This window comes from Streptococcus sp. 27098_8_69 (assembly GCF_041432445.1).
Lineage (GTDB): Bacteria > Bacillota > Bacilli > Lactobacillales > Streptococcaceae > Streptococcus.
Genome location: NZ_JAPVZO010000008.1, coordinates 1 through 57,544, shown reverse-complemented (window position 1 = coordinate 57,544; position 57,544 = coordinate 1). Strand labels below are relative to the sequence as shown.

Here is a 57,544-nt window from a genome sequence, read left to right as displayed (position 1 = left end):
CTATGGATATGTTTATCCCTTATTATGACTTGACTAGACAACTTCGCTTTCGAATTTCTAGGCTCAGGCTGAAACAGTCTACGAGACTGTTTCACTCCCAAACGCTAAAATCGTTCTGGATCGCTTTCACATTGTACAACATCTAAGCCGTGCTATGAGTCGTGTGCGTGTATAAATTATGAATCAATCAGGATAGTCGTAAACTGAGTGATAAACATTTTTATCGCCCTACTTTTCGTATGCATTTAACCAATAAGGAAATCCTAAACAAGCTTTTGAGCTATTCCGAAGACTTGAAACACCACTATCATCTCTATCAACTCTTGCTTTTCCACTTTCATAATAAGGAGCCGAAGAAATTCTTTGGACTCATTGAGGACAATCTAAAGCTGGTTCATCCTCTTTTTCAGACTGTCTTGAAAACCTTTCTAAAGGACAAAGAGAAAATTGTCAACGCTCTTCAACTACCCTATTCTAACGCCAAACTGGAAGCCACTAATAATCTAATCAAACTTATTAAACGCAATGCCTTTGGTTTTCAGAACTTTGAAAACTTCAAAAAACGCATTTTTATCGCTCTGAACATCAAAAAAGAAAGGACGAAATTTGTCCTTTCTCGAGATTAGCTTTTCTTCAACCCACTACAGTTGACAAAGAGCCAAAAAACTTGTCCCTTTTATATTTTAAACAATGGATTTAAAAAACCATCTGTGTTTTGTAATAATTTCTTATAAACTTTCCACTTGAGGCCTTCGGTATGCTTGAAACCACCTTCTTTCAAGTCTTTCTCAACAGCAGTGTTAAATAAGTTTTGAAGTTGAGCGTAAGTTGAAATCTTAGAACCGTCTACTTCAATCTCAACAAAGCCTTTCTGTGCTTTCGCATACACTTCATGATACCAATGTTTCTTCCACTCTTCGAGGTTTTGGAATTGATTATTAGAAACTTTCTTGATAATGAAATCATCACCTAAAAGCCCTTTATTTTCTCTGTTGGCATCACCTTTTAACTTGTTAGAAACATAAGGGATAAAGCCATTCTCATAACCATAGTAACCCCACATACGGAAAGTATTGTGTTTAAAGGAAATAGAACCTACGGTGCTTCGACTCGTATTCCCGCCAAAGATACCTGCCATCATATTGACCGTTTGATAAGCACTATCAAAACCTTCCGTACGGAAGCGACCGTTATTTGGCATACCATGAAGAGTTACAAAGTTATTATCTACCAACTTGTCAATGCTATCAATTGGTAATTTCTTCTCTTCTTCCGTCAAATCACGTAATTTGTCCCACTGGTGTGGTTCTCCAATTAAACGATTTCTATCCGCATTTGTACGCCACTCTTTATCCATCTTCTTGAACCACTTAGAGTTATCAGATAACTTCTGCTTAATAACGGCAGTAGCTTCTAAGTAATCTAACATCATCATAGACTCATTGTAGTTTTTCATATAACTATCAATCTTGTCTCGACTGTCTAACTTAGCTGGATCATAATTGTAGTACTGCTCACCATCATTTTTACGCTCATAAGCCATGTTGATACCCAGAGCTTTATACTCACTATTCGGAGTAGATTTATCAGGGGTTTGTAACATACCTTGAGCAAAGGCTTCTAAGTCAGTACCTTCACGATGCCAATCTCCACCATAGTAAGCCATACGGTCGTTTATGTGAGTTGTTTCATGTGTAAAGGCTGAAATACCAAACTGACTAATCATGTCAGTTACCATGAAGTAAACCTGATCATCTTTCCATGGACGTTCATAAATTTTTGCCATCGCTCCCATCGCTCCGTTAACTTGATGCCAACGATCAGTTGGGCCAAATAGCTCACGAATAGGAGTTGCAACCTTGCCATCTGAACCATAACCACGGCGACTAGCATTCTTAATACCGCTATAATTTTGATTATCCCAAACAGGCGTTGGTACGGAGTTTTGACTCTTCAAGAGCTGATTACGAACTTTTGGTAAAGCTAAACGAGACCAAAAGTCTAAATATCTTTGTTGAGCTTTCGCTACTTTGTTTATCTCCTCTTTGAAAGCATTTCGTTCTTCTTCCGTATTCTTCCCATATTTTTCAAAAGAACTGAATGCCAACGTGTTGTAAGTAGAAATGACAAAAATATGTGCTTTCTTCAAGTTGAGTAACGGTAAAATCATGCGACTATGCACGTCATTGTTCAAACCGTCATAGATACGATGGCGCTTGTCTTTGAAATCCTCTGTAGTCGTCTCAGGCTCAGAAACATAAACGTTCTTTGCAGCATGAATAAACCAGTCATTTAAGTCGGTGTACTTAGTGAATAAACGCATGTTATAGCCTAACAAGCCATTTAATTCACCTTTTCCAATAGTACCACCAATAACTTCACGATAAGCTTCTAAACTTCTATCTCCTTTTAAATTCTTTTCTGCTGAACCTATACGAATCAAGAAATCTAAAATACTTGGTGTTTTACCATAAAAGTCTGGTTTAAACATCATCAAATGCTTAAAGTTCAAGCCATCATAGTCGATACCATAATAACGATTTAGATAAGTCAAGGCTAATATAATCTTAGCTTTATTATCTTCAACTTTCTTGAGAAGCGCCTTCTCAGCCACTTCATCACTGTTCAGTTGATGGTCTTCATTTTCTAACAAGGACTTCACTAACTTATCTAACGTCTCTCTAACCTCAGCGAAGCTTTCTTCTAGGTATAGAGATGAAGGGTTATTTGTAATAGCTTTAACCTCAGCAGAGTCTAAAGCAACAGAACTCAACTTCTCTTTAACTTTCGTAATCAAGGAATCTCTGTTCTTATAAACCATATTAGGAGTGTAAACTACACCTAAACCATCTACATTATATTCTTTGACTTGTTTTACCTTAGAGTCCGAAACCGCAGATACCCCAAATTCTTCTTTGGTTCCATCGGCATAGTGAATCATGATTTTATCCACACTTGATAAATCAGTGACAAATTGCCCTGCTTTCATACCTGTTACAGACAGAACAGTTTTCTTAACAAGATTGGAATCATCTGTTAACTTATTCCCTTGGTTTACAATCCACTCTTTGTTATAAAATGGTTGCAGTTTTTCCAAGTTTCGATAAGCTAGGTTTCTTGTTTCTTGGTAGTCCTGAATCGCTTTATATTCAGAATCTCTATCAACGATACGATTTAACTTGTTTACAACTGGATCTTGAATAGCGAAGGTATTCGCAGTAATCCCCATATTAGCGATTTTGGCGTCTGCTTCGGCTTGAGAGATACCAGTAATACGATTTGAATGCTTGTAGGAAGATAAACCACTTGCAACACCATTTACATAATTTACACGTTTGATATTATCTAATCCAAAATATTGGTCATTATCATTCAAGGCTGGTGAACCATAGACAATTTCACCATTATTTACTTTAAGCATTGTTACGACGTCTTCAATAACACCCCAGTTAAAGTTGTTATGAATTACACCTCCACTTTCGCCATGCTGAATCAAATTCATAGTACCTTTTATTACAGCATTTCGGAGAAATCCTTTTTTACCTACTGTCATCGAGTCAATACCATGATCTAGTTTACCAATTAAACCACCATATTTAGATTTATTGGCACTAATCTTAGCATCAACGTAAGCTTTATCAACGTTACTTATCCAACTTTCGCTGACAAGTCCACCAGACCACCAGCCTTTATCTCCAAGACTGTTAATCTTGCCAATAAAAGCTACATTGCGCATATTAGCTTCATCTAACTTATTAACAGCACCGGTTACATCGTTATTTCCTGTTACTGAACCTACTACTTTGATATTCTCAAGTGTAGACTTCTTAAACATATTACCAATAGGTGCAACTTTATCAGCCCAAGGCATATTGATATTTACATTACCTAAGTTAAAGTTTTTGAGTGTAGCACCTTCAGCCTCATTAAACAAAGGTCTTTCTAAGTTATGAATCGTGTACTGATGATTCTCTACACTTGATAAAGTACCTCTAAACTTAGCCATAACATAAGCTTTACCTGCTGGCTTAACGTTAACTGCATTCAAATCTGCACCAAGTTTAAACTCACCGGTAGGATTTGCTTGCATGTCTTTTGCTAAATCATGGAAGTTGTAATAAACCTTATCCTCGGTAGCCCTCGGTTTTTCAAGATAATAAGTGTAAGTATCTCTTAACTTACCGTCTTTATCACGTTGAACTAAGTCAGGTGCTTTTGCCGTTATCTTGTAAAGCTGCTTACCTTCCTCAATGACCTCTTCAATCTTATCAATTGCTAAACGAGTCACTTTGTTTTCTCTGGAGGTTACTTTTAAGTAATAGTTGTTAACATTACTTGGAAGAGAGGTTAAATGATTACTATCGCTTTCGACACCGCTTTCGTTTACTTGTACGAGACTGGTATTTGCAATATCTTTCAACTCAACTTTCTTTAAATCTAAGCGTAAAGGTTTATCTTCCAAAGTCGATACTTCTGCACCCTTACCTACATCATAAGTCATAGTGGTTGAAATCGTATAATCTTTGTAATAGTCTAAGTTCTCTAATACTTGAGATAAGTTATCGGTTTTTAAATCAAGCGTTTTTACAATTTTTCCACCTTCTTTGATAGTCGCTACAATGCGTGTAATTGTAGCATTGTCTTGATTTTCTAGATTGTAGTTAATTGTAGCAGACTTAGCTAAAACATCCTTAGATACAGTGGTCAGAGTCAAAACAGGAGCTGTTTTTTCTTTTGGCTTTTCTTTTGTACCTTTTACAAGAATTTCAGGCTTCATTTCTTTTAACACAGTTACGGTTTCAACTGGTTCACTGATTTTTTTGCCATGTAACTCTTCATAGCTAGTAACAATTTGACGTTCGCCATCCTCACCAACTTGTTTAACAGAATCATCACCTATAAATTTGGTAGGATCAGATTCTTCTGTGATAGTTTTAGGAATAGTCTCTGTACGAATATCAGTATGTAAAGCAGGAAGCTCTTCTCTCTCTGGAGCAACGTCAGGAACTGTAGCTAGTGGATCAGTATACTCTGAGATTTCAATAACCGGCGGATCAATTAAGTTTCCTGTTTCATCTATTCCTGTTGTACCTACAGGACCCGTATATTCTGGTTTCTCAGCTTTAGGCGCTTCGTCTGGGACTGTACCTACAGAAGCAGTGTACTCTGGCTTCTCAGACTTGGGTGCTTCTTCTGGAACTGTGCCTACCGGTTCAGTGTATGCTGGTTTTTCATGAACTTCAGGTTCACCTTTGTCAGCCACAACAGCTTCGGGTAATGCTGGTTGAACTTCTGGTTCACCTTTGTCAGTTACAACAGCTTCGGGTAACGCTGGTTGAACTTCTGGTTCACCTTTGTCAGTCACAACAGCTTCGGGTAACGCTGGTTGAACTTCTGGTTCACCTTTGTCAGTTACAATAGCTTCCGGCAACGCTGGTTGAACTTCTGGTTCACCTTTGTCAGTCACAACAGCTTCGGGTAACGCTGGTTGAACTTCTGGTTCACCTTTGTCAGTTACAATAGCTTCCGGCAACGCTGGTTGAACTTCTGGTTCGCCTTTTTCAGTTACAACAGCTTCGGGTAACGCTGGTTGAACTTCTGGTTCACCTTTATCAGTTACAACAGCTTCGGGTAACGCTAGTTGAACTTCCGGCTCACCTTTTTCAGTCACAACAGCTTCTGGTAATGCCGGTTGAACTTCCGGTTCGCCTTTTTCAGTCACAACAGCTTCGGGTAACGCTGGTTGAACTTCCGGTTCGCCTTTGTCAGTCACAACAGCTTCGGGTAACTCTGGTTGAACCTCAGGTTCTACCAGATTGCCACCAACTGGTGCTGTATATTCTAGCTTCTCTGCCTTAGGAGCCTCATCTGGGACTGTGCCTACGGGTTCAGTGTATTCTGGCTTGTCTGCTTTAGGTGCTTCGTCAGGCACTGTACCCACAGGTTGAGTGTACTCTGGTTTCTCAGCCTTAGGCGCTTCGTCAGGCACTGTACCCACTGGTTTAGTGTATTCTGGTTTCTCAGCTTTAGGTGCTTCGTCTGGAACCATACCCACAGGATCAGTGTACTCTGGTTTCTCAGCTTTAGGTGCTTCGTCTGGAACCATACCCACAGGATCAGTGTACTCTGGTTTGTCTGCTTTAGGTGCTTCATTAGGGATACTTTGAATTTCAGATACTGGAACATTTTTTGTCCCCTCATCCTTATGTTGAATTTCTGAAATTGCATCATCATCAAGCGGTAAGTATCCAATATAACGATATCCAGCAATTTGAACTACCCCTTCATGACTTGGAGCTTTCAAAGGATTGCTTATATCGAGAGCTTGCATACTAGAAATACTAATCAGTCCGATAGTAGTAACTAAGAACAAACTACTAACTTTTTTCTTTTTATGAACCAAAAGGACTAAACTACCAACAGCTAATAGTCCTAAAGCTGTAAGCACAGAAGTCGATGAACCTGTTGCAGGAAGAGCTTCCTGCTGATAAATAAGAGCATAAGTTACCTCATTATCAGTAGGAATTCCTGCTTGAATCTTGCTTTGTTCTTCCTTTGTAAGAGCGCTTTTTTCAATGTAATGATAGGTAGAAGCATGAATGACTGACGGTGCAACTAAGATACTTCCGAGTAAAACTGAACCAACAATCCCACAGATTTTTCGGATTGAAAACCGTTCTTTTTTAAATAATGACAAGCGTAATCACCTTCTTTAATTTTATTTCCTAATAGTAAACACTATTTTTTATTTTCAAAAATTGAACTTCTAAAATCATCAGTTTGATTTAGATAGGCCTTAAACACTGCTCTCTTTAACTTATGAACTGCACTATCATATTCTGGATTATAGTTGTCCCAAGAATAACGATTCTCATCTGCATCCTTACGGACAGCTTCGTCCATTAATCGCTGCAGTTCTTCTACACTATGAATCGTCTTTCTTGCAAAACTTGCCCAAGATTTGGTTGGATCGTTGAAGGTCACCTTTTTCAAGTTTCCAAACTGACCCACCCGTTCTTGGTACATAGCTGTTTTAAATTCTGCCCAAGTTTTATACTTACCTTCAAATACCTTTTCCAAAACAAGATCATCTGTCACCAATCCTCGTTCTTTACCATAAAGATTGATAGTTTTCCCTTGTTGTTTAGCAACTTCCTCGTATTGGTTTGAGATATAAGGTACCATTCCATCCTTAAAACCTTTGGCAGCCAGAAGTTCATAAGCAATCCTACGTCCCATCAAATCACCCGGAGTTCCCTTACTGCTCAGAGCCGAATAGATTGGGGCAAAGAGTTTAATCGTATAGTAACCGTTTCTTTCATATTCCCCAGACTTATATTCACGAGCTGACAAGATATTATTTTTAATTAAACTATCAAAGGTAGTCAATTTTTTGGCATCTTCTTCTGTCAGATTTTGTACAACGTTAGTAGCGTAAACCTCATTTCCATCTGCAGGATCTTTCACGTATTTATTCTCGATTTTTCTCAGAGCCGTCATTTTCTGATAAGCATCTAACTGTTTCACAATAGATTGCCCTTCGAGATATTCCAACATGTAAACGACATCAAACATATTGTGGACGTAGTTCTGAAGATCTGCTGCGTCATTAAATCTTGTAGTTGGATCAAGTACTTGCAATCGCTGGCCTTCTGTACTATCTGATGTTTTATGTTTCAAGATAGAGTTGATGGTAATGGTTGCATCACTTGGTTGATCAGGAGCTTGCAATAAGCCTTTTGCGAAGAACTCCGGTCCTAAGCCACTTCTTCGACCATAGCCACCAAGGTAAATATCCTGATCTGAATCATGTGTCATCTCATGGGTATAGGTGATAGCTCCATCCTTATCTAACATACGATAGGACATATAGTAAACGCCATCTCCAGTTGCATAAGCACCATGGTGATTGTGAACTACTTTATTCCCCACTGGACCAAAGAAATTCTTCATCGCCGGATTGGTACTATCAAACTGAGCCTCAACTGTAGCTTTTCCAGATGTTGTATCATCTCCAAACTTATAGGCATCATAAAGTAAAATTGTACGATAGAGCTTTTCACGTCCTTCTTTATCTAAAATACGATACCAATAATCATAGTGATCTCGCTGACGTTTGGCTGTTTCACGCGCATTATCTTCAACAAACTTATTGAGTTCATCTCCAGCCTTATAATCGCTGTTGCGGTAGCGATCGTAAGCACCAAATCCTAGGCTAGACAAGGTTGAGATGACAAATACAGATCTTTCTGGCAAGGTAAGGAGAGGCAAGACCATATTGCGGTATTTCCAAGTACTACTAGTAATTCTGTCATAAACACCGATAGAATACTTAGTCCCTGCTTGCTCTTGCTTGGCTTTGACCTCTGCAATAGTGGATTTTTCTTCAACAATGAAAGCTTTGGTCTGTTTTTTAAACCAGTCATTATTGCTAGTGTTTGGTAAAAAGACTTTTCGGTAATTTTCTAGCGTGCTAAACAAATCTGTCGTTCCATGATGGCTGGCAAGACTGATAGCATAAGTATCGACATTGTTTTTAGCAAGAAGATTGTTAAAGCCAGATTTACCTAACTCAATCAGAGTATCTAATGGTGAAGTATTTCCTTTACCAAAGAAGTCTGGACGATACATCACCAGGTCTTTGACATTCACTTGACCATAGCTAAAGTTATACCAACGTTCTAAATAAGTTAAACCGAGTAGCAAGGCTTCCTTATTGTTCTTGATTTTATCTACAAGATAGCCTCTGGTAACTGGGTTGTCACCAGCAAGTCCAGCATCTGCTGACAAGAGTTTTTTCAAACTGTTTGCCAAATTTTGTTTTGTTTTGACGAACTGGTCTTCCAGATAGAGCTCAGTTTGCTTGACATCTGGAGAAATTCCGAGTGTCTTTCTGATGGCATCCGACTTATAGTCAACCTTTTGTAAGTCAGGTAAGACTTGCTTAATGATAGAGTCTTGGTCATACAAGAATTGATTTGGAGTGTAGAGGAGTCCTGTATCCCCTAAACTATATTCTGCCAGCTTGGCAAAATCAGTCTGGTACTTGAGATCGAGCTTCTCAGATGAATGGTCCTGATAGTGAAGCAAGAGTTTATTTGCAGTCTGTTTGTTAGAAACAATATCTGTGATGACTTGGTCATCCTTCATCATAACTGCGGACAAGAGTTCTTTTTGATATAAGAGACTGTTCTCCTTGACCAGGTTTCCGTATTTCACGATGGTCGCCTTGTTATAGAAAGGTAACAATTTTTCAATGTTCTTATAAACCAAAGCACGGTTAGCTTGATAATGGGCTACCTTAGAAAAATCACTGTCTTTCTTGCCGCTTGTTGAGAGGGGTTCCACTGTTGGAGGAGTGAGAGGATTGATTTCTGCTTTTTTATTAGTCACTTCAGAAGCATCTAGCATTGTTCCTCTTTCTTCAAAGGATTCTTTGCTGATGACTTCATCCCTAACCAAGGTGACATTGTATACTCTGTTCGCTTTGCTGCTGAATGTGTCCTTCACCTTCATTCCATTGTAGTGGTAACCGGTAATGGCATTCCCGTTGGTTACATTGACATCACTTAGTACATTGGTCAATCTTCCTGCATGCTGTTCCTCATTTGTTTTTCGATCCCACAAATATCCTGCTACACCCGCGACTCTACCAAAGTGCTTGACATTATTGATATCACCTTCAGCATAGCTATCCTGTATATGCGCATCTTGATCTACTAGACCTGCAAGCCCACCAACAGTCTGATCTGAACTATTGGTGTTGGATGAAATGGCTACTGTCGCTTTGGATTTAGCAATAGACGCATTTTTTCCTGTTAAATGACCGACCAGACCGCCAATATTGTAGGCATCAGTCGTTTCATAGGTATTGACAATTCTTCCCTTGAAACTGCTCTCTGCGATGCTTGATTGGTCTGCCTTAGCAAGCAATCCACCGATACCACGTTCTCCAGCCAGAACACCATCGACATGAACTTGTTTAATCTTTGTGCCATTCGTAGCTTCAGTTGCCAGTGAAGCAATATCATTTTTCCCTGAAATAGTAACATTTTTTAGACTCAGTTTTTCTACTGTAGCACCATTCAAGTTTTCAAACAGAGGTTTTTTCAAATTATAGATAGCATAATTCTTGCCATCTTTTTCTCCAATCAACTGACCAGTAAAGGTTCCCTTGATATAGGATCTTTCATCAGGACTAAGCTCCACTTCGTTAGCATTCAGGCTAGCTGCTAAATGATAGGTTCCAGAGAGATTTTGGTTTATAGCTTTGACCAGATTACTAAAGGAAGTAAAGTTTGTCTTTTCCTCTGTAGCCTTCTTGGAAAGATAGAAGCTGAAATGGTCGACATATTTATTGTTCTGCTCTTGCTGGAGTTTCTCAGCTTTGGCTGTGATTTTATAAACTGACTGACCATTTCTTTCCTCTTCAGTAATTGAAGCGACTGGTAGATAGACATCTTTAAACGATTCCGATTTTACCTTAATAAAGTAAGTATCTGTATTGTTTGGAACACCATCCAACGAAACATGCTGTTTATAAATTCCATTCGTCTGGCTATAGAGCTCTACATCAGAAACATTTCTTAATTCAAGTGTTTTCTCTGGATCTGTTTCTTTCGGATTTTCAGTCGGAATATCCGGCTTTATTTGATCAATATCACCAGTGTATTCTGGAAGTGGGGCTACCTGTTCAGGCTCACCTTTGTCACTTACTACTGCTTCTGGCAATTCGGGTTGAACTTCAGGTACGCCTTTATCACTTACAACAGCTTCTGGCAACTCTGGGTGAACTTCAGGTTCACCTTTATCAGTAACAACTGCTTCTGGCAATTCAGGTTGAACTTCTGGTTCACCTTTATCTGTTACAACTGCTTCTGGTAACTCTGGCTGGATCGCAGGCTCGCCTTTGTCACTTACAACTGCTTCGGGTAATTCAGGTTGAACTTCTGGTTCGCCTTTGTCACTTACTAAAGCTTCTGGTAACTCTGGCTGAATTGCAGGCTCACCCTTATCAGTCACGACTGCTTCTGGTAACGCAGGTTGAACTTCCGGCTCACCTTTGTCAGTCACAACTGCTTCTGGTAAGGCGGGTTGGACTGCTGGTTCTCCTTTATCGCTTACAACTGCTTCTGGCAATTCAGGTTGAACTTCCGGTTTGTCTTTATCGGTTACAACTGCTTCTGGCAATTCAGGTTGAACTTCCGGTTCTCCTTTATCAGTAACAACTGCTTCTGGCAAGGCGGGTTGAACTTCCGGCTCACCTTTGTCAGTTACAACCGCTTCTGGTAACGCAGGTTGAACTTCCGGTACGCCTTTATCACTTACAACAGCCTCTGGCAAGGCGGGTTGGACTGCAGGCTCACCCTTGTCACTTACTACTGCTTCCGGCAACGTTGCTTGAACTTCTGCCTCACCCTTGTCTGTAACAACTGCTTCGGGTAATTCTGGCTGGACCGCTGGTTCGCCCTGGTCAGTTACTACTGCTTCTGGTAACGTTGGTTGAACTTCAGATTCGCCTTTGTCACTTACAACTGCTTCTGGTAACGCAGGTTGAACTTCAGGTACGCCTTTATCACTTACCACAGCTTCTGGCAAGGCGGGTTGGACTGCAGCCTCCCCTTTATCAGATACAACTGCTTCTGGTAACTCTGGCTGGATCGCTGGCTCCCCCTTGTCGGTTACCAGAGTTCCAGCTTGTACATCCTTATGTTTGGCTAATTGTTCTTGAGAATCTGAAGATTGTTTCTCTTTTTTTGTTGGATTGGTTAATTCTGTAGAAAGAGGTTTTTCAACTACTTGAACTTCTGTCGGCTTAGTTGAAGAAACAGGTGTTTGTTCCTGAATAGCCTGTACTGTTGATGGATGTTCTACAAAATTTGGTGTAACATTGTAATCTACCTTTTGTTGATTTTTGGGAGTAGCTACTGATTTCTCTTGATTATCTACTTTAGATTCAGAAGTTATGTTTCCCTCTTTGATATATCCAATATAAGTGTAACCTGAAATCCCTTTAGGAAGAGGCAATTTTTCTCCAGAGGTCAATTCATAGTCAGTATTGTAATTCAGTAAGAGATTATTTTCTAAAGCATGAGCCGATACAAGAACACCATTTCCTATTCCTGCAACCAATACTAAATGTAATAGCGTTTTATTCTTAACTTTTTTCTTAGAAACGGCAAAAATTAAAATCCCCAGAGCCGCTAAGCTAGCACCAGCAACTAGGGTTTGCATATCATTCTTACTTCCAGTATTTGGTAAGTCTCCCAGTTGATTTTGGGAATTTAATTTATAAACAAGATAATAAGTCTCATCATCATTCTCCATGTATGTCGGAATGTCATAGACAAGATGCTTCTTTTCTTCTGATGATAGCTCTGACTCTGTCACATATTTATAGTGAACACCTTTAGTCTCTTGAGCCTCTACAGATGAGCTAGCTAATACAGACATAAAAAATAAACTTGAAATCGTTGCAGAGACAAGTCCTACTGATAATTTTCTAAATGAAAAACACTGCTGTTTTTCACCAAAATACTTTTCCATTATTCCTCCTTGAAATAAAATTTTAAAAATATGCAAGCTAAACTTTATTATATTAGCTTGTTATCTTATAAAAAGGTAACATACTTTGATTATACTCTTAATTTACCAAAAAGTCTTAAAATTGAGATGCGCTTTCATACTTTGTTTTATATATATAGTGGATTGAAATAAGATATGAACAGAGAAATTAGAAAAGTCAACCTAATTTCTAGAAATATTTTTAGCAGTTGTAGTGTACTGTTCTAGATTCAATCTACTATAAAATACGAATGAACAGGGTTTTAATTTCTTATATTCTTTTTGGATAAAAAAATAGGCTCTCCGAAAACTCGGAAAGCCTTATTTAATGCTACTTCTAGCTTCCTCGCCTTTTCATTTCAAGGCTCGGGATAAAAAGGTTCACTGGACCTTTTTATTTTGCGATTGGGTAAACAGAAACTTGTTTTATAACTAAAAGTATTTAAAATATGCAATAGTGTTCAAAAGCTTGAAAAACAAGGATTTTAACAGATGACATTCTAATTAAATATTAAATAAAAAACTATTCTGGGTACCAAAATGGGTACCAAAACCGTGATTTTTTCACTGTCTAAGTGCAAACAAAAAACCGCAAGCCTGAACCTGCGGTTAGTGTACTATATTTTTGATTCTTTCTATTTTTATTTTGTGGTGATTAAGCCATTAGGCTCAATCATAAATTCTGGCTTATCTGCCAGTGTTCCGTCTGGTTTGAGATAGTACCAGCCTGTTCCGTCTGCGGATTGGACAAATGAGTTTGATACCATGTTACCGTTCTTACGGTCGAGGTAGTACCAAGTCAACTTGTGCTTAATCCAACCAGTGACCATCTTGCCGTCTTCATCGAAATAATACCAGGCGTTGTTGATACGAGCCCAGCCAGTGGCCATAGATCCTGAATCCGTGAACCAGTACCAAGCATCCTTATAGTTCAACCATGTACTGCGCTTCATGAAGCCTTTGTCATCGAAATAGTACCAAACATCGTTGATTTTCTCCCATTTATCGGTTGGGTATGAGCCATCTTCACGAACCCACCACCAGCCGTACTGGTTCTGTTTCCAGCCAGTTTCAACCTCTTCAGGCGGTACGATATACCCAACGATTTCACTTACAGAACGCTCATTGTAGCGACAAGGGCCACCCACTTCTAAGTAGTCCCAGTTTCCATCGATGTTCTGCTCAATCGTCTTGATAGTATTTCCGTCTGAGTCCTCATATACAAGACCTGTATGCCCGTAGTTGACACCGTCGCCAGCTACATAGGATTTTACGAAGAACCAGCCAGCCTTTGGATAGTCAGCGTCATACACGACTTTCAGGCCTTGTGAACGTGCTGACTCAAGCAAGTCGTAGGCATTCCCCCATAGCGTCACGCCGTACCAATGACGTAGCCCGTAACAAGGCACGTCGGTACACTGGAAGCCATAAACTCCATCATTATCCACTCCATCGACAGCGTTGGCCTTATCGATGAAGAATTGAATCATTTCTTGTTTCTTAGACATACTTACTCCTTCCAAGCATCATTCATCTGCTTCACAGCAGATTCAACGAATGTGTCCAAATCTTTGTCAGTCATGCTGATATTGTACTTGCTAAGCTCAGCACGGATTTTAGCGCGAGCCTGTTCCAGCTTCTCTTCACCCTTGTAGCCAGTTTCTGAAGCGACTTGCTCAACGGCATTGACCGCATTTTTGGCCAAGATCTCCACAATTTTGATGGTTTTCTCTCCACCCTTCTTAATAAGGTAGTCTTTGATTGACTTGACTACGATACCTAGCAAAATAACTAGGATGCTGATGGCTCCGTTTAGTAAAATTTCGTTAATCTGTTGCATTTATATTTTCCTCCACAATTTCCAATGCTAGAAATTTTTCATACAGTACCTTGATGGCTCCATTGCCACCAAGCTCGACATAACTTTCATAAAGACGAGACAACTCCTCAATCTCATGCTGATTGGTATTGCCTCGTCTAATGGCTTTTTTTAGGTTTTCTTGCAATCGAAAACGTTGTAATCTTTGAAGACCTTTTCCAATAACACTCAATCCTTTGCTATTATCTTTTCCAATGTTCTCGACATTTGAAACTGTTTTTTCAATAGCACTAATTTTGTCAGATAAGAGACTGATTTGCTTGTCAGTCTCTTTTGTATTCTGCGTGCTTTTGAAGGAGAAATAGCTAGGAATAATCACGATTAGAATCGGACTTAATTTATCCAGAAATGCTAGTAATTCCAATCAGACCACTTCCAATCTACTGTGCAGAAACTCGAGTAGTTTCAAGATCACTTCCATTCTTTTGGCCATCCCACTTCCAGATTGCAAGAAGGCCATTTTGAGATGGTCCACCTTCAAGTTCCTTGAGAGATTCACCTTTGTAGCTGAAAGCCTGATTCGTCTGAATCAAGACACGCTTGCCCTCACCGTTCAGCTCGACATGTTCAGGATCTTCAATCACAAACATATCACCTGGCTGATAGGCCTTGCCTTCTTCTGCAAATGGGAAGAGTTCTACAAGGAGCTTGTAGGTTGTTCCGTAGGCGATTTTCTCGCCCATGATTGAATCCTGTGCCATGACACGCACTACTTTGTCGATTTTATTTGCAAGCGCAGAGAGTCGGTTCTGCTCGCTTTCATTATGTGCAATCTTCTGATTGGCCTGTTCAAGTTGCGCCTGTGCTTTAACGATTGCTGCGCCAGGATCTAGTTCAGCTTTTAAGATATCAAGAACCGCTTGAATCAAGACATCCTCTGATTCATTTGTACGGTCTCCTGAAAGTTCACGCATGTTCGTACTGTATCGATTGCCCTCTGACAGACGAATTTCTACCACAGTCTTAATGTTGTCTCCGAAGCCTCGTGTGTAAGGCTTGCTCGCTAATTCATAATTATTAATTGCCATTTGTCATTTTTCCTTTCACTTCTTCAAAGAGCTCTTTTAGAGCTGGGTCATATTCTAGAACCTCTTTCATCGTGTGCAATTCGCTTGCTGCATACAAATAAAGAGCTTCATTCTGAGCTGCTTCTTTCTCACTGACTGCTAGCTTTTTAGTCAGCGAATCAAGTGTTAACTGATTTACTACTGCGTCCATGTTGTTATTCATGCTACTGTTTTCTCCATTTCTTCTATTTTTTGATTTAACTCTTGTATCGACTTAATCAAATAAGGCACAATCGCTACATAGTCGATGTGCAAGTAATCATCTGCTTTTTCAGGATTTTTTGAAATCACTGATGGAAGTATCGCTTCAACTTCTTGTGCGATCAAACCTACTTCTTCATGCTTACCAGTACTTATGAAATCAAAGGATTTCATTTTCAATTGCTTGATTTTATCTAGAGCAACAATGTTACTATCCAGAATATTCTCTTTCAAGCGCTTGTCGGAAGCCATGTCGATATGATACTTGAGGCTTCCGTCACCGACTTGATTCCACCATACAACCGAGTTCTTACTTCCAGCACGAGGGGTTGAACCTGTACCGTAGATTTCAGAACCATTGCGCATATAAATATCTTTATAGAACGAATTGGCTCCATAAAAATTAACAGAGCAGGTACTTGAAAAATCAACCACTCTATGGAATGCCGCATCATTGTTACAGTACATTTTTCCATCAAGTGTGACGTACCAAGACAAGGGCCCTGGTCTTCCCCAAGTGTTGCCCCAATTGGCCCAGAAGGCTGTCTGGAACTCTCGACCTCTACCGTTACTCATGCCGACCTTAAACTGGTCTAATCCAGTCAACCAGAATGAACTTGGGTCGTTATCATGTGTACCAATCTGGAACCCACCGATTCGGCCTTGATAACCTTCAAGCAAGGTTGCAGTGACTACGACTGACCGGAGCTTATTGATAAAGGCTTCTTTAGCAGCAAGCGTATCTGTGAAGAGATCACTTGATACAAATCTTCTAGCCATAGCCATATCCATGACCAGCTTATCAGCCGTGATAGAGTTCGTTCGTATAACATCCGCATTCAGAGTCGCGAACGTACCCTCACCAACAAATAATCGCTTGAAGTAACCGTCAATTGCAGTTAATTTATCAGCCAGAGTGTGCCCCTCAAGTCTGATAGTCTCTGCTTTAATTCCTGCATTTCTACCTGCTAGATTAAAACCAGCTATGATTTCGTTGACACTGTTCTTATTATGAACTCCCCACGACCCAGCTAGTTGTCTTTGAACGGTTTTCAGGTTCTCGTTTTTGGAAACTTCAACCTGGAACAGCTGATTGGTCATAGCCATCCGAGCGACATTATCAGCAATCCCATTATCTGTATTGCCCAATATCCGCTCGTAAAGCTGACTGGTTTCTTTGACTCGCTGGAAGTCAGTAGTCTCTACTTTTCGTGCTAGTTGATTGGTCACATTCGCAAATTGACTATCAGAATTTGCTTTGTTTGCAGAAACCTGATCAGATATTCTACCCATTTGTCGTTCAGCATTATCCTTGTTTGTAGCGACCTGAGTCTTTAAATTTGAAATCTGAGTAGTGGTTCCTTGCTCACTGCTTGTAAGTCTATTTGATAGACCGCTGATTTGACCGCCCAAATCTTGCTTATAAGTAGTTATCTGACTTGAAATATCCGTGAACTTACCATCTACAGATTGACGATAGCTTGCGATTTGACTAGCGATGTCTTTATTCGCACTAGTTTTAGCAGCTTCAATCCTCTGATTGATACCCTTCACATCTTCTTGATAAGTCGCTTTGCCTACATAGTCCCTTGTTACCAACTCACGTACAGCCGTTGCTTGTTTTGCGCTTTCCTCACGAGAATAGCGCTGCAATGCTTCCTGTCGCTGACCGTCTTTATTGGCATATTCCTGAATAGCTGACAAGTCAGTTCGCAAGCCCTGAGCCGTCCGCTCAAAGGTGGCCTTAGCCTCTATGATAAGACCGTCAGTGTCTTCGGGAGCAGGACTCCAGTCTGTAGCAACATTGCCTTTCTCAATCTTCACGTCCCAGACGCTTTTGGTTGCTTCTTTGTGATAAGTGTTAACTCGTAGATGATAAATCCCTGTCGGCTTATTCCAAGTGATTTTCGTTCCTGTGGTACCTGTCTTGAGGTCCGATACAATTTGATAATTTCTGACATCCTTGTCCATAATCCAAAGAACTACGTTATCGGATTCCTTATTCCCGTCGTGATGAGCTGTAAAGGTCCCGTCTGTTTTAGCAGAAATAATGTATTCCTGCCCCTGTTCCATGTAAATAGACGTATTTCCTGCATAAAGAACATTATTATCAAAATTAGCCGGTTTCCTATCTGGCAGAAAAGGTCCTTTTGAGCCTTTCAACAAGTTAGTTCCACCGACTCTCAAGTTTGAAAATTCTTCTCGCAATTTCCCAGCTTCAGCCACGACCAGAGTCTTATCTGCCTTGTCCTTGGTTGCGTTCAGGATTTCCTGATGGATAGAACCAGCCCGCACCTCAAATTCAGCCTGACTCAATTTCTGATCCAGCTTGTTCTGTGTGTCTGTCTCAAGACTCTTCACAGACTGCCTGATATTCTCAGCAGTCACGTTGAGTGCACTGATATCCGCTTTAGTTCTCAATCCTTCAGTCAGACTTCTCACACCAGCATCTAGCGAGTCAGCGCGCTGTCTGAAGTTGGATTCGACGGCTGAAATCTGACCCTCAGTATCTTCGATTGCCGGGCTCCAGTCAGTAGCTAGAGTCCCTTTTTCAAGTTTAATCCTACGAACGGAATAGTTATTATTTCCACCGTAGTCATACAAGGCCATTTCTCCCCTAGAGTAACGAGGATCGTCGTTCGGAAAGATAACTGGACCTGTGAATGTGAACCGTTGCCAGTCCTTGCTTGGAGTGATGTCTGCGCTAGCTTTCAGACCGAAGCGATTTGTTTGATAATGATAAAAATGTAGAGGACGAATCTCACCACCTTCGTTGATTTTTAAATCAAACGATAAAGTCCAAGTTTCACCTATATTTTCTTGAGTAAGGTAGGGATGTAGAGGAAATGCGAAGAACCGTGTACTTGTTCGAACCTTCTCGGAGTCTCGATAATAGTTTCTACCACCGACTTTAACACTCGCTATTTTACTAGCCAGTTCCTCGGCCGTCTGCAGGAGCTCAGACTTACTAGCCTTACCGTTGGCCAAGTTGGTCAGCTCTGATAATCTGCGAGTCGTTGTCTCTTCATACGTCGCTTGCGCCGACTTCACACCAGCCAATTCTTTTTTTGTCTGGATCAGTGCTTCAACTTGTTCATCAACTTCATCTTTTATTTGTTCTTGCTTCGATAGAACTTCATTTGCTAAAGCATCCAAATCACTTGACAAAGTCATCTGAGCGCTCGTAGCCTGTTTCTTGAATTCTTCAAGTTTGGCAACAGAATCCAACCCAATCCGCTTCGCTTCCTGAGCAAGCAGGCTACTTGCACCAGCGTTTCTCAAGGCCTCTTCAGCTCTGCGCTTGGCTTCTTGTAATGGGCCGTTGTTAAAACTGCCAAAACGCTGGTCGATATTATCAGAGAGATCTCTCTTAACCTCTTCAGACTTGGCTTTGGCAGCGTTGAGACCATCTGTGAATTGGTTGACCAGCTCCTCTTTTTGACGATCAAAAGCGAGATCCGCATTTTTGATCTCTCTTTCTAACTGACGCTCAAAATCATCATGAAGTTGTTGCGCTTCACCCTTGACCGCATCACTGACCGCGTTCCCAATCGCATTCGCAAGACCTGACTTAAACTGACCAAAGCCGATTGAAATCAGCTTCTTTGCCATTGGCGAATAGGTGTACTTGGTGATTTTCTTACGCACATCCAGATTGTAGACCTCATGAAACAGGCTCACGATGTCATACATCTGAACAGGCACGTCACTCTGGCCGACAACCTCAAGTTCAAGGCTATCTTCCATCATGTCGCAGAGCGATGTTTTGAAATACTGCTCGCCATATTTTCGCAGGCTCGCTTCATCCTTCACGTCCTGGTCATTAACCTCAATCACATCTTCATAGATTTGACTGTACTTGTTAATAAGTGGACTATCAATCGTGACCGTAAACGTACGATCAGGTGCCTTCTCTCCCTCACCTTTGACTGTCGCGATAAAAGTAATACGAGTCTTCAAAGACTTGGTAGAGGTCTTGTGCTGATAGCTAGACAGGTTTTTCTTGTACATAAAAAGCGATTCGTTTTCCGAACCGCCATTTTTTAAAAGCCGAACCTGGTAGCCGTGGCGAACAAGGTCGCCACCCCATTGACCGATGATCGAGTGCTTATCTTTCGCGAATGCCTCCATAGCATTCTTAGAGCCGATGTTAAAGGTGTGTCTATCTTCAATATCAGAGAAGAATGAGAACGGATTGTCACGAGTGATCGCGCCAGCAAAACGACTGAGAGCAGTTGAGCCAGTCGCTCTATCAAGAGTAAGCGAACTGACCACATAGTTATTCAAAAGGGTGAATACTTGTTTCGCATAGACTTGAATATAGCCATGCTTCTTCTCTACCTCAAAAATGACAAAATCCTGTTCACCGTGAAGGTCATCAGCCGTTAGGAACGCTTCCTCCTTCAACTGATCCCACAACGAATCAGAAGTAGGGAATCGGAAGGTCAATTGATAGGTGCTATTATCCTCTTGAACGATTTCATCAGCATATGCAGCATTCAGAGGCATATTCCCATTTGTTAAATAAATCAAATCTTATACCTCCAATTCGGTCGAATAGTAATCTTACGGACGGTTCCAGTAAACGAGATCCCGACCTTACCAGTCGGGATTTCCAAGAACCCTCCACGTTTCCTGAGAGTGTTCTGAACCGCACCAGTAGCATTGTAGATATTTTGCTTGCCTTGCCTGCAATCAATCATGGCCTTGGTCTTAATAGCAAGATACATGGTCTTACGGCCAATAGTAAGGGAGATATCACCATCCCCCTCAACCTCGATGATTGGTTCCGAATAAATCGTTCCAGGATTGTTGACTGTACCAGATGCTGTCAGCACCACAGGCGCTACATCTTTTTGATAGCGGAACGGCTGCATGTCTAGCTTGATTTCTAACTTCCAAGCATGATTCCCAAACGGCTCAAAATTAGCAGTCACAAAATTAGCGTAGAACAATGAACCAAGCTGATAGCTAAATTCCAAAACGTTATCATTCGATTGAAACTTATCAAGTATACTTGAAATCTCAACCATTTTTTTAACGTGGAGAGCGAAGGTCCTTTCGTAACTGTCGAAAGAACCATCTAGCACACGGTAACTACCATTGACTCCATAAAGGTTTGCCTTCTCTCCTTTTGGCTTAGCAGCCTCCACCTTCCCAAAATCTGTCACAACACAACCAGGAAGGGTTGAAGTGTTAAAACCATTGATGATCATATAATTCATTAAATTCCCTCCCTTGCATAAATTGCACCGTGTTGTTCGTAGGTTTTGAGCGAGATAATATCATTGTCTAGGTAGATATCTGACGATTTCTCAAGGATAGCAGTAAGGATTCTTTCCATACTTGTTCTCAGAATCGCTATCTCAGACACGGTTTTACTCTCATGTGCTTCAAATTGAGCTGACGGCATTGCCAACTGTGCCTCAAGGCTTTTAGTAACTGAGGCAGAGGAATTCAGATCCAGACTATCTCCTGAAAATACATCTGAAATTTCATCAGCCATACCTCCAACAGTTTGCTTCACACCCTTAAAACGTTCTTTTAATCCTTGGTCTAAACTTTGCATGATTGCAGTACCTGCAGGGATCAACAATTTCCGGTCATATTCGATAGGACCTTTGTGGTCACGAATCCAGCTAGCGATCCCTCCAACAAAGTCAGTGACAGAAGACCACATAGACTGCAGACCATTTAAGAAACCTTGTAAGATTGCCTGGCCTGCACCATACAGATCAATATTCCACAATTGATTGAAAAAACCAGTGACATTACTTACAAGACTAGATACCGCATTAGACATGCTGTTCCAAGCATTTTGCGCGCCAGATACAAGACCATTGATAATGCTTAGAACGCTAGATACTAGAGAACTCCAAGCATTACTTGCCGTTGACTTGATACCTTCCCACAAATTAGAAAGGAAGTTCATAAAGCTATCCCAGATATCCTGCGCACCCTGAACTAAGCCTGAAATCAAATTTAATATAGTGGTTTTTATCCAGTCCCAGGAAACAAATGCAGCTGTTTTGATAGCCTCCCAAATCGCACTAAGAACAGCAGAAAAGTTTTCAAAAACAGCAATACCATAACCTACGATGACATCTACGACTCCAGAGAAATATGTTTTAATCCCCTCCCATATCAGAGAAATGCCATTTTGAATGCCTTCCCAAATTAGAGAAAGATCAGCTCCCAGCTGGTTAAAATTCCCTGTCACAAGGTCGATAATGACCAAAAGAGCACCCAAGAAAATTGATTTAATGATTTCCCAAGCACCTTGAAAAATCATCTTAATCCCTTCCCAAATTTGAGTAAGACCATCTGAAATGTTATTCCAAACATTCATGAATCCGTCAATGAACGGTTGAACAATAGCCATCACTACCGTTGTGATAGCTGTCCATGCAATAGATGCTACCTCTTGAATCCTTACCCACAAGTCAGAAAAGAATGTTACAACAGCATTCCACATGGCCTTCAAAGACTCAATGTAAGCATTCCAGGTTGTAACAACTCCATCCCACAAAGTGCTAGCACCTTCAGAGATACCAGACCAAATACCAACAAAGAAATCAGCAATTCCCTGCCATGCCTGCTTTATCCAATCCACAAAAGATGACCAAATTTGCTGACCAGTTTCTGTTTGTGTGAAGAACCAGACTAATCCAGCAACAAGAGCAGAAATAGCCGTGACAACAATTCCAATCCAGCCACCTGAAACGCTTAGGACTGCATTAAAAATCTTAAACGCTCCACTTGCTCCCATAGTAGCAGCCGCATTCGCCGCTTCTGCGGTAGTGAGTGCACCGGTTCTTACGAACTGAGCCAGCATAAGACCATTCGTAATAGCCAGAGTTGCATTCCTGATTGTTTCAATTCCTTTTATTACCGCTAAGACAGCTTTATATCCTGCCCATGCACTCGTAATGCCAACAACAGCCGATTTTAAGGCATCTAATGCAAGAGGTGAATCTTTTAACCAAGAGGTAAATTTACTAAGACTTTCAGAAGCGTCTCTGATAAAACCTGTGATACTTTCAAAGGCAATGCCTAGCAAATTCACTCCCTGCTCTCCGTCTTTGATCCCTAACAGATCTCCAACGAAGTCAACAACAATGCTTGCAACATTACCAGCAACAACTCCGATATTCTCAAAAGTAACTCGGATATTATCCGCAATATTGACAATTTGAGTTGCAGCTTCCTCACTAAAACCAATCGTATTCAGAATATCAATGTTATCTTGCTTACTTAATGACCCAAAAATCATGTCAAAAAAGGTCTCAAAGATTCCTGTTACACGAGCCAGTTGATCAAAAACTGCACTCCCAAAGGCATCCCCAAAAAGCTGAGATGCAATCTGACTAATCCCTTCAGTCAGAACCAATCCAAGGCCTGAAAAAACATTGCCAATCATCGGCAAAAAATTATCAAAGAGAAATGTAGAGGTTGTTTTAAGCAGAGCATGCAGAGAAGGCAGGATATTCTCCCCCAATGCCAGCTTACCAAGGACATTCTGAGCAGCTGCTTTCATAGATTCAAAAGAACCACTAAAAGTAGATGCCGCCTCTTTAGCTGTTGTTCCAGTGATGTCGAGATTTTCTTGGATAGCGTGGATAGCATTATAAACATCTGACAGGTTGTTAATGTCATACTTAACACCAGTCAACTTCTGAGCGTCATTCAAGAGACGCTCCATTTCCTGCTTTGTACCACCATACACGGTACATATTCGCTACAATTCGCTAGATTGTAGCCGTCTTTTTTAGACTGCTCTATGTTGCCATAGAGATTAGACTATCTCTTATGTATTAAATACATCCTAGCGCTTCGGCTCGCTTGAGCCTACTCTACTCCATTAAAAAAACACCCTTTTGGATGTTTTTTCTGTTTCGATAGTCGTTACACTTTCAAGGTTTTAGAACGTCCACCGTTCTTGTAAGAAAATCTATATCCCCTAGTTCTTCCACGTCTTCCAATCGTGCCTTTTTCTAACATTAGAGAAATATTAGAAATAGTGCAATCAAAGTATTTTGCAGTTTCAGAAACACTTTCAAATTCCATTGTGTCAATAACATCAAGCCATGCTAAATGTCCGCCACCTCTTTTATTTCTTTCTTCTGCGTATCTTGTAACTATGATTGATTCACTTCTTACACCAATCGTTTCAAATCGTGAATTATTTTCTGAATAAGTCGCCCACCTTAAGTTTTCAATAGAATTGTTTTCTCGGTTCCCATCGATATGGTCAACTGTCAATTTTTTACCTGGATTCGGAATAAAGGCTTCTGCCACCAATCTATGAATAGGAACTTTTTCAGATTTATTGTTTTTGTATAGGTCAACTATCAAATAGCCATTCTGTTTATTTTTGAATGGTTGTTTAATAAGTCCGGTTTTATCATTTCTGACTTCTCCGAACTCATTTATTGAATAGTTGTCATTTCTTTTGATTTTCTTCCACATACTGCTTTTTTCCTAGTATTTGATAACTTTATTTTATCATACAATTAAGGAAAAAGCGACTAAAATCTTGCTTAGCACGGTATTGTCTAGGCAACTCCTAGAGTTTCACCGTTTTCACTAGGTTTATACTCGGCTATGGTTTTTCTACCGAGTTTAAGGTTATCCAACATGGTGTAGTTTTGCTTCGCAAACCCTTGATAAGCCATCTGAATGCTCTCCATCGATGTACCCATCTTGTTAGCATTATCTGACATATCAATCATTGCCATGTTTGCTGTTTCAGCAGCTTTGTTTGTATCTCCACCCAAAGATTGCAAGAGACTAGCTGAGAAGCCTGTCACGTTCTCCATGTAGGCATTAGCTGACAATCCTGTTGTCTTGTAAGCCTCATTAGCATATCCCTTGACCTTGTCAGCAGAACCTTTGAAAAGAGTTTCAATACCTCCGAGCGATTGCTGGAGCGCTGCACCTTCACTGATAGCAGCTGAAAAAGCCTTGCCAATCCCTGCTGCTGCAATAACCTTTGTCATAACGCTAACAAGACTAGAACCTAATGACTGCCCAGCACTTTGTCCTGCTGCGCTAGCTTCAGGATTGAGAAGCGATTGGATTTTACCAGTAATGCCTCTGGCCGATGGTATCAATTGTACATAAGCTTGTGCTATTTCTGTCGCCACTAATCCTCACCTCCTATCTTTTCTAGAATTTGCTGACGATATTCTTCAAAGTCCTCACCAGAATCAAAGATCATCTCCTTACTTTCTTTAGCTTTAGTTTTATCTGCCAGCTCCTCTGCAACCATTAATGGTTTATTGATTCCTTTCTGACCGTCTGTTGTTTTAAACCAAACAAGAGCAGAAAGTCTATCTAGCACGCCCGCAAGCAAAAAAGTTTCAAAAGGAACCTTGCTATTGGTCATTGCTAGTTTGATCCGTGAATCATCTCTCAGACCAAAAGCAAAGACAGCTACTTGGTCAGCAGGTAACTGTCTGTAGTCAAAAATTCCATAGGTTTCAGCTAAATCACAAACAAGAGCGTCTTCGTCTGTTTGAATCATTCTAGCAAGGAGCGCTATTTTTTTAACTGGTTCTGACTTGTGAAAATCTCACTAATTTCTGCTCCCATTTTATCCAAAGGAACAATACCATCCGCCGTCCGCACATGGTTTTTCAAATCTTCTGATTTGTCACCAAGCATAAGTTTGACCACTTTTGGTAAAACTGCCGGATTTGTATCTACTTCAGCGATGGCTTCAAGTAACTCATAGTTTTCCAAGCGCTCTTTTGTAATTTCAAAAGCAAATCCAGTCGAAGTAACACCACGAATTGTTTTAATCTGTGGGGTTGCTCCGTTATTTTTTTTCTTACGATTTCGTCTTGACATGATTAAGCTCCTTTGATGTATTCATAGTGTGTGTCGTCAGCAGCGTTAGGGAAGGCAGTTACTGTCGTACCATATCCAAGAACACTTCCATCGTTATAAGTGATTTCATCAATGGAAGTTACCTTTCCTGAAGGGATAACAATACGTTTAAGTACACCACCTTTTAGGACTGTTTCGATAACCAGACAGTGATGTGGCAATTCTTTTGAATTTGCCTTGATCGTAATTCCTGATGACAAATCCCCAGATACATTATCTGGTCCATACACTTCCTTCAAAACATGTAGATTCAATGCTTCTATAAGCATATATTTGAATGTGTCTGTTTTTTCCTTTTGAACTGAGCTTACAACGACACCGCCCCAAGCTTTGATATTTTCTGACTCTGGCGAGTTACTGTTGGTCATACCGTCTTCTGAAATATAACCTAGTGCTTCAAACGCCTGATCTAACTTTGTTGTTGCATCTGTCGGCAGTGCCGTTCCAAGAGGTGCAGAATAAACCGCACCTCCGATTTTAGGTTTTGCAGTCGTTACATTTGCTTCTTTTCCCATTTAATTTCTCCTTTTTAAAAATAATTAATATCAAATACGGCTTGATATCGATATTGTTTCGTTTCAGTGTCCGTAAAATTGTAATCGCTGTTTAAGTGGACGCCACAGATTGAATCTAGTTCAATCAACCCTTTAACAGCACTTTTTACTTTCACATTGAGCTCGGCAGCCTTCTGCATAGTAGGACCATAGCTTTGAAAAGCAAAGGTCGCACTACCAGAATGATTCCGCTCCTTTCCTCCTGTCTTTTGAATAATGACAAAACTATCAGGAGCTTCAGCTTCATGCTCAAAAAATGACGGTACATCTAAATGACCGTCAAGATATTTCTTGATAATAATTTCAATCATTTATGTACCGCCTTCAACAAAGTGTTATTTTTCAAATTATCCCTCTTCGCTTTTCGCGTAGCTGGATAAATCATAGCATTGGCTCTTGTCTTACCAATGTGGCTATCTTGTTCATAGCCAGGACCACATCTTTTTTTAATGACCGTTGCTTCTTTGTTCAAGATGTCCTGAATCTCTTTTGATTTCAAAAGAGCTCCTACACCCGAACCGATAAGCTTGATTTTTGTATTACTCATACGCTTCAACCATCACTTTCTTATTCCATTCTAGAGGCATCATGGCTTCAATGCCTTCTAACGGAAAGCCAATCGTGCGCCATTTTCGCCCAAAGAAACGAACCTCACGGTCTTTCCACTCGTTCTGATCGCCTTTTGGAATGCCCAGCGTATAAGCTGCCTTTTTCCCAGTCAAATTGAGCTGATTGGTGATATCTTCTGTCGAAGCTGGAACAACCAGGACATTATCTACTTGAATTTCAGTATTCTCATAGATAGGATGACCAAAGTCATCCCGACCAGTCTTGGTTTTCCCAGTCAAAGTTACAGTAATTCCTTTAATCCGTCCCATAAATATCAATCACCCCATATCTTTGTTTTTTGAGACCCAGACGTTTCAATTCAGAGTCCTTGATGAAGAGACCACCTCCAGGGACTAGATAAGAACCACTCACTGAGTAGCCCAAGGCGCTTTCAGCAAATTGAGTCACCGGCTCCTGGTCAGTTGAGGTCATCAACGTGCGAGCTACCACATCAACGGTGACGGACTTGACCACCATAGCAAAAGATGGATCAGTAGCCACTAACCCATCTAAATCCTTGCCAACTTTTTTAGCTTCAACTCGAAGAGAATGAGAAACAACTTCCAACAGCGCCTCGGCTCGTTTTTCCTCATCGAATTTCAACGTTCGCCACAATTTTTTCAAATCTTCTACTGTTGCAAAGTTTTCCATTTCTACCTCCAGTCAAGCGACTACTGAGCTTCAGTGTCAGCTTGTTCAATCAGCGAAATCAATTCAGGTTTTGTGGCGCGATTATCATAAGTAATCTCTTTTTCATCAAGGATTTTTTTCAACGCTGCGTTAGTCAATGTGTCCAAGGGCTTGTATTCTTCAATCGGAACCCAATCACCTCCACTAATTGCATTTTCAGTAACGATAGTAGTCCCTGTTTTTACATTAATGTATTCCATATACTACCCCGCTTTCACAACACGAGCAAAGCTGTTTTTGTCCAAAATTCCCCATCCGAGATAGATTTCTGCACGAAGATAGACTTGGTTATAGCCTTTCAAGTCTTTTCCAGAATTGTCTGGATCACCATATCGAATGACTTCTAGTGGAATCTGCTTAGCATATCCCCATTTAACCATGTTAGCAAAGTCACCAACAATAGCAACATCCTTGTTGGTTCCAACATTAAGACCAACTGTTGTATTTACATCTACAGGTAGACCATTAATAGCCCCTGGATTTGCTCCCCATGCTAATTCAGGGTAAAGGCGCTCATTAGCCGCATTCTTCATGCTAGCAAGTGCACTTGCAAATGTAGTATCAATAGCCATACCGCTAACGATATTATCAGCCCCTTGAATCATCTTCACTGCATCTTCGACATTGGTATCTGGATCACTTGTTGTGAAGTTCACTGTCTGAGTGACTGCCTTATCAAAGCAGTTATCCCCAATAACAGCCGATTCTTGTTTAGTCCGTGGATTAACACCATGGAAAGCCATGATATCAATACCACGAGCCACCTTATTAGCAAATCCTTCATTGAATGACTTCAAATAGTCAATTTTAGCTTCTTCTGACGCATAAACGAACTCGTCAGATACACGAGCGCCATACTCGATTTTAATAGGCACAATAGTTACAGGTTCCAGACTTGCACCACCATGCGTTTTCTTCCCGTTTTCTGCAACAATATCTACATCAGAATCGAATGTAAATGTGAATTCCTTCAATCCATTAAACGGGATAGCTCGTTGATTAGACAATTTAGCCAATGAGCTGTGACCTTTAACTTTGTTGATAAGGTCTGTCACAAGCATTGGGTCAAATAATGTTCCTCTTGATAGTTGATCTGTCATATATTATTACTCCTTTAATCTTCAAAAACTAAACCTTGTACTAGGTTTTTATAAGATGTATTTTCAGTTTTTTCTAGAGCAGGCTCTAGAGTTCGCATTGGTGCGACATGTTCAGTATGTTTCACAAAAGATGCCAAACGCTCTGCATCTGCTTTGAAGCTATCTTCATCAGTTCCCTGCAAACGATCTGCAAGGTCGTAAGGCAATCCATATTGCAACGCAATCCGAGTTCGCAGACTAGCCGTCTCATAACCAGAGATTTGATTCTGCAACTCTTCAAGTTGCTTGTCATCATCCGCCTTACTTTGACGATTAGCTTCAATTGTTGACTTCAAGCCAACATTTTCTTCTTCCAATTCTGCAACACGAGACTTAAGCTGGTCATAGTCGCCATACTTCTCTTTCTCTCGAGACAAGCGAGCTTTAATAGCATTATCAAATTCTTCTTGTGTAGTGATTGGTTTAAATTCTGACATTCTCATGTCTCCTTTCTCCTGCTTCCCCGGCAGTTCGGTAATTTTGAGCATCAAAAAAGCAGTCACAAGACCGCTTATTTTAATAACTGATTTTTTGCTTTTTCTTAGGCTTGGTCGTAGCACAAGCCCAGTGCGCAAGCAAAGCACTATCCATCAAAGAAATATCCATATCGTCAAAGTGCGATCGATAACCAAAGCCACCATTTGAACCAATATTCCGCTTATCGCAGTTAGTAGCTACTTTAGACAATGATGGTTGGCCAGCGTGACAGATGGTTTTCTGGTAAATTCCCTGCTCCCAAAGAGCATTGGCCACGATGATTTCTTTCACCGTTGGAAGAATCACATTCTTGATTCTGTAGTCCTTCAACTCTTCGTCCAAGATCTTTTGACCACTTGCGCCATCGATGACAATTTGAGCCACGTCAGCTTGACGCAAAAAGGCAACCATCCACTCATTCCCATTACGAACGGATTGACAATCGACTGTTTCGATAAAGAAACGGCCATCCTTGGTACGTGCAGCAATGCTCAATGCCACGTTCGTTCCATCTTGACCGTACTTAATGCCAACAGACAGCTTGCCAGATAATGCTGGAATATCATCCACCTTGAGCTCGTTCCACTCCGTTTCAGAAATAGCAGATTTCTGGTTGTAAGTTGGCCAAAATCCCAAACGTTGGATATTATGGTCCAGCTTATCCTCACCAAGCTCAGCTTCAATCTTACGCTCATTTAAGTGGTATCCCATAGACGGATTAGAATTATACCAAACTTCCACATCGTCGATTTCCTTTTCATCGGAAACCGACCACTCAGCCCAGCCAGAATACTTCCCTTTCCCAAAAAGACAAGTCTCACGATACTTAGTAAAGACCGTTCCACTTGATACTGGTGTCGGAGGTGTTCCACACATGATTGTGATAGGATTTTCACTATCCGTAACCGTATATTTCAAAGCAGATTCTTGCTCGGTCGTGTACTCCTGAGCCTCGTCAATGATCAGCATGTCGAACCCTTCACCAAGACCACCATTAGATGTCCTAGTACGGAATTGGATAACACCTCCTGTTGAATAAAGTTCAATTCTCTCCTGCCCCTTCGCACGAATGGAATTGAAATCCTCACCATCAACATACCCCATTTTCTCAAGGTATCGTTTGACCTTTTCGAAAGAGGAGTGAGATGTAGAAATCCGGTGAGCCGTATGTAGGATATTCAATCCCTTATGCAAGCCCCAAATTTCAAGAATATAAAGAATTTCAGATTTTCCGTTTCGTCGAGGAATAGAGTAACCAAACTTCTGATGCACCCAAAGACCATTCTTGTCAATGGCCATCATAGGCAGTAAGAGATTTTTCTGCCAGGCATAGCAAGAAAGGCCAGTCCGTTCGTAAAATTCAATCGCTTCTTTAGCTTTTGAATTTTTCTTGACGTATTTTAAAATCACCGATTGAGTAGGATTCTGATTGCCAAGTTTCTTCCTCGCCATTCTACTTTCCTTTCAATCGTCATCGCATGATAACCCTGTCGCTGGGAGATAATTTACTCCTTTCTAAGCATTTTCTTGAGGTCTAGCATTCTTTTCCACCCATTTTTTGAAATCATCAAACGTATCCATCTTTTTCAATAATAGATACTTCTCGACTTCTTCAATAGCTTTTTCGACAGAATCGTCATGAAAGCAGTAACCGTTAACCGATAAATCAAAAATTTTATTTTTGTTTTTCTTATCAACAATCCATAACTCCTCACCATGCCAAGCGCTCTGTGGGTCGTAATATTTCAAGGACTGTATCTCCAGATTGTTATCTTCAATCAATCCTATCAATTTTTTGTATTTGTTCATCAAAATTTCCTTTCTGAGCATAAGAAAAGCACCCTTTCGAGTGCAACTTTAATAAAAACGGTCTTCGTATCCATCTGGTTTAACATAAGGTTTATTTTGAGATATACATTTTTCAACCGCCTTTTCAATTTCTTCAGCGATTACAGAATCTATCTCGTCCTCAAAAAAAATATCTGACGGAAATCGTTCTCTAAAGTGAATTAAATATTTCGCTTCCGCAATTTCTACTCTCAGACTTACTTCCTCATCGATCACATGAAACATTTTAGACTCCTTTCAAAATATCATTAACAATTTTATGATAAACGTTTACTGCATTTGGTAATATTTCCTTCACCACCCGATATGCCTCAGGGTCGACTGCTATCAGTTCAGAAATCTCAGCGAAAAACTCAGCTTCCGCCGAACCTGGCTTCTTCCAGTAGTTCTTGCCATGTCCATATCCAAATGGTTGAGGCTCTTTATACCAGCCTGTAGCTTCTACCATATCTGAAAGATTCGCAACCGCAGAAGGATTTTCTTTGAATAATTCTTTCATCTCCTCCTGGAATTTTTTTTGATTTTCTTTTGCAGTCTTAATGATTTTATTCTTTTCAGATTGTTTTGGATTCTCACCTAATTCTTTAATCATCGGTAAGTCTCCATTAATGCGTCTCCATAAATCTTCTCTAATTGTTTCTCTTAGATTATATTGAGGTAAATGAGAACTATGTGTTGCATATACTGAAACTTTTGTCGTTTCTCCAAATAGTCGTACCTTCTTTTCTCCGATAACAACTTTTTCCCCTTTGGTTATAGCTTGTAAGCCCAAATAATCCAAAGCGTGGCCATTTTCATGAAATGTAGTTGACATTGGTTTAGCCCAGTATTTGTTTAAAGTTTTTACTACCTTCCCATCGAAAGCGCTTTGGTTAAGTTGTACACGATTTTTCTCGGCAAAATTTCCTGTTTTACCAAGTTTCTCGTACTCTATTTTTGATCCTAATTTTTGATACAACTTCAACGTATTTTCATCTTTAATTGTATCAAAAATATCTATGAATTTCTTATAATTGTCCGACCCAACTTTTTTGGACATATCTGTTTTCTTAATAGCATCAATAGCCTCGTTTTTATAATGGAGCAATTGTCTGTTTTTGAACTCAGATTCCTTTTTTTCAGTGTACTGTTTTTGTTGTTTAATTTGCTCCTCTTTGCGAGAGTTACTATCTTCCTTACTCCATTTCTTCGTCCAAACATTTTGAGTTTTTCCGTTTTTAGGATCATAGTCTACAATACAACGACAATGCTGATGTCTTCTATAAACGTCCTTCGGAACTCTTGGATATTTATAATTCCCTTGAACTTCCTGACACCACTCACAACAATGAAAATACGATTTTCGGACAATCTCAGGTTGCAATCCAGACTGATAATGAAACTCCGCATTTTTCTGGATACTATCATCAATGATTGACTGAGTGAAGTTCACAATAGGTTCACCGAGCAACCAACTGACATCCTCAAAATTTTCCTCAGACGAAAAGCGATTGACAATGCCAGCTATTCGATCCAGATTTAATTCAGGAACTTGAACTTTCAGACCGATTTTCGCTTTATCGTTCAAATTCTTCTGAACATCACTAGTGTAACCACTTACAAGCTCGTGATTTCGTCCTAGCACGTCCGTCAGCAAACGCTGAGCGATATTGTAATACATTTTTCCGTCTGGTAATTTATCGGTGCTCAGGGACGCTCCTAGAGCCTTCGAGAGAATTTCTCCAACTTCAATCGCAAACTCATTTGCAGTTTTGTAAGTAGCTTTTTTTGCCTTTAATACAGCAAAAGCATTTCTGACAATCTCACTCTTACCAAAATCTCGTTCAAACCTCTCCTGGACCTCTTGCAAGATGCCAGGTAAAACATCATTCTCCATTTGAACCACCCTCGCTTACCACTGGTTTAGCTGACATGTCTCCAGCGATACCAGTAAGATCACGAATTGTCTCCGCATTGATGTAGCCAGGTAAGGCCCGATTCAATTTCACAACACCGTCACCAATCATAGTCATCGTATTCGCATCCGCTTCAAACAATGGCTCCCACTTGACTGTGGTTCTCACAAATTGGCTTCTAGCATAACGAAACTCATCACGCAAGCAAGCAGCAACATAAGCCACATTCAGCAAACCTGCTCCCAGCGACCGCTGAGCCTTCCGACCAGCTAAACGCAAATTCTCATGACTAGCCTTGATAGCTTCAACAGATGATGGATTATCTGAAACGAAACCAAGGTCATCCAATGTCAACCCCATTTCCCCAGCAAATCCAGCAGCAGCAGTTCTCAGTTGCTCTGTAAAAGGCGACATACTCGCAGTGGTAAATTGCCCAACGCTCGGTTTCTCACCTTTATCGCTAGAAGAAATCGTCAACAAGCTTGATACAGTAGCTTTCCATTTTTCCATAGGTTCCGCATCAGGATCAAGCCCAAGAATATATTTTTGTGGCCACGAATAGAACTCAGCAGTGATATCAGCCCGTTCCAAGGTACGCTTAGCGTATTTCTGATAATACATACCAGCTCTGGTGATACGACTCCGACCAAACGGACGAACAGCATCAGGACGATGAATAACCGGTACAAGCAGAGGGATACCAGTTTCATTTACAACCGAATATGGCCTACCATCTTTCGGAATAAAATGAGTAGCATTAGGTTCAAAGTATGCTTCAAGAGTTGGACGATTGTAATCATCACGAGCCAACACCGCATAACCTTCTACAAGCAATCCAGTGATAGGATCAATGACACCAGTTGCATTGCTTGATTCAATGACTTGCAACCTCACCTCATCATCTTCACCCTTCGAAATGTAGACAAAACTACACGAACCAATCAGCGCAGCTAAAATAGCACTATCAAAGAAGATATCAGGATTATTACGATCAAAAATTTCTGTGACATTAAAATCATCGTTAGCAAATGCCCTGAAAATCAAACGATCTGCAAGACTATCAACTCCCTTTGCAGCCCAACCAAGAACAGCCTGGTACTTCACCCTGATTTGTGGAGGAATTGTGATTCCTGTCGGCGCTTCATAGTGCTGCATCGCATAATGCTTGTATCTCAGATTGACTCTGCTCCGATAAAGATTCAACTTCCTCCTAAGATAATCAATACCTCTTAATTCCAAATCGCTCTCCTTTCATTTTGATGATTTGGCGCGAGAAAAAATGTACAGTGACGGCGTGAAGCCCTCGAGCGCCTAGTGGGAGGGGGACACCCCCCTATCCTTAACTAGGACTTTCCTCATACAATACATTTTTCTAAAAATCTAGTATTCTGTTAATTTATATCTTTCTTAAAAAAATAATTTTATATTTTTTTTATTTTATTTTATTAAGATTTATACTTTGTCCAATCTCTTGACTGTGGCAAGTTGCGATTGCCTACAACAGTAGCATTGGCTGACCTATCGTCAGCATATAACTTATCAGACTTCTGTCTGTTGCATTGCCAGTGCGCTAGCTGTAGGTTGTTGATGTCTGATGGATGACCGTTTCGATTGATTGGAATAATGTGATCGATAACTGGTGACAAAGGATGTGGATACTTCAATGACTTATCCACTGGTAGTCCACAAATCCCACAAGTATTTCTGGTCTTTAGAATAATCTTTTTATTCTTTTCAAAAGCGACTCTGTGAGGACCACTCCGGTCCGGTCTATCCTGGGGGGTATTCATCTAGGGAGGGGGTCCTTTCTTCTTAGGGGAGGGGGATTGGTATTCTCAAATATACCCCCTCGGTATCTTTCAAAACAGGGGTGTTTTTAGTGCACCCACCCCCTCTTGTATTTAACATATCTTATATTTTGTGACTTTCAAGAGAGTGTGGTTTAACTCAGTCATGACAGTGGGTTTCTAGCATTTCTTGTTTATCCAATTTACCATTTCTCAATATGTTAAATAAGCGTGCTTTTTAATACGTAAATGTAAGCATACTTTCATCGATTTCATCTTGATTATATCCAATATAATCTAATGTGATATCTGGTGCAGAGTGATTAAGTATCTGCATTAAAATAGCTATATTTCCATTCTGTTTATAGTGATGATAACCAAACGTTTTTCTCATCGAGTGTGTGCCGATGTGTTTAAGTCCTGAATGTTTAGCTGCATCATTTAAGAATTGATATACAGCTACTCTACCAATGTGTTTAATTCTTACTCCGTCACCTCTAACTTTTTTTCTACTTGGAAAAAGATAGTCGTAACTCTCAAGATGATTTTCTTTTATGTAACGATTCAAAGCCTTTCGTAATTCTGGATTAACTGCAAATTTTCTTATTTTGCCAGTTTTTTTCTCTTTGATCTCAATTCTATCTTGAACTACATGTTTTACTTGAAGAGGAACAATATCGCTTACTCGTAGACCTGAGTATATTCCTACTAAGAAAAGAATATAGTTTCGTTCACTCTTTGATTTCAAATAATGCTTCATTCTATCAATGTCATCTGGTTCACGAATGGGTTCTACTTTTTTCACAATATCACCTCCAAACTCAAAGAAAAAGACAGGGTGTGCCTGTCTTTACAATCATTTCATAATATAATTTTAGCACATAAAATCATATATTCACTCCGAACTTACTCCAGATTTACTCCAAAGAAACTCCAAGTTTACTCCAAAATCTCAACCTGTTCACCATTGCGGTATAACTCTGCAAATGCCATCAGAGACTTATCCAAGATGTCGTAATATGAACTTTCTGAAATAGACAAGTCCATTGCGATTGTTTCATCCTTCTTGCAATTCCATTGAAGATACTTTTCAAAAAGTATTCTACGATAGAGGGGGTCATGTAATCCACTGACAGCTTGCTCAATTGCATCAAGCTCAATCTCTGCATCAACTTTTCGTATAGCTAATTTTTCAACTTGACTATCTCTTCCGTTTGATGGATTTCGTGGCGTGAATGAGTAGGTAGTTGTCACTCTCTGACCATCAGTGTCATTTGCGACTCTTCTCCAACGAGGATATCCTCTTAGAATCCTTTTGGCATTCTCTTTCGTTTTTACTTCGTTTATATCAGGAAAAAAGGGCATCACTCACCTCGTTTCTTTGACGTTTATATTTTAATCATGATTTGTAATCACGCCACCGGCTCCATTGACAGTAACCCAGCCATGTTTCTCTCTGGCTTCTGCTTCTTTCATACGGATAAGGTTGTCTGTGATTGAGTCTGACTTAGCTTTGTTGGCCTTGGCTTCACCTTCTGCTTTGATGATACCAGCATCCGCTTCAGCTTGTGCTTGGACCTTTTTAGTATCCGCTTCAACCTTAGCTTTTTCCTGTTCCTGTTTAGCTGTGTCAATTTCCTTCTGTTTGACAGATTCAGATTTGATTGCTGCTTCAATCTCATCTCCTGCATCCTGATCAGTTATTGTGAATGAAACAAATTCAAGATCATAAGATTCAAATTTTTCTTTTAGCGCCTTGTCAATCTCTTCATAGACTTCTGTCCGTTTATTTCCAAGAATATCATAGATGTCGTAATTTCCAGTCACAGATTCAATAGCTCGTTGAACTGCTGGCGCAATGACACTCTCATTCACATTTTCTAGCTTTGTGTAGTTTGAAAATATCGTCATAGCCTTTTCTTTATTAACACGATACTTCACATCAATGTTAGTATTCAGCCATTGACCATCTTTGGTCTGAGTTGTGATTTTTTCCATCGTCTTCGTTTGAACTGAAGTCGAAAGAGTATAGACGGTATCGATGAAAGGAATTTTGAGATGATAACCTGTTTGTAGGGTGTTTTCTTGAACACCTCCGATTGCACTGACCTTTACTCCAACCGTATTAGCTGGGATGCGCTTCACAGCAGTCCCCCTAAAAATTCCTAACGAAGCGATAGCAACAACCGTGATGATGCTACCTTTTGCAAGTTTTGTAAGTTTAGTTTTCCCTGTTTCGTGATCGTATTGTGTAAACATTGTTTTTACTCCTTTTTAAATAATTTTTCCTTCAAATACTAATGTAATAGTCCCTGTACCGTCTCTGTGCTTAGAGACCAAAGCACGACAGTCTGAACCATATTCAACACCATCAATCGTGATGCTACGCTTTATTTTATCAACGTTGATGATTGTTCCCATTAATGTTTTAATTCTCATGTTCTTTCTCCTCAATCAACCAATCCATAATCTTGCGAGCTTTCTTCTTTCTGAGTTAGAATAGCTGCAATCTCTTTGTATGTTGGCTTGATTACATACATGAACTTATCGGCAGTTAGTCGCTCTTTTAGATGCTCTGTCATTTCATCGTTTACAAATACTTTGCTAAAGAAATCATCATTTTTCAAAACGCTTTTGATACAATCAACATTTATCGTGATAGGTTCTTTCTCCTCACCATATTTAAACGGCACTAGTTGAATAAACTTTGTCATCCATTAACCTCCCAACGCTCGGGATTTTCGTAAATATTGCCGATGACTTCACATCTCATGTAAGCTAAATAAAGAGGATTCCATTCTGCATTTCGCTTTTGTAATTCATCTACAAATCTGTAAATAAAACTTGCATAAGAGCCATGCCAGCTTACAAGCGCTTTTCTGCCTTTGTAATCGACTATATCCCCCTCAAAGATTTCCTTTCCGTTCTTGTCTTTGAGTCCTGTTGATTGCATGAGTTTAATTTCATCAAACTCTACTGACATTTCTGTACATCTTTCAGTATCTCCCTGCTGACAGATATCTACGAATTTGCTATCAAATGAAATGTTAGTTACATCACACATCCATTTCAATGACTTTATCCATGCTCTATATCTTGGTATCATAATTTCACCTCTTTCCCAACTTTCACATTATCATACACTTCCTTCGTAACCACGAACACTCCATAATCACGAATAGTAAGCGTATATAGCTTGCCATGTCGCCCTTTCTCGACGACTCTGCCTTTAATTTCTGCGCCTTGATTATCAGCCTTATAGATAACCATTGGCTTTTTCTCTTCCAAATTCCGAATCCTGTCCATCTGCCAGATGTTTAATCCAGCAGATAGTAGAATCCAGATTGCGATAAATCGTTTCATTTTATCACCGCAAAACACCTTTCAATTTATTTAATTCTCCCTTAGAAATCCCTTGACTAATAGTTATTTCAAAATTTCTAAAACCAAACTCACCAGCTGATAATTTACTTGCACTAATATTTCCAGATTGAATAGCACTAGCGCATGGTATATTACCCATATCCTTAAAAGTCTTACCGCCATCTGTACTAATTTTAATATCTATTGGATGGCTGTTAAACATTCTATGATACTTCTTAATCAATCGTTTTCTTGATTTATTTAGTGACATCACTCCACCTCCTCAATCTCAACCCCATGGCAATCGAACACCCATCCGAAGCCAGCTTCTTCTAATTCTTTGCGGGTGTGATGTGTTTTATAAAGTGTGTTTTCTTCTCGATCTGAAAAAAGCCATTTTTTTGAATGTTTTTCACGGTTCAAAGTTTCGTGATTTCCACAAATCCCTTTTATCTTCACCAAATACCGCTTTTCTTCCTCGACCTCGTAGCCATCAAGCCATGCTCGAGCAACTTTGTTGTAAGCATCCTGTTCATTCATCAACCACTCATTGTATTGTTTGTTGAAGTTTTTTTCTCTAAGCGCATCATATAACGTAGCGTTCTTTCCCTTGTAATACTCGATAATTTCCGCCACAAACTGCGGAATTTGGACTTTTTCGAGTTCGTCTAGTTGTTCCAAGTCTTTTAAAACTAGCTGACAAACTACAATTGCTGCAATATCAAATGAACCAGCCTCCAACTCTTTATACTTCTCAATCAATTCCTGCTTATTCATCTTAGTTTCCTCCATAAATCAAATAAACTGCAATAACTACCTGAGACATTCCTGGCGAATAGCCAACCCAATCATCAAACTCCTTAGATTTTGGCAACCAACCCTTAGTAGCTCCCAAATCATAGTCTGTAGGTTTTTCATCGGCGAAGATACATTCCATCACTCCTATCAATGTCATACCATCTTCTGCCATTTCCCAAAAATAGTCCGCCCGGTCTTTCACTGCTTGTGGTAAATTTTGCTTGGGAGATTTCGGCTTCCCGTCTTCTACCGTCCAGTTGTATACTGCATTAACTTTTTGCTTTAACTCTTCCATCATCTTCCAATTCCTTTATCTTTTCTTCTAGCTCTTTATTCTTTTTCTTCAACAAATCGCGTTCAAGCGCTCTAATCCGCCTCTTGCGTGAATCGCACGGCTTAGAATACTCGATTATCTTTTCTTCGTTCCTCTTGATTGATTGTTTATAGCCTTCAATCACTGCCTGTTTATCGTACTTCATCTTCTAAAAATCTTTCAATAGCTTCTCTGTAGGAGACTTCCACCAGACCGTCTAAGTCGTTCAGGGCTTCAATATAGTCTGGACGACCTTGCCCATATTGTTCTTTCAAAAATTCAACAAAGAGATGAATTTCCTGATAGGTTACTCCAACCATATTTCTTCACACCTCCCTAAAACGGCAAATCATCATCTGAAATATCCATTGGCTCACCTTGTCCGTAACTTGGTGGCATCTGGTTTTCCATGCTTGCTTGGTTTGCAAAGTTATCCTTCTTTTCAAGAGTTTGAAAACTCTCAGCAACCACTTCCGTCACATAGACACGTTGACCGTGCTGATTATCATAGCTACGAGTCTGGATGCGACCCGTGATTCCCACAAGAGCACCCTTTTTAACCCAATTTGCAAAATTTTCAGCCTGTTGGCGCCACATAATGCAACTGATAAAATCAGCTTCACGATCACCTGCCTGATTCTTAAAATTGCGATTCACTGCCAAACTGAAACTCGCAACTGCAACATTTGATGGCGTGTATCGTAATTCTGGATCACGAGTTAAGCGCCCAATTAACACTACATTATTGATCATCTTTCTTTTCCTTTCTTGCTGCACGTTCCCCGATTAAATATCCTAAAAACATCCATAAAATAGCCATTCCAAATTCTTTAATAAATTCAATCATTTTATTTCCCTCCTGAAAAAGTCGCTAAATAGTAACAATCCTTAGCACCATAGTCGAACCGTGTTGTCCGTTTGCCGATGTGCTTCTGAAACCTTGGGTGAGTGATATCCGAGAATGCCCATTGATGGTCTTCCATACGCTCGATGAGATCATCGACGTTATTAAACGTCCCAAGGAATAATTGACAGTGCCCGTTGTAAATGAAATAGAGTTCAATCATCTTTGCAAAACTCCTTGTAGATTTTTTCGAAAATTTCTAACACCAATTTTTCAGGTATATTAGATCTCTCGTTGTATGATTTTGAGAAGTTCTTCCACTCTATATCCTGCTTGATAATTTTATTCTTAAGATTAAGTTCAACATTGCTTCCAAAAATCGTCCGTTTTTGTAAAGGATAATCATAATTATTGTATCTAGCTAGGTTTTTGTATGGAATTCTGAATCCAATAATATCCTCAATGTAGGGCCACAGTCTGTCAGCTGCTGGATTCTCAATAACCCAAAATTGTGGTCTATATCTTTTTATGATTTCTATTGTGTTGAAAGCTGTTAGCTCGCCATTGACCCTTTTTAAAAATTGCCTGTCGTACTGATAATTTATATATGCTGACTCGTAATCCTGATTTGCCCTGATCGTGAACGGTGAAGGTCTTACTTGTGGAGCAAACAAGCTATCAGAGACATCATTGCGTTTCCAACACGCATTACCATTTTCCATCGCAGAAGCATTTGACCAACTTTCACATGGTGGACTAGCTATTATAAGACCAGGTTTTGGTAATTTGTCTAACACGTCAAAGAGCGTGTTATCTCCAAATAAACGTTTGTAATCAGCAAGGTCCAGATTTGTAAAATGATTGTTCTTGTTTTCTATATCCATTCCGATTGAATAGATTTCAATATTCGCCCCCCCCGAACTATTCAGAGAGTTAGCACCCTTGAAGTAAGAACCATTCCCACTATCAAAGAGTGCCCAGACTGTCATTTTCTTTATGATCAATACCTCCTATCCTTCATCCCAGACGGATACACAAAGCACCTGCCAGTTGCTCCTTCAAAGATGCGACTTGATAAAGCACCATTCCCGAAATCGTCCGAGTAAAGCTCTTTAATCTCTTCGCTACTCAGATTCGTGTTGATAATCGTATTGGTCCGATTATCCAGGATCTTGAACAATATCTGATGCGCCCACTCATTCCGCCTCGTGTCAGCCTTGCGACTCTCTTTCCCAAGATCGTCCAGGAAGAGAAAATCAACCTCAGACAGTAGCTTGACCATCTTGGCTTCTGAGAAGCCATTGTCAAACTCAAAGCTTTCACGAATCTTGTCAAACAAAGTCACAACTGACACAAATAGCACGCTTTTCGGTTCATCATAAGACTTAAATTGCTCATTGAGAAACCGAGCCAATCCATAAGTAAGATGACTCTTACCAACACCAGAAGGACCAGTGATGATAGCATTGCCAGTTTTACCTTTGGCATATTCACGTTCCAAACGCTTCACAAAATTCATAGCCTTTTCATCAATATCAACCTGAATCTCATAGTCATGTAGTGACTTACTAGCCAGTTTACTTGAAACGATACTATCTCGAACAAAGACCTCATAAGTGTCCGATAGCTTACTTTTGACCTCGGCTTCCATATTCAACTGCTTTTCAAAGAGTCGAATGTTCTCTTTCTCGCACTCAGGACATTGACTGATTTCCTCAAGTTTGCCCTTGATAGGAATTTTGACAGACCAAAGATGGCATCTATGGATTTCACAGATATCATCAAGAACTGTTCTGGTTCTGAATTGTTTAAACTGTTTCATCTAAAATCCTAGCCTTTCATCAACTGCTGATTGAAAAGAGTGAACTTTTCGTGGCATAGGTTGATTTAGATAATTATCCATCTTGTTGCCGAAAAGCGTTTGTGGTTGAAGATACTGTTCATACTCTGTACCTTTCCACTTAGCGACCATGATATCCACAACCTTTTTAAAATCTTCAAGGGCATATCCTTCTTTTAGCCTTGCCTTGATAAATTTTTGATGACTAGCAGTATCAATCTTAAAATTTTTCTTAGCTTTCAAATTGAGATAAGAAATAACTTCCTTACAAATCGACAATATATTATTGTTATTCTCAGTCTTAGTATTCTCAGTCTTGATTGTGTGCACTTTTTGCACTTCCTGAAATGCATTTTTTGCACTTCCAAGGTGCACTTTTTGCACTTCCTGAAATGCACTTTCTACACTTCCGTTAAGAGCATCAAGATAAATACGGTTTGGTAAGCTCATCCCTTGTCTGACTTCCGTCATTAGACCAGCATCTTTCAACTCCTTTTTGATTTTGATAATCGTATTGTTGCTATTGCAATTTAAGTCAATCATCAACTGTTCATTTGTGTAATACTGGAAGACGTTCCCTTCTTTATCATGCCAGCCATTTTTTAAAGATAGTTCTAACCTATCAAACAGAAGCATATAGAGCATTTTAGCGTTATTGCTCAATGACTTATATTTTTCATCATAGATGAATGGCTTTGGAAATTTGAAAAACGATAAGAAGCCAGTGACTTCGCTTTTTTTAATCATTTCTACCCCTCCACACTTGAAAATTTTGTGTATTCTTTGTGAAAATACAATTTCACTGTCCCTAGACTGCCATGCCGATTCTTTTCCAGGATCAGTTCTGTTACGTTGTTTGCTTCTTGACTGTCTGCTTGTTCTTTTTGATAATAAGCATCACGATACAAGAATGCTACAATGTCTGCATCTTGCTCAATAGATCCAGATTCTCGCAAGTCTGCCAACATCGGGCGCTTATCTTGTCTCTGCTCAACTGCACGGCTTAACTGCGACAAGGCAATGACAGGTACTTTCAAATCCTTGGCAAGTATCTTCAATTCCCTTGAGATTTCAGAAACGATCTGCTGACGATTCTCGCCCTTGGCACCAGTTATTAACTGTAAGTAGTCAATGATTATGACACCCAGACCACCCATTTCTTGAGCGAGCTTTCGAGCATTTGAGCGTATCTCTGAAATCCGAATACCAGCAGTATCATCTACAAAGATAGGCGCATCATAGAGATTATTTTGGGCCTGTACAAGCCGTTTCCATTCATCAGTGCTCAAATTCCCAGTCTTCAGATGATAAGCTGGAACCATGCCCTCTGATGCCAACATACGCTCAATCAGCTCCTCTGCGCCCATTTCAAGTGAGAAGATAACAGCAGGCTTTCTTTCAATCGTAGCCACATACTTAGCGACATTCAGAGCCAATGCCGTCTTACCCATAGCTGGACGAGCAGCAAGGATGATAAGATTCCCTTCATGAAGGCCTGTTGTAATCTTATCCAATCCAACAAAGCCAGTAGACAGACCAGTCACGAATCCATCTGTCTGCGAACGAGTTTCAACTATTTGCATGTGAGTATCAAGAATATCAGCCACATTGCGAAATCCTGTCCCTGCATTTTGATTACTGATATCCAGTAGAGATTTTTCGGTTTTAGCAATGATGTCACCGATTGAGACATCACCTTGATAAGCACTAGATAGCGAATCCGACAAGCCAGCGATTACTTTTCGGAGCGTAGCCTTTTCTTTTACAAGCTTCGCATAATGCTCCACATTTTTCGATGTCGGAGTTGAATTCACCAACTCAACAACGTAGGTGATACCCCCAATATTTGAGATGTCGCCCTGATTAGTAAGAGCAGAGATCATAGTTGTCGCATCAATTGGCTCACCCTTTTCAAGCAAAGACAACATGGTCTTAAATACAATCTTGTTGGCAGGTTTGTAGAAATCCTCTGGAGTCAATTCGTCTGCAAGTGACGTCATCGTTTCTGGTGAGATAAAGACTGCACCCAGAACCGACTGCTCAGCTACTAGATCATGAGGTAGTATTCTAAAATCTTCACTCATGTCTTTGCCCTCCATTTTCTTGGATTCTGGCGAAAATCCAAAGTCATTTCCTGATAAAGCAAACGCCCATTTTCTTCTAAGAGATTCGCATTTTGACTTCTTAGAAGGTCATTAATTCTTGCTTCTTCCTGATAGTCGCTAGCCAGTCTGACATAATCTTCGATACATTGTCTAAAATCTTGAGGTACGTCTTCAATCGTTGAAGGAAGTCCAACAGGTGGTTGGGTGTCATAGGTGAATCTCCTGTCGCTATTTTTCAGGTTTCTTCGTGCAACCTCTCTGAAGTCTTCAACTTCTTCAATGATGATAACTGTTTTTTGTTCAGCTTCTTCTTCGTTTTTATCAGTCATTAGCAACAGGATGAATACCACGATAAAGATTGCCACTAAGCTAAGCAATTGGCTTGATAAAGTTGGTTCTGTCATTTTTTCTTCCTTCTCCTTCTAAATTACTAAGTGAGACTGCACAAAGTTATCCAATTCATTTCTATCAATTCTTTTGGTTCCGTCTATTTTGTAAAGATTCAATCCCATTCTTAACCATTTTCTGATGGTGTTAGCACTGCAGTCGGCATAATTGGCTGCACTTTCTATAGAAAGCCATCGTTTTTCTGTTGTCTCATGCTCTAACAATTCTTCGAATGATTCTTTAAATTGATTTCTTACAACTGCACGGATACTATTTTCAAATTCTTCGCTAAGAATATTCACAGCAGCCTCCTTATGTGTTATAATTTGATTAGTTAATTTTTCTAAGCGCCTGACATTGTTAGGTGCTTTTTTGTTTATACAATATTACTTTCTAGCGCCCTGAGTTCTATCTCATGGCTAACTTGTTTTAATAGCTCCTCACATGCTATTTTAGCTTCTCTGTACGTTGTAGATTCGCTGATGAAGTAATCAGCAAGTTCAATGATTTTATCTTCCAATTTGACCTCCTAAATCAGCTAAAGAAAACGTCTGGAAGAAAGTCTAATCTTCGTTTGCGTACAATCGTTCAATGGTTGTACGCTTTTTCCATAAACAAAAGCACATCCCAAAAATGTTGATTTGAATCCATGCTTCGGCGTAATCTTTCCCATTGCTTGCATAATGAGTTATATAATGATGAATCATGTTATTCCTTTCTAATCAAATCAGCTTGGCAATAAATTTTAAGTAGACAGTAGCATGGTTGCTTTCAGCCGTGCCTTTTACTTTGACTGCTTGCACACCTTTTAATTTTTGGTTATTCAAATAAATACCATCTTTTCTTATTTTGAGTTCGTCCATTCCTTCCTCCTACTCAATCCCATAATCTTCAATAACCTGAAGAATGAAGCTATTCGCTCGTGGACCTTTTGTCGTCCCACTTAGAATGTTTGTTACTTCCTGTCGTTTAAAGCCATAAGCAACCGCTAGAGTTGCTTTTTTAATGCCTTTCTCTTTCAAGAAAGCATTAACTCTTTCACGACCGTTTGCGATATCTGGCATATACGTCCCTCCTATTTACCAATTTGTAAATAAGAAACAACTAATTTTTTAACTATTTTTTATCTTTTCGCTTGACTTTTTTTAGATGTTTGTCTAAAATAAAGGCATAATAAAAACAATGATAAATCCATAAATACCGTTCGCCAAAACATTTTTATGATTTATTTCTTAGTTGTTTTTTTAGTTGTTTCTTAATTACAAATACTATTTTAGTTGTTCATCTAATAAATGTCAAGTGTTTTAGATGAAAAAATAAAATATTTTTTTGTAATGCTTCAGAAAGGTTGATAAATCAATGTTTGAGACATTCGAAAAAATTAAAATTTTAGCTAAAAAACAAGGAATTTCTCTAAATACTTTGGAAGAAAGAGTCGGTTTAGGAAAAAATTACATTTATAGCCTTAAGAATAAAAAGACTCCTTCAGCTGAACATATCGCAAAAATCGCCGACTACTTCAATGTATCCACCGACTACCTGCTCGGACGAACTGATAATCCGTCTATTGCAAAGGATGATACAATCGCAGGATACACGTCTGACGACCTACGAAAGATGGCAGAGAATGCAAAAACATTCGATGGGAAGCCACTTACAGAAGAAGATATTGATGCGATTCAAAACATCATAGAAATATATTTGAGAGGTAGATAGCCTATGCAGATTGACGACTTTGTGAAATCTTGTGGTGTAACTCTTTACTACTTTGATAAAGATTTATGGCAACGTCCTGGCATTTATATCGAGGATATCAAAACCATCTTCGTAAATAACAAACTATCTGATGAAGCGATAAAACGTGTTGTCTATCATGAACTAGGTCATCTCTCTCACACTCCTGCTTTCTATAAAAATAATCATACAAGGTGTGAAAACGAAGCTAATCGCATTATGATTCATCAATTGATTGAGGAAGAATTGAAAAATTCTGATGATCAACAATCTTTTAACTATCTAAATTTCATGAAAAAGCACAAATTAAAAACCATCACAGATGAGGTAATGGTCATTGATGAATATTATTCATTGATTAGTTGATTAGGAGTAGAATATGAAAATAGGTATGCGAACACCAAGTCTAAAAAAGAGTTTAAAAGCTAGAACTACAAGCAAATGGAAAAGACAAGCTAAAAAAGCTATTATTCCTGGATATGGGAAGAAAGGCGTGGGATGGATAAAGAATCCCAAGAAAGCCATGTATAACAAGGTCTATCACAAGACAACATTTGGACTTTCTGATTTGCTAAAACCTTCTAAAAAGAGAAAGGAAAAAGTAGTCGCAAAAAAACAACAATCTATTTTGTCATCTAACGGTAAAAAGCAACACACTCCAAAAGAATATAAAGAAGCTGGACTTGTCTTTATGGTTTTAGGTTCTATATTCCTATTTTTATTTCTACCTCTCGGCTTCTTCTTGTTTATTACTGGTTTTATAACTTACATTATTGGTCGTTTAACTGCAAAGCGAGAGAAAAAGAAGAAAATTGAAAATTACAGTCCACAGATTGATACAATTGTTTTCCGAGAAGACTTCTTGTTAATGGGAACAAATTATCATAAAAAAGAAGCTGAGATTGCAGCTGATTTTCTTTCCAATGGTGTCCATTATTTTGGAAAAGATAACAAGAGTTTGAAATCTTACATGCTTGAAACATATAAACCTGTTTACAAATACAATAAATTGAAAACAGTAGACGTTCAACTATTACCAGAACCTTCAAATCCACATGATAAAAATGCTGTCAAAATTTTAGTGAATAATATCTTTGTTGGATACTTACCAGCTGTAATCGCATCACAAATTTCATCATACATAGCTAATCCAAATTACCGATACGATGCAATCCTTACTGGTAGAGGTGGACCATATAAAACCCTAAATATTGAAACCGAGAGAGTTGTTACTCGTGAAAAAGAATTAACGTATTATCTAGATTTAACAATATGGCGCCTAGCCAAAAAATAATAAAAAAGCCCCACGCTCTCAAACTTTGGCGAGTCTGAGCGTGAGGATTAGCGTTATAAGAAACAACCATTAAAAAGGTCGTTTTCTTATACCCATTTTATCAGAAATGAGGGTAAAAATCAATGATTGGAAAATACCAAAAAAACGGAGTCACTGCTTACTATTTTAAGGCTTATCATGGAATAGATCCACTCACAAATAAAAAGATAGTCACTAAAAGACGAGGGTTTAAGACTGAGCGAGAAGCTAGGCTTGCTGAAGCTAAATGTTTGACAGAGTACGAGAAGAAAAGTTTTAGGTCTAAAAATACCACTAGCACTTTTAAGCAGGTTTACGAGGTTTGGAAAGAACATTATAAGCATACTGTCAAAGAGTCTACTTACGTCAGTCAAGTAAATGTTGCAGATAAATGGATTATCCCTAATTTTGGAGATAAACCAATAAATAAAATCACTTTATCTATGTGCCAGACACAAGTTAATAAATGGGCTGATGAATACAAAAGATTTTTTGGGATTATCAGCATTGCTAATCAAATCTTTGACTACGCTATTTCGATGGAGTTGATTGAAAACAATCCAATGAGAAAAACATTGAAACCTAAACGTAAAAAGAATAATACAGATGAACTAGAAAAATTCTACAACAAGGAAGAATTGCAGGAGTTTTTTAAAATCGTTAAAGGCTTCGACGATGATGAAATGCTGACGTATTTTAGATTGCTTGCATTTACAGGTATGAGAAAAAATGAAATCAGCGCTCTAAGATGGTCTGATATCGACTTAAAAGATGGACAGATTACTGTCAACCAGACACTGGCCAAAGGTGAAGATAACAAACTTATTTTCCAAACCCCGAAAACAAAAAAGAGCGCTCGTACAATTACTCTCGATTCAAAAACAATCAAGGTTTTAAAGGATTGGCATAAATACAGTACAAAAGGGCTTCTCTTTAAAAATGAGAATGGAGAACCTAAGAGTGTAGTTCATGTAAACAATATGTTGAACAGAATTTGGAGAAAGTATCCTGATTTCAAACGAATTACTCCTCATGGATTTAGACACACACATTGTTCTTTACTATTTGAATCTGGAGCTACTATCAAGGAAGTTCAGGAACGACTCGGACATGAAAATATACAGACGACTATGGATATATATGCCCATGTTACCCAAAAAGCAAAAGATAAAGTTGCTGATAAATTTGCAAACTATATAGGATTTTAAAAATGGGTACCAAAATGGGTACCAAAACAAAAAAATAGGCTCTCCGAAAACTCGGAAAGCCTTATTTAATGCTACTTAGAGCGATTATTTTGCGATTGGGTAAACAGAAACTTGTTTTTTATCGCGACCTTTACGTTCAAAGCGTACTACGCCTTCAACTTTAGCGAACAAAGTATCGTCTCCACCACGTCCAACGTTTACACCTGGATAGATGTGTGTACCACGTTGACGGTAAAGGATTGATCCACCTGTTACAGTTTGTCCGTCAGCTGCTTTAGCTCCAAGACGTTTTGCTTGTGAATCGCGTCCGTTTGATGTAGAACCTCCACCTTTTTTGTGGGCGAAAAGTTGCAAGTTGTTAAGAGTCATTTTTAACATAATGTTTTCCTCCGTGTTAGTTTTCTGTGATAACTCTGGTTTGGACGAACTCAGAAGAGTCCTCCGATAAGGTTGCCATACCTAAGAAAAATGATTCAAAAAATAACTGCGTCATTTCTCTCTGGTGTGAAGGAAGGTCTCTAGGAATTTCAACCATCAGATAGCCACCTTCATCTTCGTTTAATTCTAAGATTGGTTCATAGCCTGCAAATTTCTCAATCGAATTGATAAAGTTAATGGCAAGCGTAGAAACCGATGCACACACGACATCAAAGCCGTATTCGCCACTCTCGGCGTGTCCAGTAATTTCCGCACTCCTCAGCTCGCCATCTTCGGCTCTCTCAAAGACTGCTTGTATCATGTGTTCTCCTTAAAATTAAGCGTTGATTGCGTTGATGACAACTTTTGTATATGGTTGACGGTGACCTTGTTTACGGTGGCTACCTTTTTTAGGTTTGTACTTGTAAGTAACAACTTTCTTTTGTTTTCCTTGTTTTTCAACAGTTCCAACTACAGTAGCTCCAGCAACAAGTGGAGTTCCGACAACAGTGTTTTCACCACCAACAAGAACAACTTCGTTAAAAGTAACTTCTTGACCAGCTTCAACGTTCAATTTTTCAACGTAGATTGCTTGACCAACTTCAACTTTAACTTGTTTTCCGCCAGTTTTGATAATTGCGTATGTGCTCATTATGCACCTCCTATGATTTTTTGGGGTTTCCCCATATTTTTTGTGAAGACTCGCCTAGCATCGTGGGACGAACCACTTAAAAGAAGAGCTCTAAGTATAACAAAGAATAAACTAGGAATTGAGCCGAAGACATAACTTATGTTAGGCAAGGCGATAATGACGAAGTTTAAATTTGTTATACGACGAGCAACGATGTTCGTGCGGTTGCACAGGATCGTGCATAGTCAACTCTTCAAGTATAGCATGATTCCTAGTTCTTGACAAGTATTTATCATCGAATTTAAACTTTTTCTCTTATTTTTTTCCTCCAAGATGCAAAAAGCATACTTAAATAAAAAATACTCATCATGATTGGAATCCCTAAAATTGTTTTTTCTTCATAAAAAATACTCAGATAAGCTGATACAACAACCCCAAGTACAAAACTCGACAGCAAGCTAACAAAGATGAGACCTTCTCTTAAAAAAGGTGTATGTTTTGTGCGAACATATTCACCAAATGCTAACATGGTTCGTTTGATATTTCCAGTCATAAAAGCATTGTTGTATGCAATTCCTGAAACTTCACCGAATGCTGTTGTAACCAGACCCATACAAAATGCTAACGGTGGTACTATGTATATATTATCAACCGTCAAGGGAACAAATCCTATAATCAAAGATAAAATTGCTAGTGGAACAAGGGATAAAATTGGTTTTCTTACAATCCTCAACTTTTCTTTATAGACTGTCAAGAGGAAGACACCCACCATGAAGGAAATCAAGGTCATTACCTTGGCGCTGGCATCTGAAACATTGTCCTGAATGAGACCAACGGAAAGGAAAACGACATTCCCCGTTTGGCCTGCAACTAGAGTATTCCCACGTATGATAAAGGTATAGGCATCTACATAACCCGCACAAAAAGTCAAAAAAAGCGCCAATCTTTTTGAATGACGAGAAATTTTTCTCATAGGTAATAATCTCATACTACACTCCTATTTTTTCTGAATCTATTGTACCATTTTTTGAGGAAAATTCGAAGTGTCAAATAAAAGAATTGTCTCCCTTTGGCTAGTTTAGTCTATCTGTGATATAATGAAAGCAGTCATTACTTGTAGAAAAGGAGATTTCATGCTTAAACTTGGTATTATCGGCACTGGTGCAATCAGTCACCACTTTATAGAAGCTGCTCATGCTAGTCAGGAATTCCAGTTAGTGGCTGTTTATTCAAGAAAGCTCACGACTGCTCAGCAATTTGCTAGTTCCTATTCAGATGTTAGTCTATTTGATAATTTAGAGGATTTCTTCCAATCTGAATTTGATGTTATCTATATCGCAAGTCCAAATTCTCTGCACTTTACTCAAGCCAAGGCCGCTTTATCTGCTGGCAAACATGTTATCCTTGAAAAACCAGCGGTGACTCAACCCCAAGAATGGCAGGATTTAGTTGAAATAGCTCAGGAGAATCACCGTTTCATCTTTGAAGCAGCAAGAAACTATCATGAGGAAGCCTTCACCGTTATTAAAAACTTTTTAGCAGATAAGCAAGTTTTAGGTGCAGATTTTAACTATGCCAAGTATTCTTCTAAGATGTCTGACCTTCTTTCTGGAAACACTCCGAATGTATTTTCAGACCGTTTTGCTGGTGGGGCTCTCATGGACTTGGGAATTTATCCGATCTATGCTGCGGTTCGCTTGTTTGGAAAGGCACTTGATGCGACCTATCAAGCTCAGCAACTTGACAACACCATTGATTTAAATGGAGATGGTATCTTATCTTATCCTGAATATCAAGTTCACATCAAGGCTGGTAAAAACATTACTTCTAATCTGCCTTGTGAAATATATACAACAGATGGAACCTTGACGCTCAACACTATTGAACATGTTCGCTCAGCTATTTTTACAGATCATCAAGGTAATGAAACACATCTACCAATTCAGCAGGCACCTCATACCATGACTGAGGAGGTCGCTGCTTTTGCTAACATGATCAAACAGCCAAACCAAAAACTCTACCAAGATTGGCTGGATGATGCAACCGACGTCCATAAGCTACTTTACACCATGCGCCAGACTGCTGGCATTAGATTTGAGGCAGAAAAATGAAAACCAAACTACCAACTGAATGGCTAGAACTCCTTGACCAACTCGGTTTCCAAGAATTCACACCCATCCAAACTCAGCTTTTTGATCCGATTTTAGACGGTCAAACCCTCCTTGGAGTCAGTCCAACTGGTACAGGTAAGACTTTAGCTTATCTCCTACCAAGTCTTCTCCGTCTCCAAAAGAAAAAAGCGCAGCAACTATTGATTTTAGCACCAAATACTGAACTGGCTGGTCAGATTTTTGAGGTAACTAAAACCTGGGGTGAAGCAATTGGCTTGACTGCTCAGCTATTCCTTTCTGGTTCGAGTCAGAAACGTCAAATCGAACGACTGAAAAAAGGCCCAGAAATTCTGATTGGAACTCCTGGGCGTATCTTTGAACTGATCAAATTGAAAAAAATCAAGATGATGAATGTGGAAACGATCATTCTTGATGAGTTCGATCAGTTGCTAGATGATTCTCAAATTCACTTTGTTGAGAAAATCACTCACTACGCACCTCGTGACCACCAACTCATCTATATGAGTGCAACTACCAAGTTTGACCAAGATAAGATTGCGCCCAACACGCGCACCATCGACCTCTCTGATCAAAAGTTGGACAACATTCAACACTTCTACATGCAAGTAGACCAACGACACAGAGTAGATATGCTTCGTAAACTAGCACATGTCGATGACTTCCGTGGACTGGTATTCTTTAATAGTTTGTCAGACCTCGGAAGCGCTGAAGAAAAATTGCAATATCGTGATGTCCTAGCTGTTTCTCTAGCTAGCGATGTCAACGTTAAGTTCAGAAAAGTTATTCTCGAAAAATTCAAAGACAAGCAACTAACACTGCTTCTTGCAACAGACCTTCTAGCTCGTGGTATCGACATTGATAGCTTGGAATGCGTGGTTAACTTTGACGTTCCTAGAGATATGGAAACCTACACTCACCGCGCTGGCCGTACTGGACGTATGGGCAAAGAGGGTTATGTAATCACGCTTGTAACACATCCCGAAGACATCAAAAAGCTGAAGAAATTTGCAAGTGTACGTGAAATTGTCTTGAAAAATCAAGAACTGTATATCAAATAGAGGCTGGGACAAAAATCCCAACCTCATTTTTTATTAGCAAAAAACTTTGACCTGCTAGTTGATTTGGAACTTCGAAATCGAAACTTTGACTTCCGATTTCTCCTCCACTTTTTACCCCCAGGTAATTTCTAAGCGATAGTTCGCAAATGGAGTTCCTTCTTTGTTTTGTAGTTGATAGGCTAGTTCAATCTTTTGCTGATCAACTTGATAATGGCTTGTTTGGATGATAAACTCCTGTATCCCCATTGGTGTAGGAACATAGGCTAAACTATCAGCTTCCTTCAGAAAACGCATGATGGTCTTAGGGTTGGAAAATCGAGACATCACCAACTCTGTATCATTAAACTTGAGTACCACTTTTTCCTTCTCTTCATTGTAAAAAAGGAGATAGGAAAAATCACCTTTCTCACGTAACTCAACGTCATAAAGTTGGTCGATCACTTCCAATTGTTCATCAAATTGGATGGTATTTCTCATTCGAATCTTCACTTCAAGTCCTCTTTCTACACTCTTATCCTACTATTTTACCAAAAACTGTAGCTTTTTGCTATAATGGTTTTATGAATGAAAAAGTATTTCGTGACCCTGTTCACAATTATATCCATGTTGATAATCAGATTATCTATGACTTAATCAATACCAAAGAATTTCAACGGCTTCGTCGTATCAAGCAGCTCGGAACATCCAGCTATACTTTCCATGGTGGAGAACATAGTCGTTTCTCTCACTGTCTAGGTGTTTACGAGATTGCACGACGCATCACCGAGATTTTTGAGGAAAAGTATCCTAAAGAATGGGATCCTTCGGAGTCCCTCCTAACCATGACTGCAGCCCTCCTTCATGACCTAGGACATGGTGCCTATTCGCATACTTTTGAAAATCTCTTTTACACAAATCATGAGGCTATTACGCAGGAAATTATCCAAAGTCCTGAAACAGAAATTCACCAAGTTCTTTTACAGGTAGCTCCAGATTTCCCAGAAAAGGTAGCGAGCGTTATAGACCACACTTATCCAAATAAGCAGGTGGTCCAACTGATTTCAAGTCAAATTGATGCAGATCGGATGGATTATCTCTTGCGAGACTCCTACTTTACAGGTGCTTCCTATGGAGAATTCGACCTGACACGTATCCTACGAGTTATTCGCCCTATCGAAAACGGAATTGCCTTTCAACGAAACGGGATGCATGCCATCGAAGACTATGTTCTAAGTCGCTATCAAATGTACATGCAGGTGTATTTCCACCCAGCCACACGAGCTATGGAAGTCCTTCTGCAGAATCTTTTGAAACGTGCTAAAGAACTTTATCCAGACAATAAGGACTTCTTTACTCTTACATCCCCGCATCTACTGCCATTTTTCGAAAAAAATGTTAGCTTAGCTGACTATCTGTCTTTGGATGACGGAGTTATGAATACCTATTTCCAACTATGGATGACCAGTCCTGATAAGATTTTAGCTGATTTGTCACAACGTTTTGTCAATCGCAAGGTTTTTAAATCTATCACCTTTTCACAAGAAGATCAAGAACAGCTTGCATCTATGAGAAAACTGGTTGAAGACATCGGCTTTGACCCTGACTATTACACAGCTATCCATAAGAACTTTGACCTTCCTTATGATATCTATCGCCCTGAATCTGAAAACCCACGAACACAGATTGAGATTTTACAGAAAAATGGAGAACTAGCTGAACTCTCTAGCCTTTCTCCTATTGTTAAATCCCTTGCTGGCAGTCGCCACGGAGATAATCGTTTCTACTTTCCAAAAGAAATGTTGGATCAAAACAGCATCTTTGCAACTATCACTCAGCAATTTTTACACTTGATCGAAAATGATCATTTCAAACCAAATAAAATCTAAAAGAGGAACTATATGAGTATTAAACTAATCGCTGTCGATATCGATGGAACCCTTGTCAACAGTCAAAAGGAAATCACTCCTGAGGTATTTGCCGCTATTCAAGATGCCAAACAAGCTGGTGTCAAAGTTATGATTGCAACTGGCCGTCCCATTGCAGGTGTTGCCAAACTTTTAGACGAATTGAACTTAAGAGATGAAGGTGACTATGTAGTGACCTTCAACGGTGCCCTTGTTCAAGAAACCGCAACAGGTCATGAAATTATCAGCGAATCCTTGACCTATGAGGATTATCTAGAAATGGAATTTCTCAGTCGCAAACTTGGCGTCCACATGCACGCTATCACCAAGGATGGCATCTACACAGCCAATCGCAATATCGGAAAATACACTGTTCACGAATCAACCCTCGTCAGCATGCCCATCTTCTATCGTACACCTGAAGAAATGGCTGATAAGGAAATCGTCAAGTGTATGTTTATCGATGAACCGGAAATTCTGGATGCCGCTATTGAAAAGATACCTGCAGAATTTTATGAGCGCTACTCCATCAACAAATCTGCTCCTTTCTACCTTGAGCTCCTTAAAAAGAATGTAGACAAGGGTTCAGCTATCACTCACTTAGCTGAGAAACTAGGATTGACCAAAGATCAAACCATGGCCATCGGTGACGAAGAAAATGACCGTGCCATGCTTGAAGTTGTTGGTAACCCCGTTGTTATGGAAAATGGAAACCCAGAACTCAAAAAAATCGCCAAATACATCACCAAATCTAATGACGAATCTGGCGTAGCCCATGCCATTCGAACATGGGTACTGTAAAATAATTTGAATATAGAAAAAGCACTCCAGAAGTTAGAGATACTGTACTGACCCCAAAAGTTAGACAGAAAAAATCTTACTTTTGGGGTGCAGTTTAAGATTCAGTATTTTTTGTCTCTAGTTCTATCCCCTAAATAATTATTAAATCTGAAAAAGGTAGTACATTATGTAAAACCTTTTTCAATTTTTTATTTTACTACGAATTAATATTATTTTTTCTAATGATATAGTCAATTGAACCTAAAACAGTACATGATGTGGTATAATCTTCTTATGGCATATTCAATAGATTTTCGTAAAAAAGTTCTCACTTATTGTGAGCGAACAGGTAGTATAACAGAAGCATCACACGTTTTCCAAATCTCACGTAATACCATTTATTGCTGGTTAAAGCTAAAAGAGAAAACAGGAGAGCTAAACCATCAAGTAAAAGGAACAAAACCAAGAAAAGTTGATAGAGATAGACTTAAAAACTATCTTACTGACAATCCAGACGCTTATTTGACTGAAATAGCTTCTGAATTTGGCTGTCATCCAACTACTATCCACTATGCTCTCAAAGCTATGGGGTACACTCGAAAAAAAGAACCACACCTACTATGAACAAGACCCAGAAAAAGTAGCCTTATTTCTTAAAAATTTTAATAGTTTAAAGCACTTAGCACCTGTTTATATTGATGAAACAGGATTCGATACTTATTTTTATCGAGAATATGGTCGCTCATTAAAAGGTCAGTTAATAAGAGGTAAAGTATATGGAAGAAGATATCAGGGGATTTCTTTGGTTGCAGGGCTAACAAATGGTGAGTTAATCGCTCCAATGACTTACGAAGAAACAATGACGAGCGACTTTTTTGAAGCTTGGTTTCAGAAGTTTCTCTTACCAACATTAAACACACCATCAGTTATTATTATGGATAATGCAAGATTCCATAGAATGGGTAAGCTAGAGCTCTTATGTGAAGAATTTGGGCATAAACTTTTACCACTGCCTCCCTACTCACCTGAGTACAATCCTATTGAGAAGAAATGGGCTCATATTAAAAAGCATCTCAAAAAGGTATTGCCAAGTTGCAATACTTTTTTCGAGGCTCTTTTGTCCTGTTCTTGTTTCAGTTAACTATATCTTGCCAATATTATACTCCGTACTTTCTTGTTTCTGTATTGTCGTAATAGAGACAGAAGCTATTGTAATTAGTCCACTCAAAATTGAATAACAAATTCCAAAAAATATCCAATTTTCTACTATTCCACTTGCCATAATGACAAGTGGGATAGTTGCCATTGATATATTCATCAAGATAAAGGAATCCTTCTTATTCAGAAAAGTAGAAAGAAAGGTTACTGCTATCAAACTTCCAAATCCAGCAATTGAGTAAACAATCCCAACAAGACTATTTGATAATTTTAATTACATCCATTTTTTTCTCTCATTAATTGGACATAGCCCTTTTTTCTATTTTTGAATTTAAAAACGAGAACTCTCCGCACATTTTATCATAAAAATTACTATAATCTTCTTTTGAAAAATCTCCTAAAATCTCTATCTCAAGATAAAACCCAAGACCATCAATCTTATCTAGATTAATCGTTTTATTTTCTAATTCATTATGATAAGTCTTTCTATGTTTACTTATTGTGAAAATATTTGAAAATCCATCTTGCAAGATATTTCTTACAAATTCTAATTTTTCAGATTCTAACTCTATTTCACTTTCACTCCACATTCCTTGTTTTATCGTATCTTTTCTTGTGAAAACACATGCTTTATTATCAGCTTCTTGACGAATTCTGTAGATAAAGCTACCTACCTCATCATTTTCAAATTCTCTTCCTTTTATTTTAAAATATTCATCAACTTGCTTATTTTCACTCTTAAATTTATAAGATTTTTCTAAATATGAAATAGCATTATTATAATCTCTCTCATTAAAAATGCTGAAATTCCAGCCAGCTATGAAAACTACGTTAAAGAAATAGCTACAAATTTTTATAATGAAAACAAAAAAATAACATTATCTAATGAGAGCCCACTGAAAAAGTAACTCTCTTACTTTTAATAAAATGAAAACCGAGGAGTCTCTCGTCGATTTGAGCGAAATCCTCGGTTATTTTGT

Annotated in this window: 65 protein-coding genes, 2 pseudogenes and 1 other annotated feature (1 of these 68 cut by a window edge); of the genes and pseudogenes, 10 read left to right on the top strand and 57 right to left on the bottom strand. The window is 39.2% G+C overall.

Annotated elements, in window-relative coordinates:
* Window positions 1-626: pseudogene (locus O3658_RS04325) on the top strand (transposase) (its annotated part extends 115 nt beyond the left edge of the window); the annotation flags it as partial.
* Between the two features lie 50 nt (window positions 627-676).
* Here the strand turns inward: O3658_RS04325 and O3658_RS04320 are convergent.
* The 51 genes and pseudogenes from O3658_RS04320 to O3658_RS04070 all read right to left on the bottom strand — a co-directional run bounded on the left by O3658_RS04320 (window position 677) and on the right by O3658_RS04070 (window position 45,315).
* Complete coding sequence (locus O3658_RS04320; RefSeq protein WP_371559536.1) at window positions 677-6,697, bottom strand: SIALI-17 repeat-containing surface protein; 6,021 nt, start codon at window positions 6,695-6,697, stop codon at window positions 677-679.
* A gap of 41 nt (window positions 6,698-6,738) precedes the next feature.
* A complete protein-coding gene (locus tag O3658_RS04315) occupies window positions 6,739-12,546 on the bottom strand; it encodes a ZmpA/ZmpB/ZmpC family metallo-endopeptidase (RefSeq protein ID WP_371559534.1) in 5,808 nt (1,935 codons plus the stop codon).
* 659 nt (window positions 12,547-13,205) lie between these two features.
* Window positions 13,206-14,072 (bottom strand): CHAP domain-containing protein, encoded by an 867-nt coding sequence (locus O3658_RS04310; protein ID WP_371559533.1) that lies wholly within the window; start codon window positions 14,070-14,072, stop codon window positions 13,206-13,208.
* A 2-nt stretch (window positions 14,073-14,074) separates the two neighbouring features.
* Window positions 14,075-14,404 (bottom strand): phage holin, encoded by a 330-nt coding sequence (locus O3658_RS04305; RefSeq protein WP_371559532.1) that lies wholly within the window; start codon window positions 14,402-14,404, stop codon window positions 14,075-14,077.
* On the bottom strand, window positions 14,391-14,807 hold the full coding sequence (locus tag O3658_RS04300; RefSeq protein WP_261028463.1) for a hypothetical protein: 417 nt from the start codon (window positions 14,805-14,807) through the stop codon (window positions 14,391-14,393). The genes O3658_RS04305 and O3658_RS04300 overlap by 14 nt, the downstream gene beginning before the upstream one ends.
* 16 nt (window positions 14,808-14,823) lie before the next feature.
* A complete protein-coding gene (locus O3658_RS04295; RefSeq protein WP_371559530.1) occupies window positions 14,824-15,471 on the bottom strand; it encodes a hypothetical protein in 648 nt (215 codons plus the stop codon).
* Window positions 15,461-15,673: a hypothetical protein gene (locus O3658_RS04290; protein WP_371559529.1), complete on the bottom strand. Its 213-nt coding sequence runs from the start codon at window positions 15,671-15,673 to the stop codon at window positions 15,461-15,463. The genes O3658_RS04295 and O3658_RS04290 overlap by 11 nt, the downstream gene beginning before the upstream one ends.
* On the bottom strand, window positions 15,670-20,244 hold the full coding sequence (locus O3658_RS04285) for a phage tail spike protein (protein WP_371559528.1): 4,575 nt from the start codon (window positions 20,242-20,244) through the stop codon (window positions 15,670-15,672). Before O3658_RS04285 ends, O3658_RS04290 begins: the two co-directional genes overlap by 4 nt.
* On the bottom strand, window positions 20,241-20,936 hold the full coding sequence (locus O3658_RS04280; RefSeq protein ID WP_371559526.1) for a phage tail protein: 696 nt from the start codon (window positions 20,934-20,936) through the stop codon (window positions 20,241-20,243). Before O3658_RS04280 ends, O3658_RS04285 begins: the two co-directional genes overlap by 4 nt.
* Window positions 20,936-23,437: a PblA gene (locus O3658_RS04275; protein ID WP_371559525.1), complete on the bottom strand. Its 2,502-nt coding sequence runs from the start codon at window positions 23,435-23,437 to the stop codon at window positions 20,936-20,938. The genes O3658_RS04280 and O3658_RS04275 overlap by 1 nt, the downstream gene beginning before the upstream one ends.
* Window positions 23,438-23,616: 179 nt before the next feature.
* Complete coding sequence (locus O3658_RS04270) at window positions 23,617-24,180, bottom strand: HNH endonuclease signature motif containing protein (RefSeq protein WP_371559523.1); 564 nt, start codon at window positions 24,178-24,180, stop codon at window positions 23,617-23,619.
* Window positions 24,181-24,326: 146 nt separating this feature from the next.
* A pseudogene (locus tag O3658_RS04265) lies at window positions 24,327-24,857 on the bottom strand (PblA); the annotation flags it as partial.
* Window positions 24,857-25,237: a DUF5361 domain-containing protein gene (locus O3658_RS04260; RefSeq protein ID WP_371559522.1), complete on the bottom strand. Its 381-nt coding sequence runs from the start codon at window positions 25,235-25,237 to the stop codon at window positions 24,857-24,859. The pseudogene O3658_RS04265 and the gene O3658_RS04260, both read right to left, overlap by 1 nt.
* Window positions 25,238-25,251: 14 nt before the next feature.
* Complete coding sequence (locus tag O3658_RS04255; protein ID WP_371559521.1) at window positions 25,252-25,563, bottom strand: hypothetical protein; 312 nt, start codon at window positions 25,561-25,563, stop codon at window positions 25,252-25,254.
* 2 nt (window positions 25,564-25,565) lie between these two features.
* Window positions 25,566-26,117, bottom strand: a complete 552-nt coding sequence (locus tag O3658_RS04250; protein WP_371559520.1) for a phage tail protein — start codon at window positions 26,115-26,117, stop codon at window positions 25,566-25,568.
* Between the two features lie 14 nt (window positions 26,118-26,131).
* Window positions 26,132-26,467 carry a hypothetical protein gene (locus O3658_RS04245; protein ID WP_061418860.1) on the bottom strand — a complete coding sequence of 112 codons (336 nt, stop codon included), beginning with the start codon at window positions 26,465-26,467 and terminating at the stop codon, window positions 26,132-26,134.
* Window positions 26,464-26,703, bottom strand: coding sequence for a hypothetical protein (locus O3658_RS04240; RefSeq protein ID WP_371559518.1), 240 nt, complete (start codon window positions 26,701-26,703; stop codon window positions 26,464-26,466). Before O3658_RS04240 ends, O3658_RS04245 begins: the two co-directional genes overlap by 4 nt.
* Window positions 26,696-27,034 (bottom strand): hypothetical protein, encoded by a 339-nt coding sequence (locus O3658_RS04235; RefSeq protein ID WP_212573631.1) that lies wholly within the window; start codon window positions 27,032-27,034, stop codon window positions 26,696-26,698. The genes O3658_RS04240 and O3658_RS04235 overlap by 8 nt, the downstream gene beginning before the upstream one ends.
* A complete protein-coding gene (locus O3658_RS04230) occupies window positions 27,021-27,416 on the bottom strand; it encodes a phage Gp19/Gp15/Gp42 family protein (protein WP_301559848.1) in 396 nt (131 codons plus the stop codon). The genes O3658_RS04235 and O3658_RS04230 overlap by 14 nt, the downstream gene beginning before the upstream one ends.
* Before the next feature lie 20 nt (window positions 27,417-27,436).
* Window positions 27,437-27,655: a hypothetical protein gene (locus O3658_RS04225; RefSeq protein ID WP_301559847.1), complete on the bottom strand. Its 219-nt coding sequence runs from the start codon at window positions 27,653-27,655 to the stop codon at window positions 27,437-27,439.
* Between the two features lie 3 nt (window positions 27,656-27,658).
* Window positions 27,659-28,555, bottom strand: coding sequence for a phage major capsid protein (locus O3658_RS04220; protein WP_301559846.1), 897 nt, complete (start codon window positions 28,553-28,555; stop codon window positions 27,659-27,661).
* Window positions 28,556-28,569: 14 nt separating this feature from the next.
* The gene (locus tag O3658_RS04215) at window positions 28,570-29,031 is read right to left on the bottom strand and encodes a DUF4355 domain-containing protein (RefSeq protein WP_371559516.1); all 462 of its coding nucleotides are present in this window, start codon (window positions 29,029-29,031) and stop codon (window positions 28,570-28,572) included.
* Window positions 29,032-29,110: 79 nt separating this feature from the next.
* A complete protein-coding gene (locus O3658_RS04210) occupies window positions 29,111-30,523 on the bottom strand; it encodes a terminase (protein ID WP_371559514.1) in 1,413 nt (470 codons plus the stop codon).
* A 63-nt stretch (window positions 30,524-30,586) separates the two neighbouring features.
* The gene (locus O3658_RS04205) at window positions 30,587-30,880 is read right to left on the bottom strand and encodes a hypothetical protein (RefSeq protein WP_371559513.1); all 294 of its coding nucleotides are present in this window, start codon (window positions 30,878-30,880) and stop codon (window positions 30,587-30,589) included.
* Window positions 30,881-30,928: 48 nt separating this feature from the next.
* Entirely contained in the window at window positions 30,929-31,144 is a 216-nt protein-coding gene (locus O3658_RS04200; RefSeq protein WP_371559512.1) for a hypothetical protein, read from the bottom strand.
* A gap of 1 nt (window position 31,145) precedes the next feature.
* Window positions 31,146-32,795, bottom strand: coding sequence for a hypothetical protein (locus tag O3658_RS04195; RefSeq protein WP_371559511.1), 1,650 nt, complete (start codon window positions 32,793-32,795; stop codon window positions 31,146-31,148).
* Window positions 32,785-34,053 carry a hypothetical protein gene (locus O3658_RS04190; RefSeq protein WP_371559509.1) on the bottom strand — a complete coding sequence of 423 codons (1,269 nt, stop codon included), beginning with the start codon at window positions 34,051-34,053 and terminating at the stop codon, window positions 32,785-32,787. The genes O3658_RS04195 and O3658_RS04190 overlap by 11 nt, the downstream gene beginning before the upstream one ends.
* 206 nt (window positions 34,054-34,259) lie before the next feature.
* Window positions 34,260-34,604, bottom strand: a complete 345-nt coding sequence (locus O3658_RS04185) for an HNH endonuclease (protein ID WP_371559508.1) — start codon at window positions 34,602-34,604, stop codon at window positions 34,260-34,262.
* A gap of 235 nt (window positions 34,605-34,839) precedes the next feature.
* Complete coding sequence (locus tag O3658_RS04180) at window positions 34,840-35,406, bottom strand: site-specific integrase (RefSeq protein WP_000754955.1); 567 nt, start codon at window positions 35,404-35,406, stop codon at window positions 34,840-34,842.
* Between the two features lie 134 nt (window positions 35,407-35,540).
* Window positions 35,541-35,966 (bottom strand): ArpU family phage packaging/lysis transcriptional regulator, encoded by a 426-nt coding sequence (locus tag O3658_RS04175; protein ID WP_371559507.1) that lies wholly within the window; start codon window positions 35,964-35,966, stop codon window positions 35,541-35,543.
* Between the two features lie 30 nt (window positions 35,967-35,996).
* Complete coding sequence (locus tag O3658_RS04170) at window positions 35,997-36,860, bottom strand: SPFH domain-containing protein (RefSeq protein WP_371559505.1); 864 nt, start codon at window positions 36,858-36,860, stop codon at window positions 35,997-35,999.
* A 15-nt stretch (window positions 36,861-36,875) separates the two neighbouring features.
* Window positions 36,876-37,040 carry a hypothetical protein gene (locus tag O3658_RS04165; RefSeq protein WP_371559504.1) on the bottom strand — a complete coding sequence of 55 codons (165 nt, stop codon included), beginning with the start codon at window positions 37,038-37,040 and terminating at the stop codon, window positions 36,876-36,878.
* Between the two features lie 11 nt (window positions 37,041-37,051).
* Window positions 37,052-37,315: a hypothetical protein gene (locus tag O3658_RS04160; RefSeq protein ID WP_371559503.1), complete on the bottom strand. Its 264-nt coding sequence runs from the start codon at window positions 37,313-37,315 to the stop codon at window positions 37,052-37,054.
* The gene (locus tag O3658_RS04155; RefSeq protein WP_371559501.1) at window positions 37,312-37,707 is read right to left on the bottom strand and encodes a YopX family protein; all 396 of its coding nucleotides are present in this window, start codon (window positions 37,705-37,707) and stop codon (window positions 37,312-37,314) included. Before O3658_RS04155 ends, O3658_RS04160 begins: the two co-directional genes overlap by 4 nt.
* Entirely contained in the window at window positions 37,704-37,964 is a 261-nt protein-coding gene (locus O3658_RS04150) for a DUF1372 family protein (RefSeq protein ID WP_371559499.1), read from the bottom strand. Before O3658_RS04150 ends, O3658_RS04155 begins: the two co-directional genes overlap by 4 nt.
* 4 nt (window positions 37,965-37,968) lie before the next feature.
* A complete protein-coding gene (locus tag O3658_RS04145; protein ID WP_371559498.1) occupies window positions 37,969-38,235 on the bottom strand; it encodes a hypothetical protein in 267 nt (88 codons plus the stop codon).
* Window positions 38,235-38,741: a DUF1642 domain-containing protein gene (locus O3658_RS04140; RefSeq protein WP_371559496.1), complete on the bottom strand. Its 507-nt coding sequence runs from the start codon at window positions 38,739-38,741 to the stop codon at window positions 38,235-38,237. Before O3658_RS04140 ends, O3658_RS04145 begins: the two co-directional genes overlap by 1 nt.
* Window position 38,742: 1 nt before the next feature.
* Window positions 38,743-39,060, bottom strand: a complete 318-nt coding sequence (locus O3658_RS04135) for a hypothetical protein (protein WP_371559495.1) — start codon at window positions 39,058-39,060, stop codon at window positions 38,743-38,745.
* Window positions 39,032-39,241: a hypothetical protein gene (locus O3658_RS04130; protein WP_371559493.1), complete on the bottom strand. Its 210-nt coding sequence runs from the start codon at window positions 39,239-39,241 to the stop codon at window positions 39,032-39,034. The genes O3658_RS04135 and O3658_RS04130 overlap by 29 nt, the downstream gene beginning before the upstream one ends.
* A complete protein-coding gene (locus tag O3658_RS04125; protein ID WP_000233203.1) occupies window positions 39,228-39,395 on the bottom strand; it encodes a hypothetical protein in 168 nt (55 codons plus the stop codon). Before O3658_RS04125 ends, O3658_RS04130 begins: the two co-directional genes overlap by 14 nt.
* A 16-nt stretch (window positions 39,396-39,411) precedes the next feature.
* The gene (gene ssb / locus O3658_RS04120) at window positions 39,412-39,828 is read right to left on the bottom strand and encodes a single-stranded DNA-binding protein (protein WP_371559491.1); all 417 of its coding nucleotides are present in this window, start codon (window positions 39,826-39,828) and stop codon (window positions 39,412-39,414) included.
* 95 nt (window positions 39,829-39,923) lie between these two features.
* Window positions 39,924-40,142: a hypothetical protein gene (locus O3658_RS04115; protein WP_371559489.1), complete on the bottom strand. Its 219-nt coding sequence runs from the start codon at window positions 40,140-40,142 to the stop codon at window positions 39,924-39,926.
* Window positions 40,135-40,908, bottom strand: coding sequence for a DNA methyltransferase (locus O3658_RS04110; RefSeq protein WP_371559488.1), 774 nt, complete (start codon window positions 40,906-40,908; stop codon window positions 40,135-40,137). Before O3658_RS04110 ends, O3658_RS04115 begins: the two co-directional genes overlap by 8 nt.
* An 11-nt stretch (window positions 40,909-40,919) precedes the next feature.
* Window positions 40,920-41,741 (bottom strand): ATP-binding protein, encoded by an 822-nt coding sequence (locus O3658_RS04105; RefSeq protein ID WP_371559487.1) that lies wholly within the window; start codon window positions 41,739-41,741, stop codon window positions 40,920-40,922.
* The gene (locus tag O3658_RS04100) at window positions 41,742-42,506 is read right to left on the bottom strand and encodes a conserved phage C-terminal domain-containing protein (protein WP_371559485.1); all 765 of its coding nucleotides are present in this window, start codon (window positions 42,504-42,506) and stop codon (window positions 41,742-41,744) included.
* 2 nt (window positions 42,507-42,508) lie between these two features.
* Window positions 42,509-43,843, bottom strand: a complete 1,335-nt coding sequence (dnaB, locus tag O3658_RS04095) for a replicative DNA helicase (RefSeq protein ID WP_371559484.1) — start codon at window positions 43,841-43,843, stop codon at window positions 42,509-42,511.
* Window positions 43,840-44,268, bottom strand: a complete 429-nt coding sequence (locus tag O3658_RS04090) for a hypothetical protein (RefSeq protein ID WP_371559483.1) — start codon at window positions 44,266-44,268, stop codon at window positions 43,840-43,842. Before O3658_RS04090 ends, dnaB begins: the two co-directional genes overlap by 4 nt.
* Before the next feature lie 18 nt (window positions 44,269-44,286).
* Window positions 44,287-44,553 carry a helix-turn-helix domain-containing protein gene (locus O3658_RS04085; protein WP_371559481.1) on the bottom strand — a complete coding sequence of 89 codons (267 nt, stop codon included), beginning with the start codon at window positions 44,551-44,553 and terminating at the stop codon, window positions 44,287-44,289.
* A 74-nt stretch (window positions 44,554-44,627) separates the two neighbouring features.
* Window positions 44,628-44,771, bottom strand: coding sequence for a hypothetical protein (locus O3658_RS04080; protein WP_371559480.1), 144 nt, complete (start codon window positions 44,769-44,771; stop codon window positions 44,628-44,630).
* 202 nt (window positions 44,772-44,973) lie between these two features.
* On the bottom strand, window positions 44,974-45,114 hold the full coding sequence (locus O3658_RS04075; RefSeq protein ID WP_371559479.1) for a hypothetical protein: 141 nt from the start codon (window positions 45,112-45,114) through the stop codon (window positions 44,974-44,976).
* Window positions 45,115-45,123: 9 nt separating this feature from the next.
* Window positions 45,124-45,315: a DNA-binding protein gene (locus tag O3658_RS04070; RefSeq protein WP_001112860.1), complete on the bottom strand. Its 192-nt coding sequence runs from the start codon at window positions 45,313-45,315 to the stop codon at window positions 45,124-45,126.
* Between the two features lie 295 nt (window positions 45,316-45,610).
* Here O3658_RS04070 and O3658_RS04065 point away from each other — a divergent pair, with 295 nt between their 5' ends.
* The 4 genes from O3658_RS04065 to O3658_RS04050 all read left to right on the top strand — a co-directional run bounded on the left by O3658_RS04065 (window position 45,611) and on the right by O3658_RS04050 (window position 48,505).
* The gene (locus O3658_RS04065; protein WP_371559477.1) at window positions 45,611-45,967 is read left to right on the top strand and encodes a helix-turn-helix domain-containing protein; all 357 of its coding nucleotides are present in this window, start codon (window positions 45,611-45,613) and stop codon (window positions 45,965-45,967) included.
* 3 nt (window positions 45,968-45,970) lie between these two features.
* On the top strand, window positions 45,971-46,351 hold the full coding sequence (locus tag O3658_RS04060; protein ID WP_223139838.1) for an ImmA/IrrE family metallo-endopeptidase: 381 nt from the start codon (window positions 45,971-45,973) through the stop codon (window positions 46,349-46,351).
* Between the two features lie 13 nt (window positions 46,352-46,364).
* Window positions 46,365-47,279, top strand: coding sequence for an HIRAN domain-containing protein (locus O3658_RS04055; protein ID WP_371559476.1), 915 nt, complete (start codon window positions 46,365-46,367; stop codon window positions 47,277-47,279).
* 122 nt (window positions 47,280-47,401) lie between these two features.
* Complete coding sequence (locus tag O3658_RS04050) at window positions 47,402-48,505, top strand: tyrosine-type recombinase/integrase (RefSeq protein ID WP_371559475.1); 1,104 nt, start codon at window positions 47,402-47,404, stop codon at window positions 48,503-48,505.
* A gap of 84 nt (window positions 48,506-48,589) precedes the next feature.
* Here O3658_RS04050 and rpmA read toward each other — a convergent pair whose 3' ends face one another.
* The 4 genes from rpmA to O3658_RS04030 all read right to left on the bottom strand — a co-directional run bounded on the left by rpmA (window position 48,590) and on the right by O3658_RS04030 (window position 50,541).
* A complete protein-coding gene (gene rpmA, locus O3658_RS04045; RefSeq protein ID WP_000916509.1) occupies window positions 48,590-48,883 on the bottom strand; it encodes a 50S ribosomal protein L27 in 294 nt (97 codons plus the stop codon).
* Between the two features lie 16 nt (window positions 48,884-48,899).
* Complete coding sequence (locus O3658_RS04040) at window positions 48,900-49,244, bottom strand: ribosomal-processing cysteine protease Prp (RefSeq protein WP_000613695.1); 345 nt, start codon at window positions 49,242-49,244, stop codon at window positions 48,900-48,902.
* 15 nt (window positions 49,245-49,259) lie between these two features.
* Entirely contained in the window at window positions 49,260-49,574 is a 315-nt protein-coding gene (gene rplU, locus O3658_RS04035; RefSeq protein WP_000109137.1) for a 50S ribosomal protein L21, read from the bottom strand.
* Window positions 49,575-49,610: 36 nt separating this feature from the next.
* Window positions 49,611-49,790: a sequence feature (ribosomal protein L21 leader region), on the bottom strand.
* Window positions 49,791-49,854: 64 nt separating this feature from the next.
* Window positions 49,855-50,541, bottom strand: coding sequence for a YoaK family protein (locus O3658_RS04030; RefSeq protein WP_045763442.1), 687 nt, complete (start codon window positions 50,539-50,541; stop codon window positions 49,855-49,857).
* A gap of 145 nt (window positions 50,542-50,686) precedes the next feature.
* Here O3658_RS04030 and O3658_RS04025 point away from each other — a divergent pair, with 145 nt between their 5' ends.
* Window positions 50,687-51,664, top strand: a complete 978-nt coding sequence (locus tag O3658_RS04025; RefSeq protein WP_371559469.1) for a Gfo/Idh/MocA family protein — start codon at window positions 50,687-50,689, stop codon at window positions 51,662-51,664.
* A complete protein-coding gene (locus O3658_RS04020) occupies window positions 51,661-52,743 on the top strand; it encodes a DEAD/DEAH box helicase (RefSeq protein ID WP_371559467.1) in 1,083 nt (360 codons plus the stop codon). Before O3658_RS04025 ends, O3658_RS04020 begins: the two co-directional genes overlap by 4 nt.
* A 111-nt stretch (window positions 52,744-52,854) precedes the next feature.
* On the opposite strand, the gene O3658_RS04015 is transcribed toward O3658_RS04020, so the two are convergent.
* Entirely contained in the window at window positions 52,855-53,232 is a 378-nt protein-coding gene (locus tag O3658_RS04015; protein WP_148130305.1) for a DUF1934 domain-containing protein, read from the bottom strand.
* 71 nt (window positions 53,233-53,303) lie between these two features.
* Here O3658_RS04015 and O3658_RS04010 point away from each other — a divergent pair, with 71 nt between their 5' ends.
* The 3 genes from O3658_RS04010 (at window position 53,304) to O3658_RS04000 (ending at window position 56,547) form a co-directional block, all read left to right on the top strand.
* A complete protein-coding gene (locus O3658_RS04010) occupies window positions 53,304-54,608 on the top strand; it encodes an HD domain-containing protein (RefSeq protein ID WP_371559464.1) in 1,305 nt (434 codons plus the stop codon).
* Between the two features lie 12 nt (window positions 54,609-54,620).
* Window positions 54,621-55,427: a sugar-phosphatase gene (gene yidA, locus O3658_RS04005; protein WP_371559463.1), complete on the top strand. Its 807-nt coding sequence runs from the start codon at window positions 54,621-54,623 to the stop codon at window positions 55,425-55,427.
* Window positions 55,428-55,700: 273 nt separating this feature from the next.
* Window positions 55,701-56,547 (top strand): IS630 family transposase gene (locus tag O3658_RS04000; RefSeq protein ID WP_371559462.1). Its coding sequence is split into 2 segments (ribosomal slippage): window positions 55,701-56,020 and window positions 56,019-56,547, totalling 849 coding nucleotides; the frame shifts between segments, so codons are not numbered across the junction.
* Between the two features lie 313 nt (window positions 56,548-56,860).
* Here O3658_RS04000 and O3658_RS03995 read toward each other — a convergent pair.
* A complete protein-coding gene (locus tag O3658_RS03995) occupies window positions 56,861-57,154 on the bottom strand; it encodes a hypothetical protein (protein WP_371559460.1) in 294 nt (97 codons plus the stop codon).
* Window positions 57,155-57,544: the final 390 nt, after the last annotated feature.

Bases quoted from the DNA above. Each gene is read 5' to 3' on its own strand.
- O3658_RS04315 (WP_371559534.1), bottom strand. From the start codon at position 12,546: ATGGAAAAGTATTTTGGTGAAAAACAGCAGTGTTTTTCATTTAGAAAA.
- O3658_RS04310 (WP_371559533.1), bottom strand. From the start codon at position 14,072: ATGTCTAAGAAACAAGAAATGATTCAATTCTTCATCGATAAGGCCAAC.
- O3658_RS04305 (WP_371559532.1), bottom strand. From the start codon at position 14,404: ATGCAACAGATTAACGAAATTTTACTAAACGGAGCCATCAGCATCCTA.
- O3658_RS04295 (WP_371559530.1), bottom strand. From the start codon at position 15,471: ATGGCAATTAATAATTATGAATTAGCGAGCAAGCCTTACACACGAGGC.
- O3658_RS04290 (WP_371559529.1), bottom strand. From the start codon at position 15,673: ATGAATAACAACATGGACGCAGTAGTAAATCAGTTAACACTTGATTCG.
- O3658_RS04280 (WP_371559526.1), bottom strand. From the start codon at position 20,936: ATGAATTATATGATCATCAATGGTTTTAACACTTCAACCCTTCCTGGT.
- O3658_RS04270 (WP_371559523.1), bottom strand. From the start codon at position 24,180: ATGTGGAAGAAAATCAAAAGAAATGACAACTATTCAATAAATGAGTTC.
- O3658_RS04260 (WP_371559522.1), bottom strand. From the start codon at position 25,237: ATGATTCAAACAGACGAAGACGCTCTTGTTTGTGATTTAGCTGAAACC.
- O3658_RS04255 (WP_371559521.1), bottom strand. From the start codon at position 25,563: ATGTCAAGACGAAATCGTAAGAAAAAAAATAACGGAGCAACCCCACAG.
- O3658_RS04250 (WP_371559520.1), bottom strand. From the start codon at position 26,117: ATGGGAAAAGAAGCAAATGTAACGACTGCAAAACCTAAAATCGGAGGT.
- O3658_RS04245 (WP_061418860.1), bottom strand. From the start codon at position 26,467: ATGATTGAAATTATTATCAAGAAATATCTTGACGGTCATTTAGATGTA.
- O3658_RS04240 (WP_371559518.1), bottom strand. From the start codon at position 26,703: ATGAGTAATACAAAAATCAAGCTTATCGGTTCGGGTGTAGGAGCTCTT.
- O3658_RS04235 (WP_212573631.1), bottom strand. From the start codon at position 27,034: ATGGGACGGATTAAAGGAATTACTGTAACTTTGACTGGGAAAACCAAG.
- O3658_RS04230 (WP_301559848.1), bottom strand. From the start codon at position 27,416: ATGGAAAACTTTGCAACAGTAGAAGATTTGAAAAAATTGTGGCGAACG.
- O3658_RS04225 (WP_301559847.1), bottom strand. From the start codon at position 27,655: ATGGAATACATTAATGTAAAAACAGGGACTACTATCGTTACTGAAAAT.
- O3658_RS04220 (WP_301559846.1), bottom strand. From the start codon at position 28,555: ATGACAGATCAACTATCAAGAGGAACATTATTTGACCCAATGCTTGTG.
- O3658_RS04215 (WP_371559516.1), bottom strand. From the start codon at position 29,031: ATGTCAGAATTTAAACCAATCACTACACAAGAAGAATTTGATAATGCT.
- O3658_RS04210 (WP_371559514.1), bottom strand. From the start codon at position 30,523: ATGGCGAGGAAGAAACTTGGCAATCAGAATCCTACTCAATCGGTGATT.
- O3658_RS04205 (WP_371559513.1), bottom strand. From the start codon at position 30,880: ATGAACAAATACAAAAAATTGATAGGATTGATTGAAGATAACAATCTG.
- O3658_RS04200 (WP_371559512.1), bottom strand. From the start codon at position 31,144: ATGTTTCATGTGATCGATGAGGAAGTAAGTCTGAGAGTAGAAATTGCG.
- O3658_RS04195 (WP_371559511.1), bottom strand. From the start codon at position 32,795: ATGGAGAATGATGTTTTACCTGGCATCTTGCAAGAGGTCCAGGAGAGG.
- O3658_RS04185 (WP_371559508.1), bottom strand. From the start codon at position 34,604: ATGAATACCCCCCAGGATAGACCGGACCGGAGTGGTCCTCACAGAGTC.
- O3658_RS04175 (WP_371559507.1), bottom strand. From the start codon at position 35,966: ATGCCCTTTTTTCCTGATATAAACGAAGTAAAAACGAAAGAGAATGCC.
- O3658_RS04170 (WP_371559505.1), bottom strand. From the start codon at position 36,860: ATGTTTACACAATACGATCACGAAACAGGGAAAACTAAACTTACAAAA.
- O3658_RS04165 (WP_371559504.1), bottom strand. From the start codon at position 37,040: ATGAGAATTAAAACATTAATGGGAACAATCATCAACGTTGATAAAATA.
- O3658_RS04160 (WP_371559503.1), bottom strand. From the start codon at position 37,315: ATGACAAAGTTTATTCAACTAGTGCCGTTTAAATATGGTGAGGAGAAA.
- O3658_RS04155 (WP_371559501.1), bottom strand. From the start codon at position 37,707: ATGATACCAAGATATAGAGCATGGATAAAGTCATTGAAATGGATGTGT.
- O3658_RS04150 (WP_371559499.1), bottom strand. From the start codon at position 37,964: ATGAAACGATTTATCGCAATCTGGATTCTACTATCTGCTGGATTAAAC.
- O3658_RS04145 (WP_371559498.1), bottom strand. From the start codon at position 38,235: ATGTCACTAAATAAATCAAGAAAACGATTGATTAAGAAGTATCATAGA.
- O3658_RS04140 (WP_371559496.1), bottom strand. From the start codon at position 38,741: ATGAATAAGCAGGAATTGATTGAGAAGTATAAAGAGTTGGAGGCTGGT.
- O3658_RS04135 (WP_371559495.1), bottom strand. From the start codon at position 39,060: ATGATGGAAGAGTTAAAGCAAAAAGTTAATGCAGTATACAACTGGACG.
- O3658_RS04130 (WP_371559493.1), bottom strand. From the start codon at position 39,241: ATGAAGTACGATAAACAGGCAGTGATTGAAGGCTATAAACAATCAATC.
- O3658_RS04125 (WP_000233203.1), bottom strand. From the start codon at position 39,395: ATGGTTGGAGTAACCTATCAGGAAATTCATCTCTTTGTTGAATTTTTG.
- ssb (WP_371559491.1), bottom strand. From the start codon at position 39,828: ATGATCAATAATGTAGTGTTAATTGGGCGCTTAACTCGTGATCCAGAA.
- O3658_RS04115 (WP_371559489.1), bottom strand. From the start codon at position 40,142: ATGATTGAACTCTATTTCATTTACAACGGGCACTGTCAATTATTCCTT.
- O3658_RS04110 (WP_371559488.1), bottom strand. From the start codon at position 40,908: ATGACAGTCTGGGCACTCTTTGATAGTGGGAATGGTTCTTACTTCAAG.
- O3658_RS04105 (WP_371559487.1), bottom strand. From the start codon at position 41,741: ATGAAACAGTTTAAACAATTCAGAACCAGAACAGTTCTTGATGATATC.
- O3658_RS04100 (WP_371559485.1), bottom strand. From the start codon at position 42,506: ATGATTAAAAAAAGCGAAGTCACTGGCTTCTTATCGTTTTTCAAATTT.
- dnaB (WP_371559484.1), bottom strand. From the start codon at position 43,843: ATGAGTGAAGATTTTAGAATACTACCTCATGATCTAGTAGCTGAGCAG.
- O3658_RS04090 (WP_371559483.1), bottom strand. From the start codon at position 44,268: ATGACAGAACCAACTTTATCAAGCCAATTGCTTAGCTTAGTGGCAATC.
- O3658_RS04075 (WP_371559479.1), bottom strand. From the start codon at position 45,114: ATGGACGAACTCAAAATAAGAAAAGATGGTATTTATTTGAATAACCAA.
- O3658_RS04070 (WP_001112860.1), bottom strand. From the start codon at position 45,315: ATGCCAGATATCGCAAACGGTCGTGAAAGAGTTAATGCTTTCTTGAAA.
- O3658_RS04065 (WP_371559477.1), top strand. From the start codon at position 45,611: ATGTTTGAGACATTCGAAAAAATTAAAATTTTAGCTAAAAAACAAGGA.
- O3658_RS04060 (WP_223139838.1), top strand. From the start codon at position 45,971: ATGCAGATTGACGACTTTGTGAAATCTTGTGGTGTAACTCTTTACTAC.
- O3658_RS04055 (WP_371559476.1), top strand. From the start codon at position 46,365: ATGAAAATAGGTATGCGAACACCAAGTCTAAAAAAGAGTTTAAAAGCT.
- O3658_RS04050 (WP_371559475.1), top strand. From the start codon at position 47,402: ATGATTGGAAAATACCAAAAAAACGGAGTCACTGCTTACTATTTTAAG.
- rpmA (WP_000916509.1), bottom strand. From the start codon at position 48,883: ATGTTAAAAATGACTCTTAACAACTTGCAACTTTTCGCCCACAAAAAA.
- O3658_RS04040 (WP_000613695.1), bottom strand. From the start codon at position 49,244: ATGATACAAGCAGTCTTTGAGAGAGCCGAAGATGGCGAGCTGAGGAGT.
- rplU (WP_000109137.1), bottom strand. From the start codon at position 49,574: ATGAGCACATACGCAATTATCAAAACTGGCGGAAAACAAGTTAAAGTT.
- O3658_RS04030 (WP_045763442.1), bottom strand. From the start codon at position 50,541: ATGAGATTATTACCTATGAGAAAAATTTCTCGTCATTCAAAAAGATTG.
- O3658_RS04025 (WP_371559469.1), top strand. From the start codon at position 50,687: ATGCTTAAACTTGGTATTATCGGCACTGGTGCAATCAGTCACCACTTT.
- O3658_RS04020 (WP_371559467.1), top strand. From the start codon at position 51,661: ATGAAAACCAAACTACCAACTGAATGGCTAGAACTCCTTGACCAACTC.
- O3658_RS04010 (WP_371559464.1), top strand. From the start codon at position 53,304: ATGAATGAAAAAGTATTTCGTGACCCTGTTCACAATTATATCCATGTT.
- yidA (WP_371559463.1), top strand. From the start codon at position 54,621: ATGAGTATTAAACTAATCGCTGTCGATATCGATGGAACCCTTGTCAAC.
- O3658_RS03995 (WP_371559460.1), bottom strand. From the start codon at position 57,154: ATGTGGAGTGAAAGTGAAATAGAGTTAGAATCTGAAAAATTAGAATTT.